At 57.3% G+C, this 56,048-nt stretch carries 60 protein-coding genes and 1 pseudogene; 36 read left to right on the forward strand and 25 right to left on the reverse strand.

All coding sequences use genetic code 11. The features are described from left to right. The first annotated feature begins 409 nt into the window (after nt 1–409). Nucleotides 410–1,555 carry an ATP-binding protein gene (locus tag AC13C0_RS20985; RefSeq protein ID WP_117619313.1) on the forward strand — a complete coding sequence of 382 codons (1,146 nt, stop codon included), beginning with the start codon at nt 410–412 and terminating at the stop codon, nt 1,553–1,555. A 179-nt stretch (nt 1,556–1,734) separates the two neighbouring features. Here AC13C0_RS20985 and AC13C0_RS20990 read toward each other — a convergent pair whose 3' ends face one another. From AC13C0_RS20990 to AC13C0_RS21025, 8 genes are all read right to left on the reverse strand, one after another. Next, nucleotides 1,735–2,130, reverse strand: coding sequence for a phage integrase N-terminal SAM-like domain-containing protein (locus AC13C0_RS20990; RefSeq protein WP_227539312.1), 396 nt, complete (start codon nt 2,128–2,130; stop codon nt 1,735–1,737). 318 nt (nt 2,131–2,448) lie between these two features. Beyond that, a complete protein-coding gene (locus tag AC13C0_RS20995) occupies nt 2,449–3,297 on the reverse strand; it encodes an Nmad3 family putative nucleotide modification protein (protein ID WP_117619312.1) in 849 nt (282 codons plus the stop codon). Nucleotides 3,298–3,440: 143 nt separating this feature from the next. Next, complete coding sequence (locus tag AC13C0_RS21000) at nt 3,441–3,719, reverse strand: helix-turn-helix domain-containing protein (protein ID WP_341581238.1); 279 nt, start codon at nt 3,717–3,719, stop codon at nt 3,441–3,443. Then, the gene (locus AC13C0_RS21005; protein WP_117619310.1) at nt 3,703–5,088 is read right to left on the reverse strand and encodes a type II toxin-antitoxin system HipA family toxin; all 1,386 of its coding nucleotides are present in this window, start codon (nt 5,086–5,088) and stop codon (nt 3,703–3,705) included. Before AC13C0_RS21005 ends, AC13C0_RS21000 begins: the two co-directional genes overlap by 17 nt. Nucleotides 5,089–5,800: 712 nt before the next feature. Beyond that, nucleotides 5,801–6,025: a DUF7281 domain-containing protein gene (locus tag AC13C0_RS21010; RefSeq protein ID WP_117619309.1), complete on the reverse strand. Its 225-nt coding sequence runs from the start codon at nt 6,023–6,025 to the stop codon at nt 5,801–5,803. Continuing rightward, nucleotides 6,022–6,270, reverse strand: a complete 249-nt coding sequence (locus AC13C0_RS21015; RefSeq protein ID WP_227539311.1) for a hypothetical protein — start codon at nt 6,268–6,270, stop codon at nt 6,022–6,024. Before AC13C0_RS21015 ends, AC13C0_RS21010 begins: the two co-directional genes overlap by 4 nt. A gap of 7 nt (nt 6,271–6,277) precedes the next feature. After that, entirely contained in the window at nt 6,278–6,424 is a 147-nt protein-coding gene (locus AC13C0_RS21020; RefSeq protein ID WP_341582816.1) for an ATP-binding protein, read from the reverse strand. Continuing rightward, on the reverse strand, nt 6,355–6,513 hold the full coding sequence (locus AC13C0_RS21025) for a hypothetical protein (protein ID WP_341581237.1): 159 nt from the start codon (nt 6,511–6,513) through the stop codon (nt 6,355–6,357). The genes AC13C0_RS21020 and AC13C0_RS21025 overlap by 70 nt, the downstream gene beginning before the upstream one ends. Nucleotides 6,514–6,704: 191 nt before the next feature. Between AC13C0_RS21025 and AC13C0_RS21030 the strand changes: the two genes are divergently transcribed. Then, the gene (locus AC13C0_RS21030; protein ID WP_117619308.1) at nt 6,705–6,902 is read left to right on the forward strand and encodes a hypothetical protein; all 198 of its coding nucleotides are present in this window, start codon (nt 6,705–6,707) and stop codon (nt 6,900–6,902) included. A gap of 359 nt (nt 6,903–7,261) precedes the next feature. On the opposite strand, the gene AC13C0_RS21035 is transcribed toward AC13C0_RS21030, so the two are convergent. Further along, nucleotides 7,262–7,567: a helix-turn-helix domain-containing protein gene (locus tag AC13C0_RS21035; protein WP_117619307.1), complete on the reverse strand. Its 306-nt coding sequence runs from the start codon at nt 7,565–7,567 to the stop codon at nt 7,262–7,264. After that, nucleotides 7,560–7,832, reverse strand: coding sequence for a type II toxin-antitoxin system RelE/ParE family toxin (locus AC13C0_RS21040; protein ID WP_482954932.1), 273 nt, complete (start codon nt 7,830–7,832; stop codon nt 7,560–7,562). The genes AC13C0_RS21035 and AC13C0_RS21040 overlap by 8 nt, the downstream gene beginning before the upstream one ends. Nucleotides 7,833–8,133: 301 nt before the next feature. Between AC13C0_RS21040 and AC13C0_RS21045 the strand changes: the two genes are divergently transcribed. From AC13C0_RS21045 to AC13C0_RS21130, 18 genes are all read left to right on the forward strand, one after another. After that, nucleotides 8,134–8,364 carry a type II toxin-antitoxin system HicB family antitoxin gene (locus AC13C0_RS21045; protein WP_117619306.1) on the forward strand — a complete coding sequence of 77 codons (231 nt, stop codon included), beginning with the start codon at nt 8,134–8,136 and terminating at the stop codon, nt 8,362–8,364. A 634-nt stretch (nt 8,365–8,998) separates the two neighbouring features. Then, nucleotides 8,999–10,759 carry a sensor histidine kinase gene (locus AC13C0_RS21050; RefSeq protein ID WP_117619305.1) on the forward strand — a complete coding sequence of 587 codons (1,761 nt, stop codon included), beginning with the start codon at nt 8,999–9,001 and terminating at the stop codon, nt 10,757–10,759. Continuing rightward, nucleotides 10,734–12,089: a sigma-54-dependent transcriptional regulator gene (locus AC13C0_RS21055; RefSeq protein WP_117619304.1), complete on the forward strand. Its 1,356-nt coding sequence runs from the start codon at nt 10,734–10,736 to the stop codon at nt 12,087–12,089. The genes AC13C0_RS21050 and AC13C0_RS21055 overlap by 26 nt, the downstream gene beginning before the upstream one ends. Nucleotides 12,090–12,520: 431 nt before the next feature. Continuing rightward, entirely contained in the window at nt 12,521–13,675 is a 1,155-nt protein-coding gene (locus tag AC13C0_RS21060; RefSeq protein WP_117619303.1) for an ABC transporter substrate-binding protein, read from the forward strand. Nucleotides 13,676–13,720: 45 nt separating this feature from the next. Then, a complete protein-coding gene (locus tag AC13C0_RS21065; RefSeq protein ID WP_482954933.1) occupies nt 13,721–15,046 on the forward strand; it encodes an ABC transporter substrate-binding protein in 1,326 nt (441 codons plus the stop codon). A gap of 65 nt (nt 15,047–15,111) precedes the next feature. Next, nucleotides 15,112–16,011 (forward strand): branched-chain amino acid ABC transporter permease, encoded by a 900-nt coding sequence (locus tag AC13C0_RS21070; protein ID WP_117619302.1) that lies wholly within the window; start codon nt 15,112–15,114, stop codon nt 16,009–16,011. Next, nucleotides 16,011–16,952 carry a branched-chain amino acid ABC transporter permease gene (locus tag AC13C0_RS21075; RefSeq protein WP_482954934.1) on the forward strand — a complete coding sequence of 314 codons (942 nt, stop codon included), beginning with the start codon at nt 16,011–16,013 and terminating at the stop codon, nt 16,950–16,952. Before AC13C0_RS21070 ends, AC13C0_RS21075 begins: the two co-directional genes overlap by 1 nt. Continuing rightward, nucleotides 16,949–17,725: an ABC transporter ATP-binding protein gene (locus tag AC13C0_RS21080; protein WP_117619300.1), complete on the forward strand. Its 777-nt coding sequence runs from the start codon at nt 16,949–16,951 to the stop codon at nt 17,723–17,725. The genes AC13C0_RS21075 and AC13C0_RS21080 overlap by 4 nt, the downstream gene beginning before the upstream one ends. 1 nt (nt 17,726) lies before the next feature. Continuing rightward, nucleotides 17,727–18,401, forward strand: coding sequence for an ATP-binding cassette domain-containing protein (locus AC13C0_RS21085; protein WP_117619299.1), 675 nt, complete (start codon nt 17,727–17,729; stop codon nt 18,399–18,401). 32 nt (nt 18,402–18,433) lie between these two features. Then, nucleotides 18,434–19,564, forward strand: coding sequence for a zinc-dependent alcohol dehydrogenase family protein (locus AC13C0_RS21090; RefSeq protein WP_117619298.1), 1,131 nt, complete (start codon nt 18,434–18,436; stop codon nt 19,562–19,564). A 164-nt stretch (nt 19,565–19,728) separates the two neighbouring features. After that, the gene (locus AC13C0_RS21095; RefSeq protein ID WP_162893791.1) at nt 19,729–20,100 is read left to right on the forward strand and encodes an acyl-CoA thioesterase; all 372 of its coding nucleotides are present in this window, start codon (nt 19,729–19,731) and stop codon (nt 20,098–20,100) included. Between the two features lie 84 nt (nt 20,101–20,184). Further along, nucleotides 20,185–20,880 (forward strand): ABC transporter permease, encoded by a 696-nt coding sequence (locus tag AC13C0_RS21100; protein ID WP_117619296.1) that lies wholly within the window; start codon nt 20,185–20,187, stop codon nt 20,878–20,880. After that, nucleotides 20,849–21,583, forward strand: coding sequence for an ATP-binding cassette domain-containing protein (locus AC13C0_RS21105; RefSeq protein WP_205422213.1), 735 nt, complete (start codon nt 20,849–20,851; stop codon nt 21,581–21,583). The genes AC13C0_RS21100 and AC13C0_RS21105 overlap by 32 nt, the downstream gene beginning before the upstream one ends. Before the next feature lie 9 nt (nt 21,584–21,592). After that, the gene (locus AC13C0_RS21110) at nt 21,593–22,390 is read left to right on the forward strand and encodes an ABC transporter substrate-binding protein (protein ID WP_117619294.1); all 798 of its coding nucleotides are present in this window, start codon (nt 21,593–21,595) and stop codon (nt 22,388–22,390) included. A 48-nt stretch (nt 22,391–22,438) separates the two neighbouring features. Beyond that, entirely contained in the window at nt 22,439–23,308 is an 870-nt protein-coding gene (locus tag AC13C0_RS21115) for a formate dehydrogenase accessory sulfurtransferase FdhD (protein ID WP_117619293.1), read from the forward strand. A gap of 12 nt (nt 23,309–23,320) precedes the next feature. Beyond that, the gene (gene mobA, locus AC13C0_RS21120) at nt 23,321–23,908 is read left to right on the forward strand and encodes a molybdenum cofactor guanylyltransferase MobA (protein ID WP_117619292.1); all 588 of its coding nucleotides are present in this window, start codon (nt 23,321–23,323) and stop codon (nt 23,906–23,908) included. After that, on the forward strand, nt 23,905–24,396 hold the full coding sequence (gene mobB / locus AC13C0_RS21125) for a molybdopterin-guanine dinucleotide biosynthesis protein B (RefSeq protein ID WP_117619291.1): 492 nt from the start codon (nt 23,905–23,907) through the stop codon (nt 24,394–24,396). Before mobA ends, mobB begins: the two co-directional genes overlap by 4 nt. A gap of 11 nt (nt 24,397–24,407) precedes the next feature. Further along, on the forward strand, nt 24,408–25,655 hold the full coding sequence (locus AC13C0_RS21130; RefSeq protein WP_117619290.1) for a molybdopterin-binding protein: 1,248 nt from the start codon (nt 24,408–24,410) through the stop codon (nt 25,653–25,655). Here AC13C0_RS21130 and AC13C0_RS21135 read toward each other — a convergent pair whose 3' ends face one another. Genes AC13C0_RS21135 through AC13C0_RS21150 form a run of 4 tightly spaced genes read right to left on the reverse strand, consistent with a single transcriptional unit; the run spans nt 25,656 to nt 29,674 of the window. Continuing rightward, on the reverse strand, nt 25,656–26,132 hold the full coding sequence (locus AC13C0_RS21135; protein WP_117619289.1) for a DUF6505 family protein: 477 nt from the start codon (nt 26,130–26,132) through the stop codon (nt 25,656–25,658). Beyond that, nucleotides 26,129–26,833 (reverse strand): biotin/lipoate--protein ligase family protein, encoded by a 705-nt coding sequence (locus AC13C0_RS21140; protein ID WP_117619288.1) that lies wholly within the window; start codon nt 26,831–26,833, stop codon nt 26,129–26,131. Before AC13C0_RS21140 ends, AC13C0_RS21135 begins: the two co-directional genes overlap by 4 nt. Beyond that, on the reverse strand, nt 26,830–27,675 hold the full coding sequence (locus AC13C0_RS21145; RefSeq protein ID WP_117619287.1) for an Mrp/NBP35 family ATP-binding protein: 846 nt from the start codon (nt 27,673–27,675) through the stop codon (nt 26,830–26,832). Before AC13C0_RS21145 ends, AC13C0_RS21140 begins: the two co-directional genes overlap by 4 nt. Nucleotides 27,676–27,694: 19 nt before the next feature. Further along, on the reverse strand, nt 27,695–29,674 hold the full coding sequence (locus tag AC13C0_RS21150; protein ID WP_482954935.1) for a 4Fe-4S binding protein: 1,980 nt from the start codon (nt 29,672–29,674) through the stop codon (nt 27,695–27,697). A 140-nt stretch (nt 29,675–29,814) separates the two neighbouring features. Here AC13C0_RS21150 and AC13C0_RS21155 point away from each other — a divergent pair, with 140 nt between their 5' ends. The 13 genes and pseudogenes from AC13C0_RS21155 (at nt 29,815) to AC13C0_RS21215 (ending at nt 43,205) form a co-directional block, all read left to right on the forward strand. Continuing rightward, nucleotides 29,815–30,393 (forward strand): DUF3305 domain-containing protein, encoded by a 579-nt coding sequence (locus tag AC13C0_RS21155; RefSeq protein ID WP_117619285.1) that lies wholly within the window; start codon nt 29,815–29,817, stop codon nt 30,391–30,393. Further along, entirely contained in the window at nt 30,393–30,998 is a 606-nt protein-coding gene (locus AC13C0_RS21160) for a DUF3306 domain-containing protein (RefSeq protein WP_117619284.1), read from the forward strand. Before AC13C0_RS21155 ends, AC13C0_RS21160 begins: the two co-directional genes overlap by 1 nt. A 90-nt stretch (nt 30,999–31,088) precedes the next feature. Next, entirely contained in the window at nt 31,089–31,700 is a 612-nt protein-coding gene (locus AC13C0_RS21165) for a TorD/DmsD family molecular chaperone (protein WP_117619283.1), read from the forward strand. A gap of 322 nt (nt 31,701–32,022) precedes the next feature. After that, a complete protein-coding gene (locus AC13C0_RS21170) occupies nt 32,023–34,908 on the forward strand; it encodes a formate dehydrogenase subunit alpha (protein ID WP_117619281.1) in 2,886 nt (961 codons plus the stop codon). A gap of 15 nt (nt 34,909–34,923) precedes the next feature. Then, complete coding sequence (gene fdh3B, locus AC13C0_RS21175) at nt 34,924–35,532, forward strand: formate dehydrogenase FDH3 subunit beta (protein WP_117619280.1); 609 nt, start codon at nt 34,924–34,926, stop codon at nt 35,530–35,532. A gap of 84 nt (nt 35,533–35,616) precedes the next feature. After that, on the forward strand, nt 35,617–36,789 hold the full coding sequence (locus AC13C0_RS21180; protein ID WP_482954936.1) for a formate dehydrogenase subunit gamma: 1,173 nt from the start codon (nt 35,617–35,619) through the stop codon (nt 36,787–36,789). Then, nucleotides 36,786–36,911: a hypothetical protein gene (locus tag AC13C0_RS21185; RefSeq protein WP_264756450.1), complete on the forward strand. Its 126-nt coding sequence runs from the start codon at nt 36,786–36,788 to the stop codon at nt 36,909–36,911. The genes AC13C0_RS21180 and AC13C0_RS21185 overlap by 4 nt, the downstream gene beginning before the upstream one ends. Continuing rightward, nucleotides 36,889–37,143 (forward strand): sulfurtransferase TusA family protein, encoded by a 255-nt coding sequence (locus AC13C0_RS21190; protein WP_227539310.1) that lies wholly within the window; start codon nt 36,889–36,891, stop codon nt 37,141–37,143. Before AC13C0_RS21185 ends, AC13C0_RS21190 begins: the two co-directional genes overlap by 23 nt. A gap of 38 nt (nt 37,144–37,181) precedes the next feature. Then, nucleotides 37,182–37,337: pseudogene (locus AC13C0_RS21195) on the forward strand (hypothetical protein); the annotation flags it as partial. 268 nt (nt 37,338–37,605) lie between these two features. Beyond that, a complete protein-coding gene (locus tag AC13C0_RS21200; RefSeq protein ID WP_117619277.1) occupies nt 37,606–40,827 on the forward strand; it encodes a methyltransferase domain-containing protein in 3,222 nt (1,073 codons plus the stop codon). 358 nt (nt 40,828–41,185) lie between these two features. Next, on the forward strand, nt 41,186–41,977 hold the full coding sequence (locus AC13C0_RS21205; RefSeq protein WP_162893749.1) for a glycosyltransferase family A protein: 792 nt from the start codon (nt 41,186–41,188) through the stop codon (nt 41,975–41,977). Between the two features lie 227 nt (nt 41,978–42,204). Then, nucleotides 42,205–42,621, forward strand: a complete 417-nt coding sequence (locus AC13C0_RS21210) for a polysaccharide deacetylase family protein (protein WP_413773540.1) — start codon at nt 42,205–42,207, stop codon at nt 42,619–42,621. Continuing rightward, on the forward strand, nt 42,618–43,205 hold the full coding sequence (locus AC13C0_RS21215) for a TIGR00725 family protein (protein ID WP_117619274.1): 588 nt from the start codon (nt 42,618–42,620) through the stop codon (nt 43,203–43,205). Before AC13C0_RS21210 ends, AC13C0_RS21215 begins: the two co-directional genes overlap by 4 nt. Nucleotides 43,206–43,309: 104 nt before the next feature. Here AC13C0_RS21215 and AC13C0_RS21220 read toward each other — a convergent pair whose 3' ends face one another. The 10 genes from AC13C0_RS21220 to AC13C0_RS21265 form a co-directional block, all read right to left on the reverse strand. After that, nucleotides 43,310–44,545 carry a type II toxin-antitoxin system HipA family toxin gene (locus tag AC13C0_RS21220; protein ID WP_117619273.1) on the reverse strand — a complete coding sequence of 412 codons (1,236 nt, stop codon included), beginning with the start codon at nt 44,543–44,545 and terminating at the stop codon, nt 43,310–43,312. Beyond that, nucleotides 44,545–44,805 (reverse strand): helix-turn-helix domain-containing protein, encoded by a 261-nt coding sequence (locus AC13C0_RS21225; protein ID WP_117619272.1) that lies wholly within the window; start codon nt 44,803–44,805, stop codon nt 44,545–44,547. The genes AC13C0_RS21220 and AC13C0_RS21225 overlap by 1 nt, the downstream gene beginning before the upstream one ends. 640 nt (nt 44,806–45,445) lie before the next feature. After that, nucleotides 45,446–46,621 (reverse strand): benzoate/H(+) symporter BenE family transporter, encoded by a 1,176-nt coding sequence (locus AC13C0_RS21230; protein WP_482954937.1) that lies wholly within the window; start codon nt 46,619–46,621, stop codon nt 45,446–45,448. 122 nt (nt 46,622–46,743) lie between these two features. Then, the gene (gene benD, locus AC13C0_RS21235) at nt 46,744–47,523 is read right to left on the reverse strand and encodes a benzoate diol dehydrogenase BenD (protein WP_482954938.1); all 780 of its coding nucleotides are present in this window, start codon (nt 47,521–47,523) and stop codon (nt 46,744–46,746) included. Next, a complete protein-coding gene (gene benC / locus AC13C0_RS21240; RefSeq protein WP_482954939.1) occupies nt 47,520–48,548 on the reverse strand; it encodes a benzoate 1,2-dioxygenase electron transfer component BenC in 1,029 nt (342 codons plus the stop codon). The genes benD and benC overlap by 4 nt, the downstream gene beginning before the upstream one ends. Nucleotides 48,549–48,568: 20 nt before the next feature. Beyond that, the gene (benB, locus tag AC13C0_RS21245) at nt 48,569–49,060 is read right to left on the reverse strand and encodes a benzoate 1,2-dioxygenase small subunit (RefSeq protein ID WP_482954940.1); all 492 of its coding nucleotides are present in this window, start codon (nt 49,058–49,060) and stop codon (nt 48,569–48,571) included. Beyond that, nucleotides 49,057–50,433, reverse strand: a complete 1,377-nt coding sequence (locus AC13C0_RS21250; RefSeq protein WP_482954941.1) for a Rieske 2Fe-2S domain-containing protein — start codon at nt 50,431–50,433, stop codon at nt 49,057–49,059. Before AC13C0_RS21250 ends, benB begins: the two co-directional genes overlap by 4 nt. 32 nt (nt 50,434–50,465) lie before the next feature. Beyond that, entirely contained in the window at nt 50,466–51,407 is a 942-nt protein-coding gene (gene catA / locus AC13C0_RS21255; RefSeq protein ID WP_482954942.1) for a catechol 1,2-dioxygenase, read from the reverse strand. A 112-nt stretch (nt 51,408–51,519) separates the two neighbouring features. Next, entirely contained in the window at nt 51,520–51,810 is a 291-nt protein-coding gene (catC, locus tag AC13C0_RS21260) for a muconolactone Delta-isomerase (protein WP_482954943.1), read from the reverse strand. Between the two features lie 13 nt (nt 51,811–51,823). Next, nucleotides 51,824–52,948, reverse strand: a complete 1,125-nt coding sequence (locus tag AC13C0_RS21265) for a muconate/chloromuconate family cycloisomerase (RefSeq protein WP_482954944.1) — start codon at nt 52,946–52,948, stop codon at nt 51,824–51,826. 106 nt (nt 52,949–53,054) lie between these two features. On the opposite strand from AC13C0_RS21265, the gene AC13C0_RS21270 reads away from it, so the two are divergent. Continuing rightward, nucleotides 53,055–53,957 carry a LysR family transcriptional regulator gene (locus AC13C0_RS21270; RefSeq protein WP_482954945.1) on the forward strand — a complete coding sequence of 301 codons (903 nt, stop codon included), beginning with the start codon at nt 53,055–53,057 and terminating at the stop codon, nt 53,955–53,957. Between the two features lie 51 nt (nt 53,958–54,008). Here the strand turns inward: AC13C0_RS21270 and AC13C0_RS21275 are convergent, their stop codons facing one another. Next, the gene (locus AC13C0_RS21275) at nt 54,009–54,788 is read right to left on the reverse strand and encodes an IclR family transcriptional regulator domain-containing protein (protein WP_482954946.1); all 780 of its coding nucleotides are present in this window, start codon (nt 54,786–54,788) and stop codon (nt 54,009–54,011) included. A gap of 196 nt (nt 54,789–54,984) precedes the next feature. Here AC13C0_RS21275 and AC13C0_RS21280 point away from each other — a divergent pair, with 196 nt between their 5' ends. Continuing rightward, nucleotides 54,985–55,800 carry a CoA transferase subunit A gene (locus AC13C0_RS21280; protein ID WP_482954947.1) on the forward strand — a complete coding sequence of 272 codons (816 nt, stop codon included), beginning with the start codon at nt 54,985–54,987 and terminating at the stop codon, nt 55,798–55,800. Further along, on the forward strand, nt 55,800–56,048 hold a 249-nt coding region (locus tag AC13C0_RS21285; protein WP_482954948.1), incomplete at its 3' end, for a CoA-transferase. The genes AC13C0_RS21280 and AC13C0_RS21285, both read left to right, overlap by 1 nt.

Genomic DNA, 56,048 nt, shown 5'->3' on the forward strand with positions numbered 1-56,048 from the left:
CGGTCAGAGCTGAAGCGCGCGCCGCCAATTCTTTGATCGCTGGATCAATTCTTAAATCCAGCCGCGCGCTTGTCTTTGACATGCGATATCCCTCTTTCAACGGGCTGGCCAATCGACCAAACCCTCTGTTTTAGTGTTTTCGGTTTTTGCTGTTTGACTGACAACTAACAATGTTAGCACGTACGGCAATTCACCGTACGTGTACTATCGGCCAGTCAAATCCGGATGTCAATTGGAAGGTCTACCAAGCTTCACTCAAACCTGACGTCTGCCTCACGGAGAGCCTCTCCGTGCCTAGGAGATGGCCGGCTTCGCTATTCCAAAGGTGCCCTTAGTATGCTTTAGTATTTTATACTACTAATATAGTATAATGTTTACTAAACATGACTATTGGCCGCCGAGACACTTTATGAATGCACATGTGGACTGGCACTTTCCCCGCCACGAGCTGACCGATCAGTTTCTGTCGACCTTCGCCAGCGGTGTCTCCAACACTCTGACGCTCTTTGCGCCCCGGCGCATGGGCAAGACGGAATTCATCCTCTTTGACCTTATCCCTGAAGCGCATGAGCAGGGGTACCGTCCCATCTATGTGAGCTTCTGGGACAACCCCAGGAACCCGGTTACCTGTCTCAAAAAAGGCCTTGAACGGGGTATCGGGGAAATGACCTGGCTGGAACGCCGGCGCTGGGCTAACTCCCACCTCGGGGCTCTTAAGCTAGGTGGAGAGGTCGGCATTGACGGGACAGTGAAGGCCTCCGCCGAGGTCTCCGGACAGAACATCCCGCCACAAGAGGATGACTTGAGCCAGCTTCGCAGCCGGTTCGAGACGTTACTCAGCGGAAAAAAGAAAATTCTACTGTGCCTGGATGAAGTCCAGCATCTTGCCACCGACCGGGCCTTCGAACCCCTGGTGTTTTTCCTTCGGACCCTGCTGGATGAAAACAGGGACAAGCTTTATGTCGTCTATACCGGATCTTCCCGGGACGGCCTGTATCGTCTGTTCAATCGCAGAAAGGCACCGCTGTTTCGCTCGTCCTCCCAGATCGACCTGCCAGAGCTGGGCTCGGGCTTTGTCAAGCACATGCTTGATGCTTTTGATCAGGCCACAGCCCGGACTCTGAGCTACAACAACGCCTTGAACGCCTTCCTTCTACTGAATCGGGTTCCACGGGACTTTCGAGCCGTCATCGAAGGCATGGTGCTCTCCGGCGAAACGGACATCACCTCCGCAACCGAGCGGTACCGGCAATTCACCAGTGATACGGATGAGTACGAGAAAACCTGGTCCCAGCTCAAGCCTATTGAGCAGGCCATCCTCGCTGTCATCGCCCAGGACATCGCCGGGCCCTACCATGAGGAGGCCCGTCGATTCATTGCCACCTGGCTGGGGATGACAGAGTCCAATGTGGCAACGCACACGATCCAGAATGCGTTGAATCGGCTGCGTGGCGAGTTCCTGGCGCCGGTCGAGAAAGGGGTCTGGGTATTCGAGGACATGGATTTCAAAGTTTGGGTTGCCGAGGCTTTCGCACAAGACCCCACTGAGCGCTAGGTCTACGGTCGTCGATACCGAGGCCAATTCTTTGCTCCTGGTCAAGAAGGCATTTTTCGAATTCCTCCTCGCTCATCCCTTCCTTGATTCGCCTCAAGACCTCGGCACTGACATTATTGTCAGAAAAAGTAGTATTTTTTCTGACAACTCTCAAGGTTTAACCAAGCAGCTTTCGGTAACTAACCACGGTGTTGGCGCAAATGTTCGGCGAAAGCCTGCAGTTGGGGCTCGGGCTGAAAAATACCAACCATCCCTGTTTGCCACGGCGGGACTTCAACGCCTAAGGCGCTTAGTCCAAATGCCCAGGCTCGCAGTGCAGACTGTGCTTCCTCGCAAGCACACTCCGTATCGACCTGCCGTTGTCGTGCGTACCACTGAGCAAAATTGTTTACGCCGGCCTGGGTCAGTTGCTCATCGGGACTAAGGGCTTCCACCATGCAGTAACGATGAAAACGGCGTATCCAGTAAAGATACTGAACAATCGTAGCCTGCTTGAGGCTGCGGTTATCCCGCCATACGTCTTGAACCTTGGCTAATCGAGTCTCAAAATCGGGTAACACCTGCTTGCTGTGCACCGTTCATCTCCGGCGGTTGCCTCAATGCTCCGGTGACAACATTAATGCCGATCGGTGGGCGGGTCTGCCCCAGAGTTGTGTTGGATGCATTGAAAGTGCTGGCCTCGTTCGGCGAACCCCAGGGGCGCTGGTAGCATTGGTAGAATCAAAGCTGTAAAGGTGGCTCAAGTCACGAAAACCAGCGCCTTCAACGAATCGATGGTCGTCACCGGGCGTCTACTCATACACAGATCGATCCACTGGCATCAAACGTCCGTCTTCCGGACATCAAATCCTTATCAGGCTTGTGCCCAAATAGAGAAACTGCTTAATAGCTGATCACTGCCGCAAAAGCCCATTAAGCCAGGAGATAGCCTCAGGATAACCCGAAGCGTCAAGAACGAACTCCTGACCTCTGGAAGCGCTCATCAGATGACAGTACTTTCCAGCCCTGGACCAGCGAGCCGGGTTGCTATGGAAACTCAATGTAAAACCAGAGCTATTGGGATAGAAAAAACCGGGCAAGCGCCAATGTGTTGGGGAAGTTACCCCTGGTGCGGTCAGCCTATACTGGTCATGCATTTGTCTGAATGTTCCCGCCCCCGGTAACCCAATATCCAGTCCATCCAGGCGCAAGGTTTCAGAAGCAAGATAAAGTGTGTTGCTTGCATCAATTTGACCGTGAAAGTGAGGGTGATAACGGGCCCAGGCCAACTCTTTTTCTGCTAATTGGTCAACCTTACGAATCTCTCCGATCTGGAGCCAGCCCCACAGGGCATGAAATGCGGGTGCCGACTTAATGAACCTCCAGTTCTCACCACTTTTCTCAACTGGTCTGAATAGTCCGAAAAACATGAAGACGTCACCCACGCCTACTTCTTGCTTACGCAAATGCCCTTGAGCACTACCCGACTGCCCAAGCAGAGGTCGCCAGTCAGTATGTCGCGGGTAAACATGATCAATGAGATCAGGATCGAGGTGAGCGTAATGCGCAATGCGTCGGGGATCGCCCGTTAAATCTGCAACGAGCTTACCGATATTTATACCCTGATAGTTCAGCTCTTGATAGGTAATGCGTGATTTCTTGTCCGGGATAGGTAGTGCGTAAAAGGAGTTGTCGGGAAATACCGGGCTGGGACATCCACCGGCGGATGAATCGAATCCTTTTCGGCTCAAGATCAGCTTCACCGTTGCGCTCCACAGGAAGACCTATTTGCAGTTAATTTGGACGGCCATTTATGTGGCGCTCCATTCCTATCAGGTGCAGTAGACAACGGCCTTCGTACCAACATGGTCTGGAGCCAGACTTGCACGCTTGGGTACTGCCTTCTCTAAAGATCTGCAGCGGGCACCAGGGACAACTGGTAACCCAGTGGCTGCACGGCCTTCTTGACAGATTCGAGCAGGACCCGGGGGTCGTCACGCTCAATATTCATAAGGGTGGTCTTCGACAGTCCACACAGCCGAGCGTAGTCTTCCAGCGTGATACCGACAAAGCGCTGGCGGATCTCACGCACTGCGGCCCCCACCGAGATCTTGCCCTGCTTCATGCGCTTTTCCAGATCAGCCTGGGCCGCCTCGCGCTCATCATCTTCAACCTTTGGTGGCATTCTGGGCATCATCGCCTCCCGCCTCGGTCTTCAGGGTCTCCAAGAACCTCTCCGGGCGCTCAAAGACGATGTTCTTATGTTCCAGGACCCGCCCGGGTGCACCCAGGTCCACCACCTTTTTCTTCAGGCCCGCCAGCTTTTCCAGCTCAGCAATGAATCGGGCCCGGGTGATGTCCGGGTTTTCGGCAAAGTCCCGGATGATCTTGTGGTAGTTCGGTTCATAGACCGAATGCTGGTATTCCTGCGGCCAGACTGTCGTCCGGGCAATGGCCTCCTTGTCCAGCACCATGGGCGCCAGGTCGTAAGCCGGGGACAGGCTGATCCGGCCGTCGCGCTTGATCAGGGCGGTATTGCGCCCGTGATTGTCGCTGTTGCCGAAGGTGTAGTTGATGACGTCGCGCACCAGGTACTCGCACAGGGTTGTATCGAACTCCGGTGGGTGCGTGATCGCCTCGCGCAGCCGGACTATAACATCAGGGTGTTCCATCCTGGCGCCGTCGCCAATCATCTTGTTGAGGCTGTACATCGACTCGACCCCGTACCGCCGGACCCCGCCCGGGGCTACCTCCCGATCAAATCGCGGCAGCCACAATGCCGGGACCCTGCCTTCTACCACATGGGCACCCCGAATAGTGTTTTGGCCCAGCTGATCTAAGGCCTCGTAGAAGATTCCCTCTGCTCGCAGGATGTCCTGATCCTCTGGCATCATCCGGCCCCGGGGAAACTTCACCAGCCAGTGATTGGCGATTTCCAGCTCCGGGAGGGTCCCCTCCAGGTAGAATCGACCGTCCCGGTCCTCGACGACCAGCAGCTTTGGCGCATCGCCGCCGGCGCCGGTGGCGCCACCGATGACCACACCCAGCTGATTGGCGTACTCCAGCAGGTACTCATCCCGATCGCTGATGTCATCCTGAGTGAACGAGATCACTTTGGTGTCTTTTACCTGCGCCTCGAAAGCCTCCGCGGCCTCCTTGATGCGCAGGTTGCCGATCGGTGCGATGCACCCTTCGCTGAGCAATTTGAAGTCAACGGACGGACCCGGATCCCCGGTCACGTCCCAATGACGGAGCAGATACCGTCGCCCGGCACCCTGGGGGATGATGTCCCGGAGTACCGGGGCAACCGGTTCCCGGGGGTACCTCTTCATCAGGTGTCCGGGGACATGGTGGCCAATGGCCCGCTCATCCCTGAACGACAGGCCTTCCTTCGCCGTGGTGACCGCATTCACATACTTGCCGTTGTAGGTGAACGCCATATCACCAGTGAGGCCGGTCTTGGGGTTCGGGAACCGGACGGTGCCGGCGTCGTGCCACTGATAGTTCCAGTAGACCTGTAGGGTCAGGATCTTTTGCTCGCTCTGCATAGCCATATCTAAATATCAGCATAGTAGACTTTACCATAGCTATTAACGACCTTAAATACCAGCATACTGATATATAATGCCGCTAAGCCGGTATCTATAGTCTATCGTGATGGTATATAGAACCAAACCGGAGACAGCTCGCGGAATAAATGCCGCTCAACGTTAACGGACACTGCAACTTCGGAGTTAAGATAGAGAAACGCCTGCTCAGCCATGGGCTCGCCCTGCCTCGTATTCTCTGAACGCCTCGCTCATCCAGGCCGGCATTCTTGAGGACCGAAGTTTAGTGCCTTACCGACAGCAGCACGCGACCCCAGCCGCAGGAAACGGCTGTTGGTCAAGGGCTCACCTTGGGGGAGTTTCGCAATCTGGTGCTGAACAAAGAAGAAATCCAGCACATTCACATCAAGGATGATGATGCTAGCTGGACAGTCCGAACGCTTCAGGCAAGCGTTTTAATGCCTTTTGGGCTTTCGCTCTCGGTTCCTTGCAGTCCATGGATTTTCTGGCCGCTCTCGGTTTATAGCGGCAATTTCCAGCCTTCCCTTTCTGCTTGTCTTGTCTCCAGCTCATAATGCAGATCATCCACAGTATTCCGTATGACCGGTTTGTCCGACCAAAACGCTCCTGGTATCAAATCATCCCGATCGACGCTCACATCCGCGGTTGTATCCAGGCTAGTTAAGCGCTTGTAGTTGGCGTACATGGAGGTTAGCGGTTAGCAGTTCCCAGCCAGCAGCCATCCTCTTACCGTGAGGTGCTCCTGCATTACCGCCAGCTCGGCTTCTCCCATGGCGACCACGACAGACTCCCAGTCCGTGCCTTTCGCCAACGCTTTGAGCCGAGTCATGGCTCTGGATTGACGACGGTGGGCATCGCGCTGACTGATTTCCTCGCGTAAGTCCTCGTCCTCGATGAGGCGCCCCCAGTCGGCGGGAATCAAGACCGTGCCTTTCCCGGTGCCTTACGCTCTGCATCCTTGACCAGGCATTCCCGTATGGCCGACTCTTCCCGCTCAAATGCCTCAAGGCTGCGGATATCGTTGACCAGATCGCGCTCATGCAGGATGGTTGGTCGCTTGTTGATGTGAATCGAATCGAACATGGTCTCGCAGATCATGCCCTTGAAGCTGGAAAGCAGCCGATTCTTGTTCAGGACGACATGGGTCAGGCGATCAATATGGCTCATCTTACTGTCAGGGCCACCCAGACCATAATCGCCCGCCAGCGCGACTCACGATCCGATCCGGTTCTTCTCCGTAGAAGGCAGGAATCAAATGCAAGATGGAGGTTTTTCCAGCTCCGTTGGTACCGCCAGCATGTGTCCGCTCTCTGCACTGGATCCGAACGGTGCGTCCAGTCCAGCAAACTTTTTGAACGAATGGTGCAGGACGATGTTCTCAAGTCCATAACTTTCAGCGGGTGATTCCATGCGGTTCTCCATACATCGGGGCGAAGTGACACGGCGGCCATTCCAGACAATCCAGAGGCCTGCCACTCCGTGATATGCTGCTGCCAAAGTTGTTCTCGTTCGCGGGTCATGCTGATTCCTCCTGGAGTTGAAGAGGGAATCAGTGTGTTCAATCTCAGGACTGGAATGTAGGTGCTGATTTAGTGGCGTGTATGGACTCCTCTAACAGCCCGGACCTGCAGACCGAATTGCTCATCTACCAGGCTTGGTACAACCGCTTGCGGCCACACCAGAATCTTGATGGCCTCACGCCAAAAGAAGTCTTCCGAGGCAAACGGCACAAGGATACCGAGCCTCTCTGGGCCAGCGCCTGGGATGGGGTGCTGACGGGGTATTATTTTCCGGATTGATGGATACAAGGCGCCATCTAACAGAATGAAACAGCAGACATAGACCGCGTTCGCATCGAACGAGGGTTATACCTGCCCGGAACACGAAAAGTCAGGCTGTTAAAGAGCGGAAGCCGTCAAAATCTGGCTGACATTGCCAACTTTTTAGGCTTACCTGGCCGAACCTTGACCAGAAATTGATCAAAATTCGGCCTTTCCCAACCGCTCCCATCATGCGAACGGTGTGAACGGGACTGTGGCTCAAACTGTCGATATTGGGCGCTCTCAGAGCAGGATATGATCAAATTCCTGCCGATCCCAACCACTCCAGTGGGAACGGGACAAAAATGCCCGCGAAGATGGCTCCGCAGGCTTGGGGGTTAGACCAGTGCGTCCAGTCCCTTCTTATCCACCAGGTTCAGCAGTTTCAACGAGGGACCGTTCGGCTTTTTGCCGCCAATCTCCCACTTCTGTACTGTGGAGAGGCTGGTATTCAGATAGGCGGCGAATACCGCCTGGCTGGCCCTGGCTTTCTGCCGGATGCGCTTGATCTGGGCAGGGGTGTAGACTTTCACCGGCGGCAGGCACAGGGCATCAAACTCGCGCAAGGTAACATCGCCCATCACACCGGCGTCGTGCAACTCTTTGGCACCTTCGTGGATGGTGTCCAGGATTGATTTATCCATCGCTAATGACCTCAATCAATGCGCCGCTTTTCACGGCTTTTCTCAACTCGGCCTTGCTGTAGTGCAGCAAGGTATCCGCATATAACTTTAGGGCCTTCAGTTCCTTGTCGCTGATATTGGCTCGCACGTTCTTGGCGAAGCCGTAGACAAAGAAGGCCTTGTCACCCGCCCGATAGGCCAGCAGGGTTCTGCCCCCCCCCCCCCCCGCTCTTACCCCCTCCTTGGGGGCCCACCTGCCGAAAGCCTTGTTCTTAAATACCTGCATTCCTCGTCCTTATTATTGACAGCAGGTATAGCACTTAGTGATACAACCGCAATCCCTTCTTTCAACTGTGTTGGCTGCTGTTGGGCAGGCGGCACAAGGATACTGAACCTCTTTGGACCAGGGCAGGCTTCCCAGCGCATGCCATTCCTTGCGGATCGCGTGGCTCGACAGGGAACACCAGGAGCGCTAGGTTATTTGCATTGAATAACACCTTTCAGACTAGGGATTCGGCTTGCCGGAGGTGGCTTTGCCAAAACTGGAGAAGAGAGGGCCATAACCCGGCCTGATCTGGAGAGTCTTAATGGAACAGATTGCCAACCTGCATATCGAAAAGCTGCCCGAAGGCGTCTATCTGGCGACGTCGGATGATATTCCCGGCCTGATCGCCCAAGGGCGTACCATTACCGAAACCCTCGAGATTGCCCGCGATGTCGCCAAGAAACTGCTGGAAGCGCAAGCGGAACGCCATCAGCAAGCCCACTTGGCCACCACCCAAGATCCCTTTGATTACCCACTGATCCTGGGCCTCTAACCTCTAATGGGTAGATTGGCAGGCTTCAAGTACCGGCAGATCATCAAGAAGCTCAAGAAATTGGGATTTGTATTTGACCGGTAAGCAGCCGGCTCCCATGAAATCTGGTATAACTCCAGCACCGACCGCTACACCACTATCCCCAGCCACCCCGGCGACATGCCAGAGGGCGCTGAAAGCCATTCTGAAACAGTCTGGCGTCGACGTGAACGAATTTTTGAACGCCTAATGACCAGGCCCCGCAACACGGGACCTTAGCCCACTCGACAACTTGACGTGCCACTGCGGCGGGTTAGCCTGCCCCTTTTCCGCAATCGAACTGTAAATGAACCTGTGGCGATCACACCATTAAATGGGGACCACGCCGTCGCCGCCATCTTCACACTGGAACTATGATTGAAACGGAAGATCTTGCCAGCGGCGCGGAGACCGATCACGCTGTCTGCTGAGTGTTCCTGTTTTCGGAAGCTGATGCCCCAAGTTCCTTAACCGCCGTTGCGGAGATCAACGAGCCCGCGAATTTGCACAAAAGAGTATCGGCGTTCTTTACCAGGCGGCCTGCCCTCTTTAAGGGGAGCGGACAAGACAGTAAAGGCCAGTTTTATCGCTGTCTGATGAAAAAAATGAGGTTGCCATGAAACCCAGATTCAGTCTGGTGGGCCGTTACACTTTTCTCTCGCTGACACTGATGGTTGGTTCGGTTGCGTTGCTCAGCGCGCTTTACGCCGCAGTCTCGGACTTGCTGACTGAGCGTCTCGCCGGGGAGCGCCTTGAGGCCCAGGTCGCCGGCAATGTCAATCGTTTAACCAATTTTATCGAGAACCGGATCTACCAGCTTGAAACCCTGTCCACCCACCCATCTACCCCCCTGTATCTTTCATACAACGATGCGGTGCCCGAGGGTGTCAAAGAACTGGTTCGGGTGGAGGCGGATTCACCGGACCTCTACGGCGTTCTGTTTTTCGACGGCAATGAGGAGCTGACTGATGTTATTCCGGGTCAGGCCGCTTCCGGCAGCCCCTACTGGAATCGTGAGAGCTGGTCACTGAAGGGCCTGCCCACCATCACTTTTGGCAGCAGTGAGATCATCGGCCCCCACCTGCCCGATGGCGATGGCCCCGCCTGGCTGTTAATCCGTCAGCCTTTGCGGAACAGTGCCAATCAGGCTATTGAGGGCTCCATTGGTCTGCATGTGCGGTTAGCGTCCCTCACCGAATTGATGCGCACCGAAAACCTGGCCGGCGTTCTGAAATCCTTTTTGCGCACCCCCGCAGGCGACCTGCTCGATGCCACCGGCAACCTGCAGACAACCGCGCCGGAGGCCCTGCGTACCGGGCCGGAAGTGCTGCCCGGCTGGCGTATTGATTACGTGGTTTCCGCGAGTGAAATCCTGAGCCCGTTGCGAGATGCCCAGCTCGGACTCTATGCTTTGGCCAGCGTAATGGTCCTGGGCACGGTGGCCTTATTCTGGGCACTGGCGAGGAGTCTGCGTCGGCGGGTTGCCCGGCTGACCGAAGGCGCCGAAGCCTTTGCCTCCGGTGACCTGAAATTTCGCCTGCAGGCACCAAAAAACGATAAGGATGAGATCGATGTGCTGGCACACGCCTTCAACGCCATGGCAGACCGCCTGCAAGAGATGATCCAGCGCACGGTTCAGGCGGAAAAACTCGCTGTGTTGGGGGAGTTCGCCACAGGGGTCGCCCATGAGGTGCGCAATCCGCTGGCCACCATCAAGCTGACGGTTCAGGCACTGGAAAAAGGTGAAACCGATGACCAGCGACGGGATCTGCTGATCTCCGTGGAGGATGAAATTGATCGCCTCAATCGCGTGGTCGGTAACTTGCTCGATTACGCCCGTCCGGTTGCTGGGGCACCTCAGCAAGTCGATATCAGGCGGGTATTCCGCCATACCTCCGTGCTCACCACCGGGCTGGCAGAAACCCATGAGGTGACGGTAAGCGCCAGCGGCGATGCACGGCAGTCCATTTACGCCAGCCCCGACCAAATCATCCAGTGCCTGGTGAACCTGGTAGCCAATGCCATTCAGGCCTGCGAACCTGGGGGCGTCGTTCAGCTGCGGGCATTCCGCCACGGGGATCGGATCACCATGGATATCAACGATAATGGCTGCGGCATGCATGAAAGCGTCCTGCAACGGGTCACAGAACCCTTCTTCACAACTCGGCAGGAAGGTACCGGCCTCGGACTGAGCATCACTCGCCAATTGATTGAGCTTAATGAGGGTGATTTGCTGATCCAGAGCACCGAGGGAGAGGGCACCACGGTTTCCGTCACCCTGCCGGCAGCAAACAGTGATAACCTTTTACTACAGCAGAAAACACAAAAACAACGACCCACCGACAACCAACATGCGCTCACAGATTCTGATCGTTGATGACGAAAAACGTTTTGTCCGTTCACTCACCTTCGCCCTGAACCAGGCCGGCATCCAAAGCCAGTGCGCCTATACCGGTGAAGCGGGCCTGGCAGCTCTGGAAGAAAATCCGCCGGACTTGATGCTGCTCGATTTGCGGCTTCCGGAAATGAGCGGCATGGATGTCCTGTACGAAGCGGTCCGACTGTATCCTGAACTACCTGTGGTCATGATATCCGCCCATGGCGATACCCGGGCAGCGGTACAGGCAGTAAAGGCCGGCGCTACCGACTACCTCACCAAACCCTTTGCACTTGACGAACTACTTCACCTGATCCAGAACATCACTGAGCGCACCCGCATGCAGGAAGAGCTCACCTACCATCGCACCCGGGGGGCCTCCTCGTCGGGCCTGGTAGGCTCAAGTGAGGCCATGACCCATCTTTGGCAGACGATCCAGCGCGTCGCCGGCAGCAGTGCAGGCAGAATTCTGTTGCTGGGCGAGTCTGGCACCGGCAAGGCCGTCGTGGCCCGGGCCATCCATGAGCAAAGCACGCGATCCTCCGAAGCCTTTGTTGAGATCAACTGCGCCGCACTGCCAGAACAGCTCATCGAAGCGGAACTGTTTGGCGCTGAAAAAGGGGCCTACACCGGCGCTCACCAAAAGCGCTCGGGCTTGGTGGCTATGGCCCACCGGGGCACCCTGTTTCTGGATGAAATCGGAGAATTGCCTCTCCCATTACAGGCAAAGTTTCTACACTTTCTGGAAAACGGTGACTACCGGCCGGTTGGCGGCGGCAGCAACCATATCGCAGATGTACGGGTCATTGCGGCCACCAATCGATCCCTTGAAGATGAAGTCCGCCAGGGCCACTTCCGGGAGGATCTCTATTTCCGGCTGAATGTCATTGCAATGACGATCCCGCCACTTCGCGAGCGAGGCGAAGACCTTCGTGAATTGCTGGACGCCTTCATTGACTCACAGGCCCGGGAAGAAAGTTGCCGTCCTATCAAGATACCCCTGGAGGCCCTGAATTTAATGCTGGCCTATAGCTGGCCGGGCAATGTTCGTGAGTTACGCAATCTGGTGGAGCGCCTGACCATTCTCTACCCCGGCCAGTTGATCCGGCCGCAGCACCTCCCCGCCGAATTCCACGCAGCCAGCGCGCCTAAGGGAGACAACAAGCAGTTGAGGGAATCCTCCCTTGACCAGCACCTTCAGCGTGCGGAGCGTCAGCTGGTGCTGGAGGCCCTGGAAAAAACCGACGGCCACAAGGGTAAGGCGGCCGAACAGCTGGGGCTTTCCCGGCATGCCTTCAAACGCCGCCTGCAACGCCTGGGGATTACCTGAGCAATTGAGCGAAAAGCGCTCACTCCAGCCGCCCGATCTGAGCGCTTTGCGCTCACAATGCCGCCTGGTGTAGCGACAGGGAAGCCTCATTCGACTTGCGTCCGGCCTGAAAGCGTCTTTCACGTACATTGGCACCCGTTTTGCCTTTTGTCCTGCCAGTTGGTTCACAATAAAAACACATAACCACACGCCGGATACGTTCGGCCCGGGAGGCTGAGTTGCCGGGACTGCTGGCCCGCTTACGCCAAGCTCCATTCATTGATTGCACAACGACCTGCCTGGGTAGCTTGCCAGTCTATACGGGTTTGGCTGCCGTTATACTGCTCGGCGTGAGCTCGAGCCAGGCCGCAGTCCGGGTGCCGGCCACACCACCAGTGGGGCGGGTCGAGTTAGGTGCCGCTATACATGCAGCCGATGCTACGGTCGCCTGCATGTATCCCATGACCGGTCGCTCCGCCAGCTATGGCCGGGACAGCATTGTCGCCATAAAACTCGCCCTTGAAGAACTCAGCGCTGATCCTGCTGCGCCCAGGCTGCGGGTGATCGTCGACGACTCCCGCTCCAAGTCTTCCTTTGCCGTTCGCATGGCGGAAGACTTTATTCGCCAGGATAACGCCAACATCCTCTGCGGCATGGTTAGTTCGGGTGTGGGCATGGCCGTCAGCCGTCTGGCGAAACAACGAAAAATCATTCTGATCGGCACCGACCACGCCTCCTCAAGAGCAACTCTTGAGGAGGGCCACGAATACTACTTCCGGGTCTCCAGCGACACCTGGTATTCCCATGCCGCTGGCGCCCGTTACCTGCAAGAACTGCAAAAGAAAACCGGTTGGAAGAAGCTGGCTTTTCTGGGTCCGGATTATGAGTACGGCCGGGTCGCCTGGCGCGACCTGCAGCAGGCGCTGGAACTGCTCGGGGTGGACTATGAGGTGACAGGTACATACTGGCCCAAGCTCTATGAGCCGGACTACTCACTTTACATCCAGGCTCTGCTTGAGTCACAACCGGATGTACTCGTGGTGTCTCTGTGGGGTGGCGATTTTACGGCCTTTATCGCTCAGGCCCGCACAACACGACTGTTCCCGCAGATGCGCGTGGCCAACTTTGATGCCGGCGGCGACTACGAAACCCTGGTCAGTCTGGGCCCGGAAGCCCCAGAAGGGCTCATTCTGTCCGCCCGACACCACGTGAACTGGCCCGACACCAAACTGAACCGCCAATTCGTCAACCGGTTCCACGCCCTGTCGGGACGCTATCCCAGTTACTCCGCGCAAGGGGCCTACGCAGGCATGCTCATCATAGCCAGCGCGATTCGCCAGGCCGGCAAGGTCACCGACACAGACGCCATGATTGCGGCACTGGAGGGATTGCACATTCGTCTGCCCAAGGATCCCGACGGTTATGTCTCCTATATTGACCCGGACACTCACCAAATCGTCCAGGCACAAGCCGTCGGCATACCGGTACCCAACACACAATATCCGCCAGCCCGGGTCATGCTGGGCAACTGGCACATTTACGATGCTGAATCCCTGAAACCGTCCCCCGCTCTCGTCAAGAAGCGACGCGGTGAATCCGGCAACTGACCTCTGGTCAGCTGCTTTTTCACAAAAACAATGAAGGAGAAGACAATGGGACACTCCCTGCAACCCAAACCATGGCAGCGGAAGCTCCTGGGCACCGCCACCTCGCTGGCCATAGCCTCTGTCGGTGTCATGGGCTTCGCGGGCTCCGCCAGCGCCCAGGAAGGCACCTTCAAGGTCGGACTTGTGACGTTCCTGTCCGGCGGTGCGTCCGGTCCATTCGGGGTCCCGGCGGCGCAGGCCGCTGAGACAGTGATCAAGGCAATTAACGAGGGCACCCTGCCGGCGCCTTACAACACCAAGGGTATCAACGGACTGCAGCTGGAGTCGGTCGTCATCGACGAAGCCGGTGGCCCCACCAAACAGGTTGAGGAATACCGGAACCTCGTCCAGCGTCAGAACGTTGATGCGGTGATCGGCTATATCTCCAGTGGTGATTGCCTGGCGGTCAGCCCGGCCGCCGAAGAACTGAAGACGTTCACCATCGCCTTTGACTGCGGCACGCCGCGCCTTTTCCCGGAACTGGACAACCCGCAGTACTTTTTCCGGACCGGCCTTGATGCCACCGCGGATAACGTTGGCGCCGCCCACTACCTGAAAGAAACCCGCCCGGACATCACGCGTGTGGCCGGTATCCAGCAGAACTACGCCTGGGGTCAGGATTCCTGGAATGACTTCCAGGAATCCATGAAGCAGTTGATGCCAGATACCGAGTTTGTGGATAACCAGACGCCCCAGATTTTCCAGGGCAGTTACGGCACTGAAATTTCCGCCCTCCAGACCCGCCGTCCTGAAATCATTCATTCCAGTATGTGGGGTGGCGACATGGAGGCGTTCGTAGCACAGGCCAATGTGCGCGGCCTTCTCGAACAGGCAACCGCTGTGCTGACTACTGGCGAATCCGGTTTTAACCGGTTTAAAAACCAGGCACCTAACGGCACTGTCATCGGTGGCCGTGGCCCCTTCGGTGCCTTCATGCCAGACAACGACCTGAGTGAATGGTTCTCGAAAGCCTATGAAGCGGAGCACGGTGTACCGCCCAGCTATCCTTCGTCGAAGATGGCCCAGGCGCTGCTGGCACTGAAGTACGCAGCTGACAATTCCGGGGCCAAGGGCAAGCCGTCGGATGAGCAGCTTGCGTCTACTCTTAAAAGCGCAACCTTCGAATCCGTGAGTGGCACGGTTCGTATGGCACTGGCCAATGGCCATCAGGCGTTGCAACCGATGTACTACGGCGAGTACTACTATTCACCGGATTCCGGACCGGAGCTGCGTAACGTTCGCTCCTATGCCGGTGAGTGTGTCTCTCCGCCCGATAATCACAATGCCCAGGAGTGGATCAAGGCAGGCTTCCCTGGAGCCAGGTGCGACTGATCCATCACTCTGGTTCCGGTGACTCTTGTGAGGTACCGGAACCCTTCCAACAGGAGTAGACGCAGATGTTAACCATCTGGGCGATTCTGATAGACGGCCTTATCTACGCGTCCTGGCTGTTTCTTGTTGCAGCCGGGCTGACCGTCATTTATGGCGTTATGCGAATCCTGAACATGGCGCACGGCAGCCTCTACGCTCTCGGGGCATACGCGGCGGCTTCATCCATAGGCTGGTATTACGCCAGTGGTGGGGATCAACTGTGGATTGCCTTCGCGCTCCTTGCCGGTTGTGCCATCGCCATCGGAGCAGTGGCCGGCCTCATCATGGAGCGGGGAATCCTCCGACTGATGTATGGGCGTGACGAAGTACTGATGCTGATCGTTACCTTTGCCCTGCTGTTAATCCTGGAAGACCTTATGAAGCTCGTCTGGGGAACGACACCCTATTTCGCCTATCAGCCTTACACCGCCCTGGGCCGCTTCAATATTGGCGTGCTGACGGTATCCGGCTATCAGATCATGGTGATCGGCGTATCCGTGGTTGTTGGCGCCATCATGTGGTTCTGGCTGGAGCGTACGCGTACCGGGAAGATTCTGCGCTCCATTATTCACGATCGCGAAGTGTCCGAGGCCATGGGAGTGAATGTCCGCCGCATGTTTACCATGACCTTCGTAATCGGTGCAGGCCTCGGCGCGATTGCCGGTGGCTTTACCGCACCCATTATTTCGGTGGTTCCCGGCATCGGCGTTGAGGTCATTGTCGTGGCCTTCGCGGTCGTCGTTACCGGTGGGCTGGGCAGCATTACCGGTGCCGCCATCGGGGCACTGATCGTCGGCCTGGCCCGGGCGGCCTCGATCCATACCATGCCGCAACTGGAACTGTTCATCATTTATGCCGTGATGGCTGCGGTACTGATCTTCCGTCCCCACGGACTGTTTGGTCAGGCCACGGCGAGGAAAATATGATGCGCCTGCAAAAAACAGAAATGTTGCTGATGGTGGCGGCCCTGTTGCTTGGGCTGTCATCGTTCATCAGCCCCGACTGGATGGTCTTCACATCGACCCTGGCGATTGCCGCCGCCCTCGTCGTCATGGGTGTGGTCATGCTAATGCGGGCAGGCCTGATTTCCTTTGGCCAGGGGCTGTTTTACTGCATGGGTGGATATGCGGTCGGTCTCGGTGGACGCTTCCTCGGTGTGACCGATGCGCTGGCCCTCATTGGCATGGGCATCATCGCAACAGTTGCCCTGGCCATGGTGTTGGGGCTTTTGTTGACGCGATACCGGGAAATCTTTTTCGCCATGCTCACGCTGGCTTTTTCCATGATTCTCTACGGTGTCCTCGTGAAGAGCCAGGGGCTCGGCAGCACGGACGGCTTTGGCGTGGTGAAGTGGTCAATCCTGGGTTATCAGCCCGGCCAGGGCCTGGAAAACGCCACGACCCTCTGGCTGGCGGTCGTCCTGGCTCTTGCTGCGGCACTGTTCCTGAACCGCTACTTCCAGTCCAGTATCGGGCTGGCTTGCGAGGCGATCCGTGAGAATGAGGTGCGCGTTGAATACATGGGTATCTCGCGGCGCCAGGTGCTGTACATCAATTACATCATTGCTGCAGCCCTGGGGTCCGTTGGCGGTTCACTGACGGCCCTGACGGCCGGGCATGTCGACCCCACCATGGCTTACTGGACGATTTCCGGTGAGTTTGTGTTCATTGCACTGCTTGGCGGGACGGGCCACGTTGCCGCGCCGTTTATTGCCGCGTTCATTTTTATCCTGGTGAGGACCTACGCGGTCGAGCTGTTTCCCAACTCCTGGCAACTCATTCTTGGCATAGTTCTGCTACTGATTATCCTATTCCTGCCCAAAGGTATCTGGAGCCTGTTCACCCGTAAGCGGAGCGCTGCAGCATGACCGACATACTGAAGACGGAAAGCCTGTCCCGCTATTTTGGGGCCGTGGTTGCCGCAGAGGATATCAACGTCACCATCACGGACGGGGAAATCGTCGGGGTCATCGGCTCGAACGGGGCGGGTAAGACCACCTTTATCAATATGGTCACCGGTTATCTGCCGCCCTCCTCCGGTGTCATCAACTTTGATGGCCAGCCCATCAGGAATCTCGGCCCCCGGAAACTTATGCGCCGTGGTCTGGCTCGCTCGTTCCAGGTTCCACAACTTTTCCTGGAACTTTCCGTTCTGGACAATCTCGCGATCGCCCTGTCCGCCGCTGAAGGCCGGCAACTGAACATGACGCGCCCAGTGCGCACGCCGGAACGTATTTCGGCAGCGGACGAGATTCTGGAGCAGATGAATATCACTCAGTACCGGGATGGAATGGTCACGGCCATGCCCCAGGGTGCCCGAAAACTGCTGGATATTGCGATTGCCATGCTGGGTGAGCCGAAGATGCTGCTGCTGGATGAGCCCACCAGCGGCGTCAGCACGGAAGAGAAGTACACTCTAATGGACACCGTAATGGAGGTGGTTCGCCGGCGGGGCCTGACCGTGCTTTTTGTCGAGCACGACATGGAGATTGTCCAACGCTATGTTACCCGGGTTCTGGCCTTCGCCAGCGGCGTTGTCATCAAGGATGGAGCCGTCGACGAGGTCCTTGCGGATGAACAGGTCCAGGAGTTGGTGACCGGTAAACGCCACCAGCCACAAACCGAGCAGGGAGACGTCTGACATGAGTCTTAACATCACCCACCTTGACGTCTCGATCGAGAAAATCGGTATTCTGCGGGATATAAACCTGACCATTCCCGGCGGGGAGATGGCGAGTCTGATCGGCCATAACGGTGCCGGCAAGACGACGCTGATCAAGGCCATCATGGGCCTGCTGCCGGCGACCGCCGGCAAGATCGAGTTCAAGGGAGAGAACCTGACCCGCTATGCGTCCTATAACCGTGCCAGTATGGGCATCAGCTATATGCCGGAGGACCGCCGCCTGATCCCGGAACTGACCGTTACCGAAAATATGCTGATGCCGGCCTGGGCGAACAAAATCAAAGACGGTGAAGAGCGACTGAAGTGGATTTATTCCCTGATGCCGGAGATCGCCGATTTCGGAGAGCGCAAGGCCCTGCAGCTCTCCGGTGGTCAACAAAAACTAGTCGCCCTGGGCCGCGCCCTGATACCGGGTCGGGAGCTGATCCTGCTGGACGAGCCATTCGAAGGCGTGGCGCCGGTACTGGCCAAGCGACTGACGTCTGTCATTGCAGACCTGCGCGGGGAAGGCCTGACGGTATTGATCGCAGAGTCGGACGACACCCACTCTGCGGATCTGGTAGACGCCACCTGGCGCATCGAACGCGGCTCCGTTTCGGCGGGTCGTGAACACGCATCGGCGTCAGTGGACTGAGCCCGAACAACGATTGACCGAGGAGAGATTCAATGAAAATTCGTGCCGCCGTTCTGCAAGCCATTGGTGCCGAGCGCCCTTATCAAGACACCAAACCGCTCGTCATTGAAGAACTGGAACTGGACCCGCCCGGCGATAATGAGGTGCTGGTGCAGATCAAAGCCGCCGGCCTGTGCCACTCCGACCTGTCGGTGATCGACGGTAACCGGCCGCGCCCGGTGCCCATGGCCCTGGGCCACGAAGCCGCGGGTATTGTGAAATCGGTCGGCAGCGGAGTCCGTGACCTGAAAGAAGGTGATCATGTGGTCGCCGTATTTGTACCCAGCTGTGGCCACTGCGCCCCCTGTGCGGAAGGCCGGCCGGCCCTGTGCGAGCCTGCAGCGAAAACCAATAACGCCGGCACACTGGTCAGCGGCGAACACCGCCTGCACCGGGCGGATGGCACCGCCATCAATCACCATCTGGGGGTTTCCGCCTTTGCCGATCATGCAGTGGTATCGCGGGACTCCCTGGTCAAGGTCGATCCAGCGCTACCCCTGCATCACGCTGCACTGTTCGGTTGTGCGGTACTGACCGGCGTCGGTGCCGCCATCAACTCCGCGAACATCAAGGCGGGGCAGGCCGTGGCCGTCATTGGTCTCGGAGGGGTCGGCCTCAACAGCGTACTGGGCGCCCTGGTAGCCGGAGCCGGCGAGGTGATTGCGATTGACCTGGACGAAGACAAGCTCGCGCTGGCGAAGGAACTGGGGGCGACCCACACCTTCAACTCCGGTGAAGATGGTTGCGTGGACAAGATCAAGACCCTGACCAGCGGCGGCGTGGACTGCGCGATTGAAATGGCCGGCTCCGAAAAAGCGTTGGAATTCGCCTACCAGATCACCCGCCGCGGTGGCACCACCGTCACCGGCGGTCTGGCCCATCCGGAAAAGAAAGTCGCCATCCAGCAAGTCAGCCTGGTTGCCGAGGAACGGACCCTCAAAGGCAGCTATGTCGGTAGTTGCGTTCCCGTACGTGATGTCGCCCGCTACGTCACCCTGTTTCGTCAGGGCAAGCTGCCGGTGGACAAACTGCTCAGCGGCACGCTAACCCTGGACCAGATTAACGAGGGATTTGAAAAGCTGGCCTCGGGCAAGGCAGTCCGCCAGGTTGTCCTGTTTGATTAGTCGGAGCGGTCGGGCCCTGTTTCCCGGAACGATTTCCGGACCGGTTCTCTTTATGTGAGAACATTATGTCCTTACAGTTGAACAATCCGGCCTAACACAGATTCAGGAGCCCGACATTGGAACGAGAAGACTTCACCGTTTTTTATCCCGTCACCACGCGATGGATGGACAACGATGTGTATGGGCACATCAATAACGTCACCTACTATTCCTACTTCGACACGGCCATAAACCGGTATCTGATTGATGAGGGAGGCCTGGATATCCACAATGCCCCCGTCGTCGGATATATCGTCAGTTCAAACTGTCAGTTCCGAAAACCGGTAGCCTATCCTGAGGCCATCGAGTCAGGACTCCGCGTGGTAAAAATCGGCGGAAGCTCGGTGACTTACGAGGTTGGCGTTTTCAGGGAAGGCGATCCGGAAGCGGCCGCATTCGGTCAGGTTGTGCACGTGTTCGTGGACCGCAGGAAACATGCATCGGCCCCCATCCCCGGCGAAATCCGGGCGGCACTTGAGCGGATACTGGTGGACTGAAACATAAGCCCGCTCAAAATCCTTGCGAATCTTGGGCAAAGAGGCTTGAATCCTCAATGTACTAATTCAGGACTATCCTTATAAATGGATGCATTGGCTGAAGCCTTCCGACTGATTATCACACTGGACGCGGATTTATTTGAAATTCTCTGGCTGTCCATCCAGGTCAGCCTGAGTGCGCTGGTCGTATCCGCCGTCATTGGTTTGCCTCTGGGGACCTGGCTGGCGATCACCAGATTCCCGGGACGCAAATTCTGCATCCTTTTGCTGAACGCCCTGATGGGCATGCCCCCCGTGGTGGTGGGGCTGATTGTGTATTTGCTGCTGTCACGGTCCGGTCCGCTGGGTTGGCTGGGCCTGCTGTACACACCCTCTGCCATGATCATCGCGCAAGTGGTGCTGATCACCCCGATTATCGCGGCTCTTTCGAATCAGGTGATTGAGCACCTTCATCAGGAGTACAGGGATACATTCTACTCGATGGGTATCACCGGGCGCCGCGCGGTGGGGGCCTATCTGGTGGATGCCCGCTATGCGCTGACCACCTGCATTCTGGCGGGCTTCGGCCGGGCCATCGCCGAAGTAGGCGCCGTTATCATCGTCGGCGGCAATATTGATCACCTGACCCGTGTCATGACCACCGCCATCGCACTGGAAACCTCGAAGGGCAACCTGACCCTTGCCCTGGGCCTGGGTGCGGTGTTGCTGACTCTGTCATTGCTGGTCAACGCACTGGTGATCGGCGTCCGTGAATACGCTGCAAAGCGCCAATATGCCTAACCTGCTCCTGCCTATCATTATCAGTGACCTGCGCCTTATTAAAGGTGATCGTGCCGTGTTGCAGGGTGTAAACCTGCGGATTGATGAACCCGGCATCACGGTGATTATGGGCCCGAACGGCGCGGGAAAAACCATGCTCCTTCGCTGTTTGCATGGACTGATCACTCCGGATGAAGGATTGATTACTCTGGGCTCCCTGACGGTGGCCGCCAGTCGCGATGAACAGGCTATGGTCTTTCAGCACCCGGTACTGCTGCGCCGAACGGCGCTACAGAATCTGGCCTTTGCGGCCCCCAGGATCGCCAAGACCGCCCCCCGGCGTTTGATTCAGGCTCTGGAGTCTGTCAACTTGGCTGACCGGGCCGATCAACCGGCCCGGATGCTGTCCGGTGGAGAACAACAGCGACTGGCCCTGGCTCGGGCCCTGTTGAGTGAGCCTGCGTTATTGCTGTTGGATGAGGCGACGGCTAGCCTGGATCCGGCATCGGTGCTATTAATTGAATCGTTGGTCAAAGCCCAGAGCGCCCGGGGCACCAAGGTTATTCTGGTCAGTCATGACCAAAGTCAGGCTAGACGTTTAGCCGATGAAATCGTATTTATTTCCAATGGGCAGATAGCCGAGCAGAGCCCGGCTGGTCAGTTTTTTACCGCGCCCAAAACCCCGATGGCTAAAGCGTATTTAGCCGGCGAAATCCTGTTTTAGAGGACGGCTATGAAGCACCTGATCATCTGCGTTGCGTTGGCTTTCAGCGCTCACACTCTGGCGGATACCATCATCGTTCAGTCCACCACCTCAACCCAGAACAGTGGCCTATATGACTACCTGTTACCGCTATTGGAAAAGGACACCGGCATAAAGGTGAATGTCGTCGCCGTAGGCACGGGACAGGCGATCAAAAATGCCAGGCGCTGTGATGGCGATGTGCTTCTGGTTCACGCCAGGCCGGCCGAGGAAAAATTGGTTGCTGATGGCTATGGCGACTATCGCCGCGACCTGATGTACAACGACTTTGTCATCATTGGACCCAAAGCCGATCCGGCAAATCTGGCAGACGCCCGCGACGTCATTGACGCTCTGCAGAGAATCAAGCAAGCCGGCGCTAAATTTGCCTCACGCGGTGATGATTCGGGGACACACAAAAAAGAACGCTCATTGTGGCAGGCGGCCGCTATCGACCCTGACGCCGGATCCGGTCAATGGTACCTTGAAACCGGCAGCGGCATGGGCGCAACCCTGAATACCGGTGTGAGCCTGGGCGCCTATGTGTTAACGGACAGAGCCACCTGGATCGCCTTTGCCAACAAACAGGACGCCGCCATTCTATTCGAGGGAAACCCCGCCCTTTTCAACCAGTACGGTGTTATTCCCGTCAGTGCGAAAAAATGCCCGAACGTTAATCGAGAGGCGGCGGAGACCTTTGCACAGTGGTTGCTGTCTGACACCGGACAAGCCGCGATTGGTGCCTATCAGGTTGACGGCAAGCAGCTGTTTTTCCCGAACGCCGACTAGGCCAGCCAGATTCGAGCACGTGTATTTCCTGAGCGGACTAAAGCGATAATGACGAGTGCACCCCTTCTACCTAACCCGACCGACCCCCGGCTGTCCCGCACCGTCGAGGGCGTTGATGAAGCCGGCCAACCGAAGTCGATCAGCGTGATCGAAGAGCGTCCCCTGACCATCTATCTGAACAGCCAGGAGATCGTCACGGCAATGACTATCGGCGATCACCCGGAGTATCTGGCGCTCGGTTTTCTCCTGAACCAGGGTATGCTGAAAGAGACCGATCAGGTCACGAAGATTGATTTCGACGAAGAGCTGGAAGTCGCTGTGGTCCGTACCGCAGGTGTTACCGATGTAGAGACCAAGCTGAAAAAGAAAACCCGCACCTCCGGCTGTGCCGTGGGCACTGTGTTTGGTGATATGATGGCCGGGCTTGACGGGCTGTCATTGCCGGATACACCGGTGCACACCAGTACCTTTTACGATCTCTCGTATCAGATTAACCACACGCCCAGCCTGTATATGGAAACCGGTGCCATTCATGGCACTGCCCTGTGTCAGGGACGCCAGATCCTGGCCTACATGGAGGATGTCGGGCGTCACAATGCGGTCGACAAGATCGCAGGCTGGATGCACTTAAACGGCATCCCGGCGGCCGACAAAGTCCTATACACCACTGGCCGTCTGACCTCCGAAATGGTGATCAAGACGGCCCTGATGGGCATCCCGACCCTGATCAGCCGATCAGGCTTTACCGCCTGGGGTGTCGATATTGCCCGGCAGGTCGGGTTAACGCTGATCGGAAGGATGCGAGGCAGGAAATTCACCTGCCTCGGCGGCCAGCATCGCCTGGTGTTCGATCAGGATTTGTCGCAGGTTCCCGATGAAGACAAAAAGCTGCGGCGCAAAGGCGCGCAGCATGATTGACGGAGGCACAGCATGACTGAGTGTGCGGTCATTCTGGCCGGTGGCCAGGCAAACCGAATGGGCGGTGGTGACAAAGGACGATTGATGCTGGGCGATCAGTCATTGATCCATCGTGTCATCGACCGAATCACGCCGCAGGTCGACGCCGTGGTGTTAAACGCCAACGGGGATCTGAGCCGGTTTGATGATCTGGGTCTGCCGGTGGTGGCCGACTCGATTGGTGATTTTCCGGGCCCGCTGGCGGGTGTGCTCGCGGGCATGGATTGGGCTGCCGAACAGGGCCATGAGTGGCTGATCAGCGTCGCCGCGGATACCCCGTCGTTCCCTCTGGACCTGGCAGCACGATTGGCCGAATGCGATACCCCGGTGGTGCTGGCGGCCACGCCGGATCCGGAACGCGGCCGACTGCCCCAGCCAACCTTTGGCCGTTGGCAGGTCGCGTTGCGGCATAATCTGAGAGCCGCCCTGAACGACGGTGTCCGCAAGATTCGTCAGTGGACCCAGGCCCAGGGTGAGACGCTGGTGATTTTTGGTGAGGACGACTTTTTCAACATTAATACGCCGGAAGACCTGGCCTGGGCGGAGAAACACCTGAAGTGAACGTTATAGGCATCGTGGGCTGGAAAAACTGCGGAAAGACCACCCTGGCCGCCGCTCTGATTCGTGAGCTGTCCGGCAGGGGATTAACGGTTAACTCGATCAAGCATGCCCATCACACGGTGGATGTGGACCAGCCCGGCACCGACAGCTACCAACACCGTGATGCCGGGGCGCGAGAGGTCATCCTGGCGGGTGGACAGCGTTTCGCCATCATGCACGAGCTGCGGGGCGCCAGGGAGCCGACGCTGGATGAATTGCTGGCCCGGCTGGGCCCCTGCGATTGGGTCGTGGTCGAGGGGTTCAAGACCCATTCACACCCCAAAATTGAGGTGCACAGGCGGGAAAGCTCCCGTGCGCCCCTTCACCCGGAAGACGCCAGTATTATTGCCGTGGCGACGGACTATGCCTCGGAGTTTGCGGGCCCCTGCTTTGATTTGAACGATGTGCCCGGAATCGCTGACTTTATTCTGACCCCTGGAAAACCATGAACGGGAGAGCTATGAACCCGCTTCGTAACGACTGTTTTGCCCTGCCCCCCGGGGTGAACTGGACGCCGGTAGACGAGGCCCTGGAGCGGCTACGTTCACGCTTGCATCCTGTGGTGGGTGTGGATCGCGCTGTCCCGCTGTCACAGGTCAATGGCCGGATACTGGCGAGCGACGTCCATGCGCCTCGCGCTCACCCCCCGAGCAACAATTCGGCGGTCGATGGCTATGCGTTTGCGGGACCTCTAACTCAGGTGCCCTGCGCCCTGCCCCTGGTTGATGGCCGCAGTGCCGCCGGGGAGCCGTACATGGGGCATGTGCCCGGGGGCCATGCTATCCGGATTCTGACCGGTGCGGTGATTCCGGCCGGCACGGATACGGTGGTGCTGGAAGAGGACTGCGAGGTCACAGAGGGAAAGCTGCACCTGAACGGCACACTAAAAGCCGGCGCCAACACACGCAAAGCCGGAGAGGACATCAAGGCGCAGGATCGGATTCTTACCGCAGGTACCCGCCTGACGCCTACCCAGATTTCCGTCCTCGCCAGCGTCGGTGTCGAGTCGGTGGATGTGTATCAGCGGCTGCGCGTCGGTGTCCTGTCCACAGGTGATGAAGTGAAGCCGGTTGGTTCAGCGGTCACCGACTGGCAGATTTATGACGCGAACCGCCCGATGCTCAGTGCCCTGGTGGCGCAACTTGGCTATCAACTGGTGGACCTGGGCCATGCGCTGGACCGGGCCGAGGATGTGAAGGCTGCATTGGAGCGCGGTGCTGAGCAGTGCGACCTGATCCTGACCAGTGGCGGCGTTTCTGCCGGGGACGAGGATCATGTGTCGAAAACGCTGAAGGCCCATGGCGACATCAGCAACTGGCGCATCGCGATCAAGCCGGGCCGGCCCCTGGCGCTGGCCATGTTCCGGGGCACACCCGTGGTGGGCTTGCCGGGCAATCCGGTGGCGGCCTGGGTCTGCGCCCTGCGCTTTGGCGCGCCGGCAATGGCGCTGTTGGCCGGGGGTGAATGGTTTGAACCCCAGGGTTATGTCGTGCCCGCCAACTTTACCAAGAACAAGAAGCCCGGGCGCAGCGAGATGTTGCGCGCCCGGGTCCGCAACGGGCAGGTTGAGGTCTTCGGCTCTGAGGGATCGGGCCGGGTGACCGGTCTGGCCTGGTCCGAGGGCCTGGTGGAACTGGATGAGAGCGCCCGCCAGATAGAGCCGGGAACCCCTGTGCGGTTTATTCCCTACGGCAGCTTCGGGTTGTGATTACTCGTAGCTGCCGTGGACGGCAAAGGCTTCCAACGAAGCATCCTGCGGCACCCGGCTCTGGTAGGTTTCCTCAACACCCAACTCGGTCAGCCGGCGGCTGACCATCAGCAGGGTGTTGTCCTCAAAATCCTCACACATGCTGCGCATCTGGTCGATTTCGTCGCAGGCGACAGGATAGGCGGCGTCGATATCCGGCGCACCGTACACCTCCACAAAGGTTTGAGCCAGGGTCTGACGCAGCCGCTCCAGTTCGGCCCCGGTAATGTCGCACACGCCCACAAAACTGGCGCGGCCACCGGATTCGATGCTGTACCAGCCGTTACTGAACGCCTGGCGAGCCTTCCCCTTCAGATCCGCTTCGGTCCAGTTGGAGAATTCAAATCCGCCCGAGATGGCCCATTCGCCGCTGGCGGCCGGCACTTCAAACACATTGTCATCGGAGATATCCAGTCGCAGGGTTCGGGCCAGTTTCATAGGTGCTCCGCGAATTCAATCAGACTCACTGTCTCGGTCATGACACCCTGACGCAACAGCATCCGGCCTTTTTCATCCAGGCCGACAAACACACCGGACCGGGGCTGGCTGATCGTCTCGCCCAGGGTGTCGCAGCGTGGCCGCCACTCGTTGTGTACGCGCGCGAATCCGCTGTCCATGAAGTAGGTCAGCCACAGCAGGGTATGTTTGGACCAGCTTTCCAGCAGCGCCATGGGGGTGATATCGACGCAACCTTCCTCATACAGACAGGTTTGATTCGGGTTTTCGCCCGGCTCGCCGCTCAAATGCATGAAGGGCACCTCAATGCCAATGACCAGCCAGTCAGGATGGGCTTTAGGATCCGACACATCCGCTGCAAAGCGAACGCCACCGCAGACCGCACCATTGACCTTGATCCGATCAGGCCATACAAAGTGAACGGGCACTTCGGGCGGGGCCAGCGCGCCCAGACTTTCGGCCAGGCCTATCTGGGCAACGTAAACGGCCTGAATAGCCTCTTCCAGAGGCGTTTCCGGCGCCAGCACCAGGGCCGCGCGCAAGGTATCAACCGCCTCGGAGTAAAAAATCGTGCCTGAATCAACCCCTGCGATGGCCCGGCTGACGGCCTTATCAAAGGGATCCGTGTGTTTGGGCAGCACTTCGCCGGTGAATAGCGGCGGGAATTGAGGTGACTCACTCATCGGATGGCCCGGGCGTAGACATCAGAGGCGACAAGTTCATCGGCGATGCGCTGGAAGGCCTTGGCCTGAGGGCTATCCGGCTTTGACACCACAATCGGAACGCCGCCGTCCGAACCGACACGGATATCCAGATCGAGTGGGATTTCACCGAGGAAGGGCGCTCCGAGCTTTTGCGCCTCAGCCCGGGCGCCGCCGGACCCAAAGGGGTGGTGTTCTTTGCCGCAGCCATCACAGACAAAAGATGCCATATTTTCGATCAAGCCAAATAGCGGCACGTCCATCCGGTTGAACATGTCAATGCCTTTGCGCGCGTCCATCAGGGCGATGTCCTGAGGTGTCGAGACCACAACCGCGCCCGCCACAAAGAATTTCTGACTCAGGGTCATCTGGACGTCACCGGTGCCCGGGGGCAGATCCACCAGCAGCACGTCCAGTCGGCCCCAGTCCACCTGGTTCATCATCTGTTGCAGGGCGCCCATCAGCATGGGGCCACGCCAGACGATGGCTTCGTCATCCGGGACCATCAGGCCCAGAGACATCAGGGTCACGCCATGATTGCGCAGGGGCAGGATGGTCTGCCCGTCGGGGCTGGACGGGCGACCTGAAACACCCAGCATGCGGGGCTGACTGGGCCCGTAGACGTCGGCGTCCAACAGGCCCACCTTAAGACCTTTCGAGGCCAGCGCGACAGCCAGATTGGACGCCACTGTGGACTTTCCCACGCCGCCTTTGCCCGAGGCGATGGCGATGATGCGATCAATGCCCTTCGGGTTTCTGTCCTGTGGCCGGGGCGCGTCGGTACCGATCAGGTTTGGTCGCGCTGCGTCTACGTATTGAACCATGTTGTGTCCTGTTTAATGTTTAGCTGTCCAGGTAGTCGTCACTGGTGCGAACCCGGGGACGCTCGCCCCCCGCCATGGGCGCGTTTTCGCCGTGGAACTGGGCTTTGACCCGACAGTCGTCACACATCTTGATGAGCTGAACGTTGTCAGAGTTCTTGTACATCCAGTGCTGGTTTTCCAGTTTTTCAACGATTCGGTTAATGGTGCTCGCGACGCCAAACGGCGTGCCGCATTTGATGCATTCGAAGGGGTCCTCGCCATGCAATGTCCGGGCACTCAGGGCGTCCTTCGACAAGTCCAGCCGGGGTTTGAGAGTAATGGCCGTCTCAGGGCAGGTGCTTTTGCAGACGCCGCATTGAACGCAGGCGTTTTCCGTGAACTGAACCTCAGGCCGGTCCGGATGGTCGCCAAGGGCACCGGTGGGACACAGCGATACGCAGGCCAGACAAAGCGTGCATTTGTCGGAATTGATTTCGATCGCGCCGTAAGGTGCGCCCGCTGGCAGGGGGATCGGCGCTTCGAGCTTGTCCGCCATCGCGCCGACGGTCACCCGCGTGATGTCACGGCGGCCTCCGACCAGCAGTACCGGTTCGCTCACTCGCCCGGCGTTGTCGCCGGCGTCGCAGAGTTCGATGGCGGAAATAATCCGCACCCGGCTGGGGGAGTTATGAGTACCTTTGAGCATGGCCTGGGCCAGTTCAACTTCCGGAGCCACCGCCCGGCGGTCTATCTCGTTGTCGGCAAGGATCAACACTTCGGCGTAGCCCGCGCCCAACGCGGACATTATCTCGGCATGGCCGACCCGGTCTGTATTCTCCAGCCCCAGCGGAATCAGATCATCCGCCAGCCCATCGTCATATCGAGCCAGGTAGGCGATGGCATCACCACCCGTTTTCAACGTGTGAAAAACCAGACGCGGGGCTTCATTGGCATGTTCGCGATAAACCCTCGCCATGACATCCATGGCTTTGACCAGAGCCTCGAACGGGGTTTCGTTCATGGTCACCGCAGACGTGGGGCAGACCGCCGCACAGGACCCGCAACCAGCGCAAATATCCGAATCGATCTGGATGTGGTCCCCGGCGGAAAAAATAGCCTCGGAGCAGCAGGCGTCCAGGCAGCGGGTACAACCGGTCTTGTTTGCCCGGGAATGCGCACACAGCGATTCTTCCAACCTGAAATACACCGTTTTCTCGAACTCACCGACCCGCTCTCTCGCCGTCAGTGCTATACGCTCCAATTCCCCGGTTTTGACCGGATCAGCCCAGAAGTAGCCGTTGCGTTTTTGATGACTGGGAAACGCGGGACCAACACCGCGCAGGTCGATAAACACGTCGCACTCGCTCCGGGCGGTGGCCTTAACCTCGCCATAACCCAGTGCACCGCGACCGGCGGGATTCAGGGTCTGCAACTGGGCAAATTCCAGTTTGAAGTTGCCCAGCGCGCCATAAGCCCCCGTCAGTTGCCCCTTGGCCACGTCGTAGGCGGCGGAGGGTAGCTGTATCGGGCCTGCATCATTGACGATACAGGTGACGCCCAGCTCGTCCTGGACCAGCTCGGCCATTCTGATGGCCTGCTCGGTGGGGCCGACAATGCAGCACACACCGCTGGACTGAATGGTTTTCGCAGGCGCCATGGGAGCGGGCAGTTGGGCCGCGGCGATCAAGGCCGCCTGCTTGGCATGTAAACGCCCGGGCTTCGCGCTGGCGGCACTCCAGCCGGCGCGATCCCGAATGTCGATGGTACTGAACGGCGCGCAGTGCTGAATCCCAGCGTATACGTCCTCACCCAGGCGCTCGAATAAAGCGGCCTGCTGGCCACAGGCTATGAGCAATTCGTTACTGGCGCCCAGATGATCAGCGGCAGTCTTCATATCGTTGCCGCACAGTTGATCCACCGCGATCACCTGCCCAGCTGCCGCGGCCGTCCGCAGTGCCTCTGGATCAAAGGACTGTGTTTTGTCGCAGGTACATAACAGTAGGGTCTTGTGTGCCGTCATCAGGAATTCGACTCTTTTCGTTGTTGTTATGCGTATACGTATCGGTTCGCTTTTTGAGCATGCCACAGCTATTTACTTTTGGACAATTGGATAATCGTTCGGGCCCTGCTAGTTTTAAGCTATAACAGAAGAGACATGCCATGAGTAGTCGTACAGATCATTGGAAACGCGAATTACAAGTCGGTGCCGTCGTTCGCCGGTCACCCGGCGTAACCCGGTGGGCGCGGGACATCTGGAAGCCAGTAGCCCTTATACCGGGGGCTCCGGAGGCATTCTGGAAAGAGCTGGTCCGCAAGGGCGAGGTGGTCGATTACCACGCAGGCACCGTGGCAATGGAATTATTTCGCGCCGATGTAGAGGGTTACCTTGTATCCTTGAATATGATCGTTCCCTCCGTCTGGGTCATATTGGATAAGGACCAGTCCAATCGGTCTCCTTCAGGGTGGGTTGTCAGCACCATTACCGCCAGTGCCCATGAGGCGCTGGATGCCCTGGATAGTGGCGAGAGCATCGTCGAAGCGGTTCCGATTCCCGAGTCCCTGGCGGCCTGGATCAAAGAGTTTATCGACATGCACTATATCGAGGAGCCTTTCAAAAAGCGCCGTCGTGACGAGATCCGTGTCGATGGTATCGAGGACGCCAAAGGCGATCCGCGTATCCGTCAGCAAAGCGACGTTTATCGTGCCCCTTCCAACATTAAGAAACCAAGAGTTCAGTGATGACTGAGTCACGTCTACAGCGTTGGTCGCGCAGAAAAACCGAAGCCGGCAGAAAAGCTGAGCCCGCCCCCCCTTCGGCTGCCGGCTCCGGGCCGTCTCCCGAAGCAGAGGAACTCGCTCGTAATGAGGCCCTGCCGGAACACGAGGTGCTGGAGAAGTACGGTTTGCCTGATCCGGATACCATCGGGCTGGGTACCGACATCGCCGGATTCATGGGCAACGAGATTCCTGACTACTTGCGCCGTAAGGCCCTGCGAGCACTCTGGAAATCCAACCCCGTGCTGGCGGTGCTGGATGGCCTTAATGACTATGACGAAGATTTCACTGACGCCGGAGCCGCGGTTAAAGGCGCAAAGACCCTATACAAGGTGGGCCAGGGCCTGATCGATAAAACCAAAAAGATTGATGAGCAACTCGAAAACCGGATCGAGGCGCACGCCGAAGACCCGGAACCGATTGAGTCTGAAGGGATCACGGAAGAATCGGAGCCCGGGATTGCGGTTGAGCTATTGCCCGATCCCGGCAGCCTCGAACGGGTAGTTGGCGAAGCTGAGCCGGAGCCCGAACCTGAACCGCGCTATCGCCCCCGGATGCGTTTTGAATAACCATGTTCGGGAGCAGGTTGCGCCAGAGCCCGATCAGCGCTATAAAGATTAATAGTGCAAAAATCAAACAATAATACTAAGGACTGAGACTTGGTCAACACTGCTGAAGTTCAGTGCCCTCGCTCGATCAGCGACGAAGATCGCGCGCGAGCCCAAATATACCAATTGCTGGGCGTCTTGCTGGGTGACCCACCTTCGAGAGAGCTGCTTCAGGGATTGGCATCCTTACAGGGTGACGGTACCACTCTGGGCTCCGCCTCTAAAAATCTGGCCGCTCTTGCCGAGCGCACCACGCCTTATGACGCCGAGCGGGAGTATAACAACCTGTTCGTTGGACTCGGCCGCGGCGAACTGCTGCCGTACGCCAGTTATTACCTGACCGGTTTTCTGAACGAGAAGCCCCTTGCGGACTTGCGTACTGATCTGATGGCCAGGGGCATCAAGGCCAGTGACGACGTTAAAGAGCCTGAGGATCATATAGGCACGCTGTGTGAAATCATGGCGGGCATCATCACCGGCGAGTTCGTGTGTGACAGTGATTTGTCTTCACAGAAAGCCTTTTTTGACGCGCACCTGGCAAAGTGGGCGGCGTTGTTTTTTACCGATTTAGAAGAAGCGCAATCCGCGATCTTCTACGCGCCTGTGGGCTCGCTGGGGCGGGCTTTCATGATCGTAGAGGCCGAGGCGTTTGCAATTCAGTAACCGGGATCACCCCGATCCCTTAACTCAGGTGGAGGTGTCCTGTGGATAACCCAAAGTGTGAAAACAGCCGTCGCGGTTTCTTGCGCATGACAGTCGCTGCCGTTCCAGCTGCCGTTGCCGTGGCGGTTGCACCGAACGCTGCGGCCGAGATCGTCAAAAAAGACGTCCCTAAAAGCCGCGGCCTCCGTGACACGGAGCACACACGCAAATATCTGGAATCGGCTCGCTTTTGAGGAAGCGTGAATCATTCAAGGTTGCGTGACGCTCTTGGATGATCACACCTCCGGGAAAACGAGAATAAAAAAAGAGAGAGGTATGTGACATGTTACGAAAGAAGACCAACGGGGTAGCGAAAGGCCCCCGTGCGGGATCTTTACTTTCATCCCTCGCTGCCAGCACGATGGACCGTCGTGGGTTTCTGACGGCCTCCGGTGTCGCAGTGGGTGGCCTGGCGGCGTTGTCGCTGACATCTACCCGCGTCAAGGCCGCGGCCCCGTCGACGGCGGGTGGCGAAGTCGTTCGCAAAAAGTCAGTGTGCCCGCACTGCGCGGTAGGCTGTACGGTCGAGGCTGAAGTCCAGAATGGCGTATGGACGGGCCAGGAACCTGGCTGGGACAGCCCCATTAACCTGGGTGCCCACTGCGCCAAGGGCGCATCGGTGCGCGAGAGTGCGCACAACGAGCGCCGCCTGAAGTACCCGATGAAAATGGTCGGCGGCCAGTGGCAGAAGATCTCCTGGGACCAGGCGATCAACGAAATCGGCGACAAGATGTTGCAAATCCGCGAAGAGAGCGGCCCCGATTCGGTCTATTGGCTAGGCAGTGCGAAGTTCAACAACGAACAGGCTTATCTGTACCGTAAATTTGCTGCCTACTGGGGTACCAACAACGTCGATCACCAGGCCCGGATCTGTCACTCAACCACGGTCGCCGGCGTAGCGAATACCTGGGGCTACGGTGCGATGACCAACTCGTTCAACGACATCCACAACTCCAAAGCGATCTTCATAATCGGGGGCAACCCCGCCGAAGCGCACCCGGTGTCGCTGCTGCATGTCCTGAAAGCCAAGGAAGAAAACAACGCGCCGCTCATCGTCTGCGATCCGCGTTTCACGCGCACCGCGGCCCATGCCGATGAGTTTGTTCGCCTCCGGCCGGGTACCGATGTCGCACTGATCTGGGGCATCCTGTGGCACATCTTTGAAAACGGCTGGGAAGACAAAGAATACATCCGCACCAGAGTGTGGGGAATGGACGACATCCGTGAAGAGGTGAAGCGCTGGAACCCGGCAGAGGTTGAGCGTGTAACCGGTGCGCCCGGAGGACAGCTTGAGCGCGTTGCGCGCACCCTGGTTAATAACCGCCCGGGCACTGTCATCTGGTGTATGGGTGGTACCCAGCACTCCAATGGCAACAACAACACCCGCGCGTACTGCATACTGCAGCTGGCGCTGGGGAACATCGGTGTTTCCGGTGGCGGTACCAACATCTTCCGCGGACACGACAACGTGCAGGGTGCCACTGATCTGGGTGTCCTGGCCGATACCCTGCCCGGTTACTACGGCCTGAGCGCTGGTGCCTGGGCCCACTGGGCACGGGTCTGGGAGGAGGACCTGGACTGGCTCAAGGGTCGGTTTGCCGTATGGGACAAAAACGGCAAGTCCAAAGCCATGATGAACGAGAAGGGGATTCCGGTGTCGCGCTGGATCGACGGTGTCCTGGAAGCCAAGGAAAACCTGGGGCAGCCCGATAACACCCGGGCCATGGTTCTGTGGGGCCACGCGCCCAACTCGCAGACCCGCATGCTTGAAATGAAAGACGCCATGGAAAAGCTGGACATGCTGGTCGTCGTGGACCCCTTCCCAACCGTTTCAGCGGTGCTGCATGATCGCAAGGAAGGCGCCTACCTGCTGCCAACGACCACCCAGTTCGAGACCTATGGTTCACTAACCGCTTCGAACCGGTCGCTTCAATGGCGCGAAAAGGTTGTCGAGCCACTGTTCGACTCGAAAGTCGATCACGAGATCATGAAGCTGTTTGCCGACAAGTTCGGTTTCACCGATCGCATGTTCCGCAATATTGCGATTGAAGGCGACGAACCGTTGATTGAGGACATCACTCGCGAATTCAACCGCGGTATGTGGACCATCGGCTACACCGGCCAATCGCCCGAACGCCTGAAGAAGCACATGCAGTACCAGCACCACTTCGACAAGACCAGCCTGCGTGCGATAGGTGGACCCTGTGATGGTGATTTCTACGGTCTGCCATGGCCATCCTGGGGCACGCCGGAAATGAACCATCCGGGAACAGCGAACCTGTACGATATGTCCCTGCCGGTGTCCCAGGGCGGTCTCACCTTCCGTGCCCGGTTTGGCGTCGAGCGCAACGGCGAGAGCCTGCTTGCTGACGGCGTTTACTCGAAAAACTCCGAGATCAAGGACGGGTACCCGGAGTTCACCATGCAGATGCTGATGGACCTGGGCTGGGATAAGGACCTGACGGCCGAAGAGCGTGCCACTATTGATGCGATTGCGGGTCCCGAGACCAACTGGAAGACCGATCTTTCAGGCGGAATCCAGCGTGTTGCCATCAAGCACGAGTGTGCCCCCTTTGGTAACGCCAAGGCGCGCACGGTGGTCTGGAACTTCCCGGACCCGGTGCCAATTCACCGTGAACCGCTCTACACCCCGCGTCGGGACCTGGTCAAGGACTACCCCACTTATGAGGATAAGCATTTCTGGCGCGTGCCGACCTTGTACGAGTCCATTCAGAAGAAGGACTTCAGCAAGGACTTCCCCATCATTCTGACCTCAGGCCGACTGGTTGAGTATGAAGGTGGTGGTGATGAATCCCGTTCAAACGCCTGGCTGGCGGAACTGCAGCAGGACATGTTCATCGAGGTGAATCCGCGCGACGCGAACAACCTGAACATTCGTGACGGCAAGGACGTCTGGGTTTCCGGCCCCGAAGGCGGGCGCATCCGGGTGAAGGCAATGGTCACCGAGCGCGTTGGCGAAGGCGTGGCCTTTATGCCCTTCCACTTTGGCGGACATCTGGAAGGCAAAGACCTGAGGGACAAGTACCCCAAAGGTGCCGACCCCATAGTCCTGGGCGAATCCACTAACACGATTCAGACATATGGGTATGACTCGGTCACGCAGATGCAAGAGACCAAGGCCACCCTGTGCGCGATTATGCCGGCATAACAAGAGGTGTAGATCATGGCACTTGAAGGAAAAGCACGCGCAAAATTCCTGGTCGATGCCGAACGCTGCATCGAATGTAATGCTTGCGTAACGGCCTGTAAGAATGAGAATGAAGTCCCCTGGGGTATCAACCGTCGACGCGTGGTGACCATCGGAGATGGTAAGCCTGGCGAACGTTCGATCTCGGTAGCTTGCATGCACTGTTCAGACGCGCCTTGTATGGCCGTTTGTCCTGTGGATGTCTTCTACCAGACCGAAGACGGTATTGTGTTGCACTCCAAGGATCTGTGTATTGGTTGTGGGTATTGTTTTTATGCCTGCCCCTTCGGTGCGCCTCAGTTCCCTCAGGCGGGCAACTTTGGCAGCCGGGGCAAGATGGACAAATGCACGTTCTGTGCAGGTGGCCCTGAAGAAGACAATTCCACAGCCGAGTTCACCAAGTACGGCCGCAACCGCATTGCCGAGGGCAAGTTGCCAATCTGTGCCGAAATGTGCTCGACCAAAGCGCTGCTGGCCGGTGATGGCAGCGAGGTGGCAGACATCTATCGCCAGCGTGTGGTGAGCCGTGGTTTCGGCTCGGGCGCCTGGGGATGGGGCACGGCCTACGGGAAGAAGGTCCTTTAAGCCCGCCTGGGTGTTCCGGGGCCCTCGGGCCCCGGATTCCTCAAGGCAACGAACTCTTCTTCTTGATTCTTTTGGGGTGCTCGCATGAAGCGTAAGTTGTTAGGTGCTGTCGTCCTTGCACTGGCGACACTGGTGTTTAATCCTGTCTGGGCGGAAGAGGCCCCCGCGGTTGATCGCACGTCTACCGGGGGTGCTCAAACCCTGGAAGACATCCTGGCTCGTCAAAAACAGTTGGAAATTGACGAGTCCTTTCGCTCGGAAAACCTGGGTAATCCTGCCAATGCGGCACCGATCAGTGGTCGACTCGGCACCCTGGGAGGGCGCTCGGATTCCGACATCTATCGTGCCATTCGATACAACAAGATTGACCCCAGTACCCAGGCCCGGGGGCCTGCCGCTGACGTCCTGATCCAGGACGGAGGCATACCCTGGTACGAGTTACGAGAGGGGCCGGTCATCACTTACGGTGGCAGTGCAATCCTGGCTATCATTGCGCTACTGGCAGTGTTCTATTTTGTGCGCGGAAGAATCAAAATTAAAGGCGGCCCTGCGGGCACCACGGTTGAACGATTCAAAGCCATCGAACGATTTGGTCACTGGCTGTTGGCGGGCTCGTTTGTCGCATTAGCGTTAACAGGGTTAATCACCTTGATGGGTCGCAGTTTCCTCATTCCGGTTATGGGGCCCGAGGCCTTTGCCACTCTGGCTGCCGGCTCCAAATGGCTTCACAACAACATTGCGTGGGCCTTTATGTTGGGGCTGGTGATGACCTTCTTCATGTGGGTGGCGCACAACATCCCCAACAAGCTCGATTGGCAGTGGCTCAAAGTGGGCGGCGGCATCTTCACCAACGCCCATCCGTCAGCGAGGAAGTTCAACGCCGGCCAGAAAATTGTTTTCTGGACCGTGATGTTGCTGGGTTTTTCTGTCTCGTTGTCGGGCCTGTCACTGTTGTTTCCGTTTGAAATTCCAATGTTTGCCAAGACGTTTGGCGTCGTGAACAGTGTTTTGGGAACGGATTTGCCGACAGTGCTGACGCCGCACGAAGAGATGCAGTATGCCAACATCTGGCACTCGATTGTGGCATTCGTGTTGATGGTGGCCATCATTGCGCACATCTATATCGGCTCGATCGGTATGGAAGGGGCATTCGATGCCATGGGTAACGGCAAGGTTGATCTGGAGTGGGCGCGCCAACACCACGATCTGTGGGTGGCCGAGGTCAAAGCCAAACAGGGCGAGGGAGGTTCATCATGAAGGTTATGATTTCCGCATTTATCGCCGCCCTGGTAATTGCCTCTCTCGCGCCACCAGTTCTGAACCAGTTCGGCTGGTCCTCCGCCGAGCAAAGCCGCAGTGAGAGCGTCCGCCTTGACTGATCAGTCAACGGTACACCAGATCGATGCCGTCGGCCTGGTGTGCCCGCTCCCTATCTTGCGTTTCAAAAAACGGACTCAGGGTTTGCCTAGCGGGACGCAGGTCGAGTTCCTGGCCGATGACCCCAGCGGCCGTCGGGATTTACAGGCCCTGTGCGAGATAACCGGTCACAGGATTGAATGGATTCGGGAGGAGGACGCGGGCGTCCTGCGTTATCGTATCTGTTTAGCATAATTGACGCTCGGGAAAGCTAGCAAGCCACCAAGAAGCGCCCCGCTGTGGTAATCAGCAATGCCGCTTACCAGCAAGGCCGCCCGGATGTGATCCTGATGGCCATCACCAGCCAGATACGTCAACCACTGGCTTTTAGCGACTATCTTTTAACAGACTGGCAGCAGGCCGGACTGCTCAAGCCCTCAGTACTTTGATTATTGAAGGTTATCCGAGCTTCAATTTTCTGGTCGGCGTCAGTCAGTGATAGAAACTGGCCTCATCCCGCAGTTGACACTTTCTGGGCGTGTCGCCTACAGTTCCGGGCAGTGCGGTTGCGATGACCTTCTAGAGGCCTTGGGGATGTGACTCATCCCTGTGGTTCGCTCGTATTGAGCAGGAAGACCCATCGGACCGGCAGGCCTTTCGGAATGCGCTGCAAGGTTCTGTGCTACGCCGTAATCACCCCATTCCGGGGAAAGTCAAATGTCTCAGCTTTGCCACTCCGTGGTTATTGCCACGTCTTGCCGCTTCGAACTCCTCAAGCGCGCCCTCCGCTCCATAAAAATCCAATGCCTGCGGCCTCAGCACATCGTCGTAGTCGTCGATCAGAAAGAAGCAGAATTAGATTCAATTCGTCGCCTTGGGAGGCAACTAGAACTGCCAGTGGAAGTCCTTGCGAACCGGCGTACGCCGGGTGCAAGTGGCGCCTGGAACACAGGCCTGGATCACCTCGCCCGTTTCGTGTCGGATCCAACCTCCCACATCGTATCCATCCTCGACGATGACGATTGGTGGGACGGCAATTATCTCGCCTCGGTACATGATGTCGCACGATCCGGTGCAGATGTTATGGCCGCGGCTATAACTCGCTACGACACTGCTACGCCTGAAGGAAGAGTCTCCCTTCCTCCGGCACGCCTCCTCGCCAAAGACTTTCTGCGTGGCAACCCGGGTATTCAGGGCTCGAATTTATCGGCGCGTTTATCCACTCTCCTCCTGGCAGGACTCTTCGACGAGGCCCTTAGCAGTTGCACTGACCGGGATCTGTGCCTCCGCCTATCGGACCTTCAACCCGCATACCGAGCCATACCCAACGCTGTTGCGCACCACGACACCCTGCACGGTTACTCACGGCTATCGGACAAAGGTAGTGCTGCAAAACTCAAGGGTCTTGACGTCTTTCACGCCAAATGGCAGCGACGAATGAGCGCAGAGCAGTATGGAAAATCCTGTGCACGCGCACAGCGACTCTTTGGCTGGTCGCCGGCACCCGAACCTCAAGCACCAGAGCCCCTCCAATCGCCAACCCTTCCTGAAACCGAAGGGGCTTGCGAGCCACTAACACTCATCGTCGGGGTCATTGTTAGCGGCTCCCGGCCTGAACGTTGCTTTCCCCTGCTCGAAGGACTTCGGAGGCTCACGCAGCACCGGCAAGTCCGCGGTATCGAAATCGTCCTACTGGAAAATGGCGAGGCATCCGGGTTTGGCACCATCATTGAGCATGGTCGCGAACTCGGCCTCAACCTATGGCCGGTAGGAATGGACGCGCAACATGCAGCCGTGCCGGCGGTGCCTTTGCAGCCCGAAGACATCACTCGTAAAAAGCCGATCGCCATCGCCCGTACATTATTGCAGCGGTTCGTATTCGAGGTGTCGCATGCCCGCAACTACGCGCCTGCCTGGATTCTTGACGACGATTTCCGGCTACCCAATGACCTTGATGAACTGGTAGAGGCTATCTCCGCCTGCCGCAACAGTGGCATCCATGTGGCGTTGGGCGGCAACTCGGGCGCGGCTCCAGTGCCCGCTTCCTCTCTACTGCGAACTCAGCTGGTGGACATTACGCACTTTCTGCAATGGGCGAATTGCCATCATCCAGATATGGAGATGCCTGACGCCGACGCGGAAAATCATCGCTGGCTGAAAGACCATAACGACTACCACTATGACCTGACACGCAGTTCGACCGACCGCCTGGAAACACCTTTCCTGCCTCACTTCGAAGCAGACACGCTGGCAAGCGCGACAAGCGAGCTCCTGCGCCGCGCTGAGCGCATCATGGCCGGAGAAGCGGTCTCACGCCCGGTGCTCCCTCCTGCTGCCTGCCCGCCTCAACTGGCAAAAGATTCCTGCCTGCGCGGAGGGAATACGCTGGTTCTCGATTCCACGCTCTTGCGGGATATTCCCAACATGGCACCGCGCGTTAACGGCCGCCCGACCCGCCGCTCAGACATGATCTGGGCCGCCAGCGCAAGGTTCGTGTTCGGAAAGAGCGTGAAGGCCGTTTCCTTGCCCATGAACCATGATCGAAGCACGGAGCGGGCCGACGAAGATGACACGCAGCGATTGATTGACGATATCGTCGGCTACAGTTTCTTCCGCAGCTATGAAGAAGCTTTAGGCGCCCGCTCGGGCACCTGTGCCGCTCTTTTCACCAACGATGAGCGGAAGCAGATCGACCGCCGGACGCGCAAGTACGCGCTTGAGCGTTTGGCCGCTTATCGACTCAGCTTCTGGAGGGTCGCGGGATTAACGAAAGTGCTGTCGGGGTTGGCGAACGACGAGCCATGGTGGCTCAAACATGCTTCAGCCAACGATGATAGGGCATTCCGCAGATTCATCGAGCTCTTGCGGTTTACTAGCGACCCGGCCCACTTGAAGCGCGTCGAGACTGGCGTAGAAGAGTCGCTTGAGGTCGGCGATTTTAACGGCTTCTTAAATGACCTAGAGAACGTCAGCCCGAAAAATCTTCGCATGACACCTTCGGGACTGCAGTTGGTCGACATTGGAAAATCACTCGAGCTTGCGACGCCCGTTGGCCAGGAAATGATGATCCGACGGGCCTTTTTGTCCTGGCGCTTTGCGTACCGCAAAGACCTTGTTGAATTAATGCGGGCTTCGCTTAAATCTGAGCGACTGCCGGAGCTCACAGGCTGGCGGGCACTGCAAGAAGCCGTCCTAAGCGAGCCAGCAAAGACTCGTCTGGACCAGCACATTCACGGCCGGCTGGAAGCCTTCTCTTCCCAAAAGGTACTTGATTATGGATGCGGGAAGCCTAGAGAGGCCAGTCATTGGGCCAAGACTTGCCACCTGACGGTCTTTGATATTGATCCTGCGCTCCCCGGGAGGTGGCAGCGAGAGGCTCCAGATATCCCCTTCTGGACAACGCCACTATTAGAACAAGCAATTGAAGGGGAAGAATCGTTTGACCTGATCATCTGCTCGCTGGTGCTCTGCGCTGTCGACAACCAGGACATGATGGAGATTCTCCAGAACATTCGTCGTCTGACCGGCGAAGCGGGGCGCGTTGTTGTCGCTGTCTGCGACCCGGCGGCGCTTAAGGTCTCTCATGCTGTAGACCAAACCCGGCACGAAACCGAAGATCTTAACCCTTCCCTCTGTTCCAGCTATAAAAAAACGGTCACAGGATCATCGAGGAGCCGAACTGAATTTCACCGCCCTATCGAGGCTTACCGGCGCGCCTTTGCGCGCGCAGGTCTGGCGATCAGGGAAGAGACCGTCGTTAAGGGATTCGACGCAAAGCACCTTGAACGGGCTCCGGAGTTCATGGTGTTCGAACTGGGCACGTCATTGGACTGGGCAGGGGGCACATCATGCCCATTGCGCCAACGGACAGCCCGCAACCGCCATCCTCATGGCGTTCGACCAATGTCAGGGCGACTACATCCTTCATGCGGATGCTGACGTTCTTATCAGCAGGCCCGACCCTTGATGCGACCATGTTGCTCAAACCGTGCGTTTATTCGATGAAAACCCCGAAGCGGTTACCCTAAGCCTGGCCGTCAACGGCGATCACACCACCGTTGCTCGAAGCACAGATGCCCACGGCCGTCCGTATCGAACCGAGGCGATGGCCGGATGGATTGCCAAAAAACGACTCGGCCTACTAAGGCCTCTTCCAGCCACAGTTACAGGTAGCCGGCTCGACCTTCCATGGCACCGATTAGTTGATAAGTTGATCAGTCGTGGGCATGCAACTTCTCTGCGAAGGGGCTCCGGCGAAATTTGGTTTACGGCGCCTGACAATGCTCGCAAGCGCAACGTGGACGAGCTGTTGCTGCTCATGGAACGCATTGAAGCCGGACATTTTCCTGTTGCTCAGCAGCAAAAGCCGCTGATTCAAGGTGCTTTGCATGACTGGCTCCAGCCCCAGCGGACAGAGCCACTGGTTGTCGTCATCTGTGGACGCAACGTTCGCCCTGGCGCGATTGATCGCTGCCTGGCTTCCCTCTCAGAGCAAACCCATGTCGATTGGGGCGCCGTTATCATCGATGACGCCTCAGACGACGGATCAGATGAGGTCATTGCACGCGCCCGCGCCCGACTCGGAGATCGCGCGACCGTCATTCGGCGGCGCCGACGCATGGGTCTGCTCGCCAACACCTTCCTGGCGGTCCGAGACTTGGTCAGCTGCCCGGATGCAGTGATCGTTCTTCTCGATCTCGACGACGCTTTGACCGACCGCGACGCCTTAAGCAAGGTTGCCGAACATCATCGAGCCGGTGCGGACCTCACCGTCGGCTCAATGGTCCGCACCGACAAAAAAATTCGTTATCCCGTCAACTTCTCGGACCCGAGAGCTAACCGCGGCGGAAACGTCTGGCAACACTTGCGCACCTTCCGAAAATCGCTCTTCGATCGCATTGAGCCTCGCGACCTTAAAATAGATAATGAGTGGGTCGATTTGGCCAACGATTGGGCGTACATGCTGCCAATGGTGGAGATGGCCAAAAATCCGGTCTGGATCCGCGATGCGCTCTACCTGCACGAACCTTCGACGTGCCGACCTCCGGAAGAGAAGCTCGCTCGCTACCTGAAAACGCGCTATTGGTGACCATTGATGACGGCTATCGCGATCTCCAGGACATTGCTTTACCGATGCTGTCGCAGGTGGGAATAAAACCTGTGATATTCCCAAGGCTACCAGTCGCAGACGGTTACCCCGCTTGGGCCCCTCTGGATCTCCTTTATGTTGGCCGGGCACTGAACGGCGCCGACAGCGCTGTGCCCAGTCTTGAATGGCGTGAACGCTTGCTGCCCCTTCCTCTGGAGGAGCAGCTTATGATGGTCAGAAAGCAATTCGGGAACATTCCAGAGGAAGTACTCTCGGCGGAGCGCAAGCGACTCTACCTGTCCGACCAAGAACTTCGCTCTCTCTCAACGGCCACCGTAGGCACTCACGGCATTGAGCATATCCGGTGGACCACACTGGACGCCAATACCTTGGATGAGACGTTGCGTCGCAGCCTGAGGTGGCTGGAAGAGATCGGAGGGCTGCCGATTGCTGCGTACCCCGATGGGGCATGCAGTACAGATGTGGCTGCGCGGGTCGCCGCCATGGGATTCCAGGCTGCCTTCACATTGAATTCGACACCGTCGTCGGTTCCTTCAGCCTATGCGGTCCGGCGCATCGTCATGCCGGACAACCCCGAATACATTGCCAAGGTCATCAAACCCACAAAGGAGAACGCCGCATGAACAGACGTCCCGTTATCGCAGTTATCGGCAGTGCCGGTGTAGCCCCCGGGTCCGAATGCTACGAAGCCGCCCGACTCGCTGGAAAGCTCGCAGTAGATCATGGTTATCGTATCGTTACCGGCGGACTGGGCGGCGTAATGGAGGCCGCGAGCATGGGCGCCCACGAGTCGAATCAGTATCGAGAAGGAGACACCGTCGGCATCCTGCCCCATGACGATCCGCGGGAAGCAAACCCTTGGGTTGACGTTGTCATTGCCACGGGCATGAACCACGCCCGCAACGCATTGGTTGCCAACGCAGACGCCGTCATCGCGATTGGAGGCGGCGCTGGAACCCTCTCCGAGATAGCCTTCGCATGGACGTTACGCCGACTCATCGTTGCGCTGGAGACACCAGGGTGGGCAGAGAGGCTTGCCGGTGCACCACTGGACCAGCGACCGCGCTACCCCGACATTCCGGACGACCAGATCTTCAGCGCGCCGACGCCTGGTGATGCAGTCACGCTCATCAATGAACGGTTGCCTCAGTACACAACCTGGGGACGCAGATTTCCAGTACGGCAGTCTGCTGCCGGTGTAGGTTAGAACCTCCCCCCTCCGCGTTCCACGTACCCGGCCCACAGCAGTTACAGGGTGACACCCTTGCTCTTCAGTTTCTGATGAACCTGGAAGTAATCAGGCCCGGCTGGTTACCTCGCCCGTTTGGGCTTGCGTACTTCACCTTTCCAGAACTTTTGCTTCTTCTCGGGCGTCATCAAACGACAAACACCGTGCTCTAGTTCCGCACTGAGCGTTCGCCCCTCGAATTCCACGGTTTCGGCAAATTCGGAAAAATGCTGGATACCCCACAAAACCGCTTCTATGCACTGATCAATAATACCTTGGGCCATTTTATCTGTGAGGTTGCAGTGCTCGCGACCAAATCTTTTCATCGTTGTACGGTTTGGAAAGTCTTTAGTCTTAGAGAGCTTCAAGGCAAGGGTATCTCCCTCTTGATAAACCGTAGTATTCACGATGTCATACGCTGGCGACAACCATCCCTTACCTGTACTGGGGTCTTTATACAGCATGGCGAAGTTTTTCAGATGAGCGTCCCCGTTCCCCAACAGCACTGAGACGCATAAAGAGCGAAAGAAGTCCTCGAGGTCGTCGTTGGGGGCAATCGAAAAGATTTTTATCGCCCTCGCCACCTGCTCATAGCTGCGATCATACTTATGGTCAGCAGGAATGCCCATAAGTGCGCATACGTCCTCCATACCGAGTCGACGCCCGTCGTCTGTAATATCAAACCGTCGCATGATGAAAAGACGTCGGTCCTCAGACAAGTAAAACTCCGGGACTGTAAGACCAGCCTTTGCGGCGATCATCATGCAAACGTATTCATTTATGGCCAGGTCGGGGAATTCAGGACCACTGGTTTTCACAATCAATTCAGGAAGGTGAATAGCAGATTTTGGTTCGGTGTTTTCTGGAACGAGCACCTTTGGCTGAACGCCGGCAATAGTTGTCTGACCGATGTAGCGGTCGACCAGCTTTTCAAACATCCCTGGATCATCTGTCGAAACAAGCTCCTGAAGGTTAAGGCCCTCGACCGAATCCCGCTCCATATCTTCCGATTCAAATCCCAGGCGACCAATTGATGCCGAACCTTGCAAGGCAAGAAAAAACATTTCATCAACTTTCGCATGCTTACGAAACCGCTCAACTATGCGCTGGCGTAAGTACCCCTCAGGAAGGTTCATCTCAAATACGGGGTGCAGGGAGTTTCTAGTCACCGCCTCCCCATTGACAGGCATGACCAGAGATACAGCGTCTGCGGCCAGGGCAGATGTGCTGTATTGAAAGCTGAATTGGGCGTCCTTGGCCAGCTTCCCGGCTTCCACTTGCCCCGCGATCACGCGCAGGGTTTTTATCTTGCCTGACATTAATTTTCCTCAGCAGGAAATAACGACTCAAGATCATCGAGAGTCGGCCGGGTGGTCACCCTGAAATCCATTTCGAGACCTAGCTCAGCCAGAACGCGATAAAGGTCTGTGATTCTGCCGGTGTACCGTCCAGTCTCCATTTCACTAATGCGTTTTCTAAGCACGCCCGTTGCTTCGGCTAGAGACTGCTGAGTTTTGAAGCCGAGAGCCTTTCTTCGCTCTGCTAATTGTTGGCCGAGCTCTTTCTCTCTAGAGGCCATGGAAATCACCGTGTTATCTGACAAACGTAAAATGCACCAATATATTCACATAAATATTCTGAAAGCTCAATTTGCACCTATATTGGGACAAAAGATGAGACAACTGGTGTAGTGCGCTACCGTGGAAAGAAGGCTTTTTCCCGGGGACTAATCCACGATGACGGAACTGGCATTTTTTCTTGAAGAGCCTTCCGCCAACCATATTGGAAGGTGTGGCTGGCAAGCCGCCCGGACGCGCTTATTCGCATCGCATGTCACGAGCTAGAAAGTTTTTATCTCGGCGACTTGAATGCTGTAGCCGCGACAATCGGGCCGCAAGAACTGGCCAACTAGGCTGACAGAGGGGGATGGTAACAATGGATTGGCCAAACGGCGCCGGTGCAGCGAGACACTGCCGTCCATGCCTTTTGCCTCATTCAGCAGTGGCACCAAGCAGCCATTCGTTCAAACTCAGGGGGAGAAGCATTTCCTGGTCGGGCGGATATAGGCGGAAGGTGGTTCCCGTCAGATTTCCCGCTGCTGAAGAGTTTCCGTTCATTATGCCAGAAGGTGGCTCCTGCCGCGCAGACTCCTAGACACCTCGGAATTGATACTCCCTTTCCCAGGATACCAAAGCATGGAAAGGGCAACATCAATTCTATTATTTACTGCCGGTTTTGCCATTCAATACTATGTAGCAGCCGTAACCAATGACTACGCCCCAGAACGCGGATGACAGCCCGAATAAAGACATGCCTGACGCGGTAACGACAAACGTGATCAGCGACGCTTCCCGATGACTGGGCTCCTCCAGTGCGGAAAAAAGGTTACCCGCAATGGCGCCCAGTAACGCCAGCCCAGCAAGCACGGCAACAAATGCCGCCGGCAGTGACGTGAACAGACTGACGATAGTGCCGGCAAACAGGCCTCCCACCAAGTAGAAAACGCCGTTAAACACGCCTGCGACGTAACGACGAGAAGGATCGTCATGAGCGTCCTTGCCGGTGCAGATGGCGGCCGTAATCGCAGCGACCACCGTAGTGATACCACCGAAAAACGCCATAGGTAGCGACACGATGCTGGTTACTCCGATGATCGGTTTGGCCTTGACTGGATAACCCGCACCTTGAAGGATGGCCATGCCCGGTAGGAACTGACCAGTCAAACTCACAAGCACCAGCGGAATGGCAAGACTTAGGGTTGAACCCAATGTCCACTCCGGCTGGATGAATTGCGGAACCGCAACACTCCAGCGCACACCTGATAAGGACGCACCCTCCAAGACAACCGCAAGAGCCACACCGGAAATCAACAACAGTATCAGAGTGTATTTGGGGAACAGGCGGCGGAACACCACATAGGAAACCAGCATCCCGATGGCCAGAGTGGGTGTGGTTTCAATGGCGGTGAAAGCGCCCACACCAAACTGAAAAAGAATGCCCGCCATCATGCCGGCGGCAATGCCCTTGGGAATGGCACGAACAAATGTGTCGAAGGTGCCGGACACACCAATAATAAAGATAATGATCGCTGCCGTGATGTAAGCCCCTATGGCCTCGTTCAGGGACAGCTCCGGGAACAGTGCGACCAGCAACGCAGTACCTGGCGCGGACCAGGCAGTCACCACCGGTGCTTTAAGCCATATCGAAAGTACAATTCCGGAGATCGCCGCGCCCATGGAGATCGCCCAGACCCAGGAGGTCATCATCTCCGTGGAGATGCCGGCGCTCGCTCCAGCCTGGAAAAAGATGGCCAGTGGCCCCGAGTAAGACACCAGCACGGCCAAAAAGCCGGCAACAATCGCCGGCAGGGAAAGGTCTTTCAGAAGTCTCGGCATAAGCGTGAATCCGTTATTGATTGTTGTAGATTCGGTTTATGAAAAAGGCCCCGCGCGCAGGACGACCGGGGCCAAAGAGGGCATGACTGGCTACCTACCCTGGGTTGCACCTTATATCCGGCTTATCCCAGATCGCCCCCCGCAACGGGGACCACCGTTCCGGTAATATAACTGGCAGCATCCGATGCCAAGAACAGGATCGGTTCGGCCTGTTCATCCAGGGTTCCGTAACGATGCATAAAGCTGTTTTCTATAGTCTGATCAATCAGCCTCTGGTACCATGCCTTTTCCTGCTCACTCTGTTCTTCGGCATTGCGTGGAGTCAGTCGCGGAGGCGCTTCGGTACCGCCGGCCGCAGCGGCATTCACCCGGATATTGTACGGTGCGTATTCATATGCCATGTTTACAGTCAAAGCGTTAACGCCACCCTTGGCCGCACCATAGGGAACCCTCATTAAAGCCCGCGTTGCAATGGACGACACGTTGACAATCACACCCCCCTTTTGCTCCAGCATGTAGGGCAGTACCGCGCGACAGCACCACAAGGTCGTAAACAGCGAACGGTGAATCTCCTTTTCGATCTGATCCGGCGTGTAATGCAGAAAGGGCTGAGCCCAGATGGTACCGCCAACGTTGTTGATCAGGATGTCGATGCGACGAAAATGCTTGTGGGCCTCTGCCATTATTGTTTCAGCGCCGGCCCAGGTTTCGAGATTGGCCTGTACCGCGACAGCATCGGCACCTTGGTCACGCAATTCAGCAGCAACACCATGAATGTAATCCGCAATATCGACCAGCAGAAGCCTGGCGCCCTCGGCGGCCGCCAGCTCGGCAACACGCTTGCCGATTCCCTGGGCAGCTCCGGTGATCACCATTACCTTATTGGTGAAGCGGGCTTTCATGCGACTTTCTCCTTATTTGCGGGCGCGCTAGGTGCGAATTTTTCATAATGGAACGATTTCGGTTTAATCCCCTGCTCGCGAAAGAACCCAAGCACGGAATCCACCATCGGAGGCGGCCCACACACGTAGACATCCACATCGCCGTCGTTCAGGGGCGCTTCATCCATGTGTTGGGTAACATAGCCCTTGCGCGGATGGTCGCTCTCCTCACCGGACACGACGGTGACATAGCTGAAGTTATCCAGCTCCCCGGCAAAACGATCCAGGATGTCCAGGCACACCAGGTCGTCGTCGTTGCTGACGCCGTAGACCAGATGGGTCGGCAGGTCGCAGCCATTGGCCTTCATGTGTTCCAGCTTCGCCAGCATTGGGGCCAGACCGGTTCCACCGGCCAGCATCAGTACCGGACGCTCGATCGGACGCAGGTAGAAGCTGCCCATGGGACCAGTGAGGGTGACCCTGTCACCGGTGCGGGCCTTGCCCACCAGCCAGGAACTCATCAGCCCGCCCGGCACGTTGCGGATCAGGAAACTGAGATCGCGGCTGCCCGGTTTGGAGCTGAAGGAGTAGGCGCGGGTTTCCTCGGTGCCAGGCACCTGAATGTTCACGTACTGTCCCGGCAGGAAGGCAATGTCCTCGTCCGCCGTGATCTTCAGTTCGATCGATGTGGGCGAAATCAGGTTCACCTCCGCCACGGCACCACCGACTTCAGCATTGCCGGTTTTACACATGGTGGAAGCGACAGGCACTTCCACCACGCAATCGCTGGAGGGCACCATCTGGCAAGTCAGCACCATGCCCTGTTCGGCTTCCTCTTCAGACAGCGCTTCGTCAATGTATTCCTCACCCAGGTCGAACTGGCCCTGATGGCAGGCACCCTTGCAGGTCCCACAGACGCCATCGGAGCAGTCCATGGGCAGATTGATCTGCGCACGGTAGGCGGCGTCGAGAACCGTTTCGCCTTCGTTGCAGGACACAAAACGGGTAACGCCGTCTTCGAAGTTCAGCGCGATGTTGTAACTCATGATGATGCTCTCCCCATCAATTACAGGTGATAAACGTCCAGCACCTGATTGATGCAATCGTTGTTCAGAACCAGTCGCTTCTCCCGAATCAGCGGCTGTTCACCGGTGATGTCCAGGGTGTAGAAGGACGTTCCGAAGAATTCCGCCGTTTTCTTGTAGCGGTAGGCCTTGGTCAGCCAGTTGAACCGCAGCTTCACTTCGCTGTCGGTCTGAGACAGGATCTCCAGATTGCTGGTGAAGTGCGTGGTGCGCGGTTCCGGCATGGAGCTGGCGCCGGAACGCTCGGTCTTGATCCGATAGATCCGATCTTCCAGACCATCCTTGTTGGGGTAATAGATGAGCGAGATCTCGCTTTGCGGGTCCTCGGTCAGTTCATCGTCATCGTCCCAGGCCGGCATCCAGTAGGTGACGTCCTCGTGATAGCAGGCCAGCCAGTTGTCCCACTCGCGGTCGTCCAGAAAACGGGCCTCGCGGATGATGAATTGCTCGATGTCGTGATAGCTAAGGCTCATGCGGACGCCTCCTCTGAAGTCACTGGAATGAAACGGGCACGCTCGGCTTCGATGGCACGGGTCATCTCCACCTGCCAATGCTGGTGGTGGTTCACGTACAGCCCTTCGTCGTCAGGCCGCGCGCCACTCATGGTAGGCTTCATATCGATCTGGTTGGCGTGCTCATCCGGACCGTCGATCCAGTGCACCGCACCACGGCTCATGTCGTTCCAACGCATATCGCGGGCTTCATAACCGCTCTGGCAGGCGCGGAATTCCTCGAGGTCATCCGGGGTACCCATACCGGTCACATTGAAGAAGTCTTCGTACTGTCGGATACGCTTGGCGCGCAGTTCTGCCGGCTCGTTCTTCGGACCAAAGGCATAGATGGTCACTTCCGTCTTGTTGACGTCGATGGGCCGGGTCACACGGATCTGGGTGGAGAACTGATCCATCAGGTAGACGTTCGGGTACAGGCACAAATTCTTGGTGGTGCGGACAATGGAGTCGGCACGGGCCTCGCCGTAGGTTTCCTTCAGGCGCTCCAGCTGGCTGAAGATCGGACGCACTTCCGGGTTCAGCAGTCGGGTCCACAGCATCATGTGGCCGTTCTCGAAGGAATAGAAACCACCCTCGGCGGACCAGCTCTTGGCGTCCACCGCCTCGGTGCCGCCCTTGTCGTAGTTGCGCTGGCCCATGGTGGACAGGTAGTTCCAGTGCACGGTGCCCACGTGATAGCCGTCGGCGCCATTTTCGGCGGTCAGCTTCCAGTTACCCTCATAGGTGTAGGTCGAGCTGCCGCGCAGGATTTCCAGGCCGTCCTCGGACTGGTCGACGATGTTGTCGATGATCTTGGTGGTTTCACCCAGATGCTCCTCAAGAGGAACCACATCGGCATTGAGACTGCCGAACAGGAAACCACGGTAGTTGCCGAACTGCGGCATCTGCTTGAGATCGTGGGAGCCGTCGGTGTTGAACTGCTCCGGGTAACCGCCTTTCTTCTGGTCCTTCGCCTTCAAAAGCTGGCCGTCGTTGCGGAAGGTCCAGCCGTGGAACGGGCAGGTAAAGGAGGTCTTGTTGCCCCGCTTCTTTCGGCACAGGGTAGCGCCACGGTGCGAGCAGGTGTTGAGGATGGCTTTCAGTTCGCCGTCCTTGGTGCGGGTAATGACTACCGGCTGACGGCCAACCGTCACCGTGAAGTAGTCACCCGGCTCCGGAATCTGGCTCTCGTGGGCCAGGTAGACCCAGTTGCCCTCGAAGATGTACTTCATCTCCAGGTCGAACAGTTCCTGATCGGTGAAGATGCTGCGATCACACTGGAAGCGGCCGGTTTCCGGATCGGCTATTACCGCGTCGCGTACCTTGTCGGCGAGTTTTTGAAGCTTGCTGGTCATGTCGTTCACTCCGTCTTGTTCTTGGCTGGCGCTTACGCAGCGTCGGTTTCCAGGGCGCGGCGGCGTGCGTGGCGCTCCTGAAGTTCAGGCTTGTCAGTGGCAACCAGTGCGACGTTGAACTCAACCTCGGTAATCGGGCCATTCACACCGTGCCTTGCGCCGTCTGCGGACTGCTCAACAGGATTGGCCTCCACCACCAGCTCTTCGCGGGTGGCAAAGGCGAAATCGCTGTAGGTATATTCGTCACCGGCGATGTTGATCTGGGTAGTCAGGTGCTTGTAACCCGGCTTGGACACGAAGTAATGAATGTGGGCCGGGCGCTGACCGTGACGGCCCAGGTGGTTCAGCAACTGCTGCGTGGAGCCTTCGGGCGGGCAACCGTAACCGGAGGGCATGATACTCAGAGCAGCGTAACGACCTTCGGCATCAGTCTTGATCCGGCGACGCAAATTGTACTCGCTCTGTGACTGGTCGAAGTAAGAGTAGGCTCCCTTTGTGTCAGCGTGCCAGATATCGACAATGGCGTTGGCCAGAGGATCGCCGTTTTCGTCGTTAACCTGTCCCTTGATCAGGATTACCTCGGCGTCCTTGTCGGAGCCGTCATCCATGCGGGCAAAGCCTTCACTGACAGGAGCTCCAGCCACGTACAGTGGACCTTCGATAGTGCGTGGAGTGCCGCCGGTCAGGCCCGCTTGCTCGTCTTCAGCATCCTGGCGGATGTCCAAGTACCGGTCCATCCCCAGGCCCGGGGCCAGCAAGGCTGCTTCGCCGTTTGCACCCAGCTCGCCGACGTAATACACGGCGCTCCAGAACTCTTCCGGCGTAACGTCGAAATCCTCCACAATCTGGAAAATGTCATGCATGACACGGTGAACAATCTTCTTCATCCGCTCATTACCACCTTCCTGGTCAAATCCGGCGACCTTTTCCAAAAGTTCCTTTACATCGGCTGTATGCATTGTTTTAACGGTCATTGCTTTTCTCCTCGGACTTTTGTTTTTGTTGCTCAATCACGCTTATAGGATGGCAACATCATGTGTTGGCACTCCAAAGATGCATGGAAGGCCAAGTAACAGACGTTCCGTGTTATCGATCATCCTCATGAATAGAGGACGGATGCCGACACAGTGGTGCGACGGTAATCTCCATGTAAGGGAACAGCGGCAGATTGCTGATTAGGTCCTGCAGCTCAGCATTATCTTGCACATCAAAGATACTGACGTTGGCGTAGCTCCCGGCCACTCTCCATAGGTGGCGCCACTTGCCTTGCTCCTGGAGCCCCTGAGCGTATGCCTTCTCTCGGGCCTTGATGTCAGCGGCGACGTCAGCAGGCATATCAGTTGGCAAATTGACCTTCATTTCGACTTTGAACAACATGAACACTCCTTCCTTATTGGTCTTTCCGACTGTACTCAGCGAGTTTGTCTTCGTTGATCTCAACGCCCAGGCCAGGCCCTTTTGGAAGGTCTACACCGTTGCTATGAAAATTCAGAGGTTTGACTACAATGTCGTCCTTCATAAGCAATGGACCGAACATCTCAGTACCCCATTGCAAGTTTTCTAGGGTGGACCATGCATGGAGTGCAGCGACGGTGCCGATGGTACCCTCCAGAAGGGTGCCTCCATATAAGCCAATACCCGCCGCCTGAGCCACTGCGGCCTGCTCCAGCGCTCGGATCGGCCCACCGGCCTTGGCAATTTTGAGTGCGACCGCTCCTGAGAAACCGGCTGCAGCGAGGCTATACATGTCTTTCGCATCAGCGACAGACTCGTCGGCAAGAATAGGTAGGTGAAACTTCTCAGAAAGCCTTACCAGTGCAGCATGATCTTTCATCGGAGTTGGCTGCTCGACCAGGTCAATACCGGCGGCTTGCAGCTCCGCCATGCCTTTGGCGGCCGTTGACTCATCCCAAGCCTGGTTCACATCGACGCGCACGCTAGCGGTCTCACCCACGGCATTCTTGATAGCAGCTACGTGGCGGACATCGTCCATCAGCGCTCGCGACCCAATCTTGAGTTTGAAGTCCAAGTGACGCCCGGTTTCGATCAAACCGAGGGCTTCCTCGATATCCTTGGAGGTATTCCCGCTCGCCAGAGTCCAAAGCACCGGCACGTGCTGGTGCACAGCACCGCCAAAAAGATCCGATACCGAACAATTCAGCCTCTTGCCTTGCAGATCTAGCAAGGCAGTTTCAATAGCCGACTTGGCCAGGTTGTTTCCACGACTCCCACGATTTAACCTTACCCTGAGGGTATTGATCGCGCAGGCAGACTGACCAATCAGCTGTGGCCTGAAATAAGTGTCAATGGTAAGTTTCACGCCTTCGGGGCTTTCCGGGCCATAAGCCAAGCCACCGATGGTAGTGGCCTCACCCAAGCCTTCAAGACCGTCGGAATCCTTGACCCGCACGATCACCATGGTTTGAACACCCATGGTTGTCATCGAAAGCTTGTGCGGCCGTATGGTCGGGATATCAACCAGGATGGCTTCGATGGACTGAATGGTTGCGGACATGGGCTCTCCGAATCGCAAGTTAGAATACCAGTGATTCGAACAGTACGAAGTTTCACGTATGGGAACCAATATTGATTAAGTATTACCCGATACCCTGGAGGTATGGATGGAGCTGAGACACCTGAGATATTTCGTGGCAGTGGCGGAAACGCTGAATCTGACCCGGGCTGCGGGGAAGCTTTTCATCGCGCAACCACCACTAACGCGCGCCATCAAACAGTTGGAACAGGAAGTAGGAGTAGAACTGTTTCTACGAAAGCCCAGGGGGCTGGAACTGACATCCGGAGGAGAATATTTTTTAGAGCAGGCACGCCAAATTCTGTACAAAATCGAGACCACGGTGGAAGATACCCGCAGAATTGCTCAGCACCGTAAAACCGTTTTCGCTATCGGCTTCGTGCCGTCCGTATTCTATGGCCAACTACCGCTGATGGTTCGGCGTCTTCGCCGAAACAAGAACCTCGAAATCATCCTGCACGAACTGAAAACCCGTGAGCAGGTTGAGGCCCTAAGAAATGGCAAAATCGACATCGGTTTTGGCCGGATTCGAATAGAAGACCCGAATGTTGAACAAGAGCTGCTTTTTGATGAACCACTTATTGCCGCCTTACCCGTTGGCCACCCGCTCACCAGCAAGCCACCATCCATGATCGAGCTCTCCCGCTGGCCTATGATTACGTACCCCTCTGGGCCAGGGCCAAACTTTGCGGATATCACCCTTGGCCTGTTCCATCGTAGGGGGCTGCGAATAAATGTGATCCAGCAAGTGAACGATGTGCAGACCGCCTTGTCACTAGTGGCCTCGGACATGGGCTTTACTCTGGTACCGGAACAGGTTCGGCGACTGCAGCGTGATAGTGTGGATTACATGCCCTTGGAAGATGAAAATATCACCACCCCGGTAATCGCTTCGCGACGGAAGGAGGAAAATCCCAATGCGGTTATGCGACTGGCCAATACCATTCTGGCCGAATTAGTGGACAATCGATTGACCGGGCGGTATCCGTAACATAGGCATGTCAAATTCGCGCGAAGCCGTCCTAATCCAAAATTCGAACGATTACTGCGTCGCCCGCCGCACCGCCTCCGCCACTTGCTGCAGCCGAGGCAAGTACACTCCCATCAACGTCTCCATACCCACCCGCGCCGCATTGGTGCTGATATTTATCGCCCCCAACATTTCACCATTGCCGGCAAACACCGGCACCGCCACGGAACGAAGACCGGAATCCAGCTCCTGATCCACAATCGAATACCCCTGTTCCCGGACCTTGATGACTTCATCCTTTAACGCATCAGCACTGGTCACAGACGATGCCGTAAACGCCTCAAGCTTCACGCGGGCAAGAAACGCGTCCAGCTCCGCTTCCGGCAACTGCGCCAGCATCACCCTTCCCATGGAGGTATAGGCCGCCGGCAGACGGGTACCCACTGACAGGTTAATCGCCATCAACCTATGTCGAGCAGAGGAGCGCACCACATAGACCACATCGTCCCCATCCAACACCGCCAGCGAGGAGGACTCCCCCAGTTCTGCAGTGATGTCTTCAAGGTATTGCTGGATCACCACGCGGTACTGGTTCGAGGCCTGATACGCATAACCTAGCTGCAACACGCGGGGCATGAGCTCGAACTGCCGGCCGCTTCGCTTCACAAATCCCAGCGCATGCAGGGTGAGCAGGAAACGCCGCGCCTTGGCCCGGTCCATGTCAGTGCGCGCTGCCACCTCGCTCAGGGTCATGCGGGGATGCTCGGCATCAAACGCCTGCAACACCTCCAACCCGGCTGCTAACGCGCCAACATAGTCCCGGTCGCCGGGTTTGAGAATCTGATCGTCCATTCCTGCTCCTTCCTCGCCCGATTGCAACATCCGCGAATGTTAACAGCTCGTTCGGTATCCGAACATCCGTGCATTTCGGGCAACTGGTGAAAATTTGTACTTGACGACAACAAAACCTTCGAGTCATCATGTTCGCATATTAAACTTATGTTCGGATATCGAACTTTTCAACAATCACTGCAATGGGGACACCGTGATGGCTGAATTTCTCTCCCTTCAGGAGGCCGTGAGCCGCCACATCAGCAACGGCGACACCGTCTGCATGGAAGGCTTCACCCACCTGATTCCGTTCGCGGCGGGCCACGAAATCATCCGCCAGGAAAAGCGGGACCTGACCCTGATTCGCATGACCCCGGATCTGGTGTACGACCAGATGATCGGCGCTGGCTGCGCGAAAAAACTCATCTTCTCCTGGGGCGGTAACCCGGGCGTGGGTTCCCTGCATCGCCTGCGGGATGCCGTGGAGAAGGGCTGGCCGAACAAGCTGGAAATCCTGGAGCACAGCCATGCCGCCATGGCCTGCGCCTACGAAGCCGGCGCCGCCGGGCTGCCACTCGCTGTACTGCGCGGCTACGTGGGCAGCGACTTACCCAAGGTGAACGACCAGATCAAATTCATAGAATGCCCGTTCACCGGCGAACGCCTGGCTGCCGTGCCGTCCGTTCGCCCGGATGTTGCCGTGATTCATGCCCAGCGTGCCGATCGCAAGGGCAACGTATTGATTCAGGGCATCGTTGGTATCCAGAAGGAAGTGGTACTGGCCGCCAAACGCAGCATCGTGACCGTTGAGGAAATCGTCGACGACCTTGGTGCCTCCGTAAACGCCTGCGTGCTGCCCTCCTGGGCCATCACCGCCATCGCCGAGGCACCGAAAGGCGCCAGCCCGTCCTACGCGCTGGGTTATTACGACCGCGACAACGCCTTCTACAAAGAGTGGGATGGCATCGCCCGGGACCGGGAAACTTTCCAGACCTGGCTGAAAGAAAACGTGTTTGAAAAAGGAGCTGCGTGATGAGCCTTGAATTTACCTCTTCGGAAATGATGAGCGTCACTGCCGCCCGCGCACTGACCAACGACATGACCTGCTTCGTCGGCATCGGCCTGCCCAGCGAGGCCGCCAACCTGGCGCGCCTGACCCATGCGCCCGATGTAACGCTGATCTACGAATCCGGCACCCTGCAGACCAAACCGGATGTGCTTCCGCTTTCCATCGGTGATGGCGAGCTGTGTGAATCTGCGCTGACCACAGTGTCGGTACCG

It is taken from the genome of Marinobacter sp. B-21 (assembly GCF_056857895.1).

Bases quoted from the DNA above. Each gene is read 5' to 3' on its own strand.
- AC13C0_RS20985 (WP_117619313.1), top strand. From the start codon at position 410: ATGAATGCACATGTGGACTGGCACTTTCCCCGCCACGAGCTGACCGAT.
- AC13C0_RS21000 (WP_341581238.1), bottom strand. From the start codon at position 3,719: ATGCCACCAAAGGTTGAAGATGATGAGCGCGAGGCGGCCCAGGCTGAT.
- AC13C0_RS21005 (WP_117619310.1), bottom strand. From the start codon at position 5,088: ATGGCTATGCAGAGCGAGCAAAAGATCCTGACCCTACAGGTCTACTGG.
- AC13C0_RS21015 (WP_227539311.1), bottom strand. From the start codon at position 6,270: ATGAGCCATATTGATCGCCTGACCCATGTCGTCCTGAACAAGAATCGG.
- AC13C0_RS21025 (WP_341581237.1), bottom strand. From the start codon at position 6,513: ATGGAATCACCCGCTGAAAGTTATGGACTTGAGAACATCGTCCTGCAC.
- AC13C0_RS21030 (WP_117619308.1), top strand. From the start codon at position 6,705: ATGGACTCCTCTAACAGCCCGGACCTGCAGACCGAATTGCTCATCTAC.
- AC13C0_RS21035 (WP_117619307.1), bottom strand. From the start codon at position 7,567: ATGGATAAATCAATCCTGGACACCATCCACGAAGGTGCCAAAGAGTTG.
- AC13C0_RS21040 (WP_482954932.1), bottom strand. From the start codon at position 7,832: ATGCAGGTATTTAAGAACAAGGCTTTCGGCAGGTGGGCCCCCAAGGAG.
- AC13C0_RS21045 (WP_117619306.1), top strand. From the start codon at position 8,134: ATGGAACAGATTGCCAACCTGCATATCGAAAAGCTGCCCGAAGGCGTC.
- AC13C0_RS21050 (WP_117619305.1), top strand. From the start codon at position 8,999: ATGAAACCCAGATTCAGTCTGGTGGGCCGTTACACTTTTCTCTCGCTG.
- AC13C0_RS21055 (WP_117619304.1), top strand. From the start codon at position 10,734: ATGCGCTCACAGATTCTGATCGTTGATGACGAAAAACGTTTTGTCCGT.
- AC13C0_RS21060 (WP_117619303.1), top strand. From the start codon at position 12,521: ATGTATCCCATGACCGGTCGCTCCGCCAGCTATGGCCGGGACAGCATT.
- AC13C0_RS21065 (WP_482954933.1), top strand. From the start codon at position 13,721: ATGGGACACTCCCTGCAACCCAAACCATGGCAGCGGAAGCTCCTGGGC.
- AC13C0_RS21070 (WP_117619302.1), top strand. From the start codon at position 15,112: ATGTTAACCATCTGGGCGATTCTGATAGACGGCCTTATCTACGCGTCC.
- AC13C0_RS21075 (WP_482954934.1), top strand. From the start codon at position 16,011: ATGCGCCTGCAAAAAACAGAAATGTTGCTGATGGTGGCGGCCCTGTTG.
- AC13C0_RS21080 (WP_117619300.1), top strand. From the start codon at position 16,949: ATGACCGACATACTGAAGACGGAAAGCCTGTCCCGCTATTTTGGGGCC.
- AC13C0_RS21085 (WP_117619299.1), top strand. From the start codon at position 17,727: ATGAGTCTTAACATCACCCACCTTGACGTCTCGATCGAGAAAATCGGT.
- AC13C0_RS21090 (WP_117619298.1), top strand. From the start codon at position 18,434: ATGAAAATTCGTGCCGCCGTTCTGCAAGCCATTGGTGCCGAGCGCCCT.
- AC13C0_RS21095 (WP_162893791.1), top strand. From the start codon at position 19,729: ATGGACAACGATGTGTATGGGCACATCAATAACGTCACCTACTATTCC.
- AC13C0_RS21100 (WP_117619296.1), top strand. From the start codon at position 20,185: ATGGATGCATTGGCTGAAGCCTTCCGACTGATTATCACACTGGACGCG.
- AC13C0_RS21110 (WP_117619294.1), top strand. From the start codon at position 21,593: ATGAAGCACCTGATCATCTGCGTTGCGTTGGCTTTCAGCGCTCACACT.
- AC13C0_RS21115 (WP_117619293.1), top strand. From the start codon at position 22,439: ATGACGAGTGCACCCCTTCTACCTAACCCGACCGACCCCCGGCTGTCC.
- mobA (WP_117619292.1), top strand. From the start codon at position 23,321: ATGACTGAGTGTGCGGTCATTCTGGCCGGTGGCCAGGCAAACCGAATG.
- AC13C0_RS21130 (WP_117619290.1), top strand. From the start codon at position 24,408: ATGAACCCGCTTCGTAACGACTGTTTTGCCCTGCCCCCCGGGGTGAAC.
- AC13C0_RS21135 (WP_117619289.1), bottom strand. From the start codon at position 26,132: ATGAAACTGGCCCGAACCCTGCGACTGGATATCTCCGATGACAATGTG.
- AC13C0_RS21140 (WP_117619288.1), bottom strand. From the start codon at position 26,833: ATGAGTGAGTCACCTCAATTCCCGCCGCTATTCACCGGCGAAGTGCTG.
- AC13C0_RS21145 (WP_117619287.1), bottom strand. From the start codon at position 27,675: ATGGTTCAATACGTAGACGCAGCGCGACCAAACCTGATCGGTACCGAC.
- AC13C0_RS21150 (WP_482954935.1), bottom strand. From the start codon at position 29,674: ATGACGGCACACAAGACCCTACTGTTATGTACCTGCGACAAAACACAG.
- AC13C0_RS21155 (WP_117619285.1), top strand. From the start codon at position 29,815: ATGAGTAGTCGTACAGATCATTGGAAACGCGAATTACAAGTCGGTGCC.
- AC13C0_RS21160 (WP_117619284.1), top strand. From the start codon at position 30,393: ATGACTGAGTCACGTCTACAGCGTTGGTCGCGCAGAAAAACCGAAGCC.
- AC13C0_RS21170 (WP_117619281.1), top strand. From the start codon at position 32,023: ATGTTACGAAAGAAGACCAACGGGGTAGCGAAAGGCCCCCGTGCGGGA.
- fdh3B (WP_117619280.1), top strand. From the start codon at position 34,924: ATGGCACTTGAAGGAAAAGCACGCGCAAAATTCCTGGTCGATGCCGAA.
- AC13C0_RS21180 (WP_482954936.1), top strand. From the start codon at position 35,617: ATGAAGCGTAAGTTGTTAGGTGCTGTCGTCCTTGCACTGGCGACACTG.
- AC13C0_RS21185 (WP_264756450.1), top strand. From the start codon at position 36,786: ATGAAGGTTATGATTTCCGCATTTATCGCCGCCCTGGTAATTGCCTCT.
- AC13C0_RS21200 (WP_117619277.1), top strand. From the start codon at position 37,606: ATGTCTCAGCTTTGCCACTCCGTGGTTATTGCCACGTCTTGCCGCTTC.
- AC13C0_RS21210 (WP_413773540.1), top strand. From the start codon at position 42,205: ATGATGGTCAGAAAGCAATTCGGGAACATTCCAGAGGAAGTACTCTCG.
- AC13C0_RS21215 (WP_117619274.1), top strand. From the start codon at position 42,618: ATGAACAGACGTCCCGTTATCGCAGTTATCGGCAGTGCCGGTGTAGCC.
- AC13C0_RS21220 (WP_117619273.1), bottom strand. From the start codon at position 44,545: ATGTCAGGCAAGATAAAAACCCTGCGCGTGATCGCGGGGCAAGTGGAA.
- AC13C0_RS21225 (WP_117619272.1), bottom strand. From the start codon at position 44,805: ATGGCCTCTAGAGAGAAAGAGCTCGGCCAACAATTAGCAGAGCGAAGA.
- AC13C0_RS21230 (WP_482954937.1), bottom strand. From the start codon at position 46,621: ATGCCGAGACTTCTGAAAGACCTTTCCCTGCCGGCGATTGTTGCCGGC.
- benD (WP_482954938.1), bottom strand. From the start codon at position 47,523: ATGAAAGCCCGCTTCACCAATAAGGTAATGGTGATCACCGGAGCTGCC.
- benC (WP_482954939.1), bottom strand. From the start codon at position 48,548: ATGAGTTACAACATCGCGCTGAACTTCGAAGACGGCGTTACCCGTTTT.
- benB (WP_482954940.1), bottom strand. From the start codon at position 49,060: ATGAGCCTTAGCTATCACGACATCGAGCAATTCATCATCCGCGAGGCC.
- AC13C0_RS21250 (WP_482954941.1), bottom strand. From the start codon at position 50,433: ATGACCAGCAAGCTTCAAAAACTCGCCGACAAGGTACGCGACGCGGTA.
- catA (WP_482954942.1), bottom strand. From the start codon at position 51,407: ATGACCGTTAAAACAATGCATACAGCCGATGTAAAGGAACTTTTGGAA.
- catC (WP_482954943.1), bottom strand. From the start codon at position 51,810: ATGTTGTTCAAAGTCGAAATGAAGGTCAATTTGCCAACTGATATGCCT.
- AC13C0_RS21265 (WP_482954944.1), bottom strand. From the start codon at position 52,948: ATGTCCGCAACCATTCAGTCCATCGAAGCCATCCTGGTTGATATCCCG.
- AC13C0_RS21270 (WP_482954945.1), top strand. From the start codon at position 53,055: ATGGAGCTGAGACACCTGAGATATTTCGTGGCAGTGGCGGAAACGCTG.
- AC13C0_RS21275 (WP_482954946.1), bottom strand. From the start codon at position 54,788: ATGGACGATCAGATTCTCAAACCCGGCGACCGGGACTATGTTGGCGCG.
- AC13C0_RS21280 (WP_482954947.1), top strand. From the start codon at position 54,985: ATGGCTGAATTTCTCTCCCTTCAGGAGGCCGTGAGCCGCCACATCAGC.